This window comes from Priestia sp. SB1 (assembly GCF_038898415.1).
Map to the genome: position 1 here is coordinate 57,672 of NZ_JBBJSS010000008.1, position 56,999 is coordinate 114,670.

Here is a 56,999-nt window from a genome sequence, read left to right on the forward strand (position 1 = left end):
CAAAATGATATTCAAAAATAGAAATGGACGAGGAATAAGTTGCAAAATCAGTAATTAAATTGCGATCTAATTCTGGATTTCGAACAGCATAGTATTGCAGTGTACCTGCAATGTAGTTGGATATATTAGGGATTTTTATTTTCATTCCCACCTGCAAATAATTATAATGAACTGAAGAATTAACCCTTTTTAATTCTTCTAAGGATACATAAGCTTTTTTAGCAATGCTGCTCATTGTATCACCAGGTTGAACTGTGTATACATAAGAAGCTATAAGTAAGGCCTGACCTGGAACAATATTCGTTTCTTCTAACCCATTTACACTTCTGAGCTGTGCAATGGGATAATCATATCTGCTGCTTATTGAAGACAACGTATCACCAGGTTGAACTATATAAACAAACATGTTTTCTCCTCCTATGTACTCTTTATCGAATTATGTTTTATTTCGTGATAAGTTTAAAGAAGCCATTCAATAAATGTATATGAGGATTGTTTGTTTATATAACTGAGTTAAGTAAGGGGTAACTTCTTTACACACTCCCCCTCTATGGCGCCCCTAATACGGGTAGAAATGTTCCAGAAATGATCTCAAAATCTATGTATCATAAATGTATGTTTTTGGTGTACTTGAAACAGGCTGTTTTTTGTCAGATAGGATTATATTAAGAAATAAAAAGAGCAAGCTCTCTATCATGAGAGCTTGCTCCTTCCATTTAAAGATTAAATGGAATTGTTCATAATTTCCCACACCTTTTTCTCATGTTTCTAAGCTTCTTGTGATTACTGCAGAGAAAAATTTTTGTCCTACGGCTAAGAGTTAATAGAGGAGAAGCACATGCTGAAGGCACCAACTCAAGCATGTGAAATATCTTAACCGTATCCTAGAGCAGGATCATCAGGGGATGATATTTTTAGAAGCTATCTCCTATTTAATAAAGGAGTTTTTTGTAAAGAGGAAGTCAGTTCTTTCTTAACCTTTTACCTTGTGTTTCTTTTATTTATTTCTTTTTTTCCATTTTATAACCTCGATGTTAACGCCATAATCTTCTTGAGATGATATGGTGAATTCGTCCATTAATTTTTTTACCCCTGATAAACCAACGCCTAATCCCCCTGACGTTGTATAGCCACTTTCTAGCGCTTGTTGAATATTTTTAATGCCTGGTCCTTTATCTATAGCTATTATTTTGAGTCCTATTTCAAGTTGATTCTCTATTATTTCCATTATAATTTTTCCCGTCGTGGCATATTTATATATATTTCTGGACAATTCTGAAATAGTCGTAATAATTCGGGCTTGATCAAGTGTGCTGAAGCCTAAGCAGTTAGAGAACATCCGTCCTTTCTGACGCGCTTCTACTATATCCACTTCAGTGTGTATCTCAACAGTTAAAGGTTCCTTTCCTTCATCCGATTGAAATAGCATCATTATCACCACTTTCTTTATTTTAATAGGAGAGGAAAAACAATAGGCCAAAAAGAAAGGTTAGATAACCTTTCTTTTTGGCCTACATCTAGTTCAGTGCCTAGCTTATCAGTGCCGTTATGAAGTTGGGTTTAAAATCAGAAGAATTGTACTTTTATCTTTATGAAAATCCCATGCGACTAGTATATCTGTTACCTTTGAATCTAAAATTACTTCTAATGATTGGCTATGCTCATGGAGTAGCCTTTTTTCGAGATTTCTTTTAGCCAATGTAAGGTTTTCTTCAAACCCTAATTGAACTAATTCTTTCTCTACATTTACCATAATACCTTCCCTGATTATAAGGAGTGTTCTCTGATCTAATAAATAAGAAGAAACATCTTGAGGAAGTTTTTCTGCTTTTTGAGTCACTTCCTCAACTTCTTTATGCAGCAATTTCTGATTTTTATAGGAATGGTTGACTATGTTATTTTTATCAGAATGGATCATGATAAACATGCCAGACTGCAGCTCTAAATTCCAATCATAATAAAATTCTTCAATATCTAAATGTATATTTAATTGGATATATCCTTTTATCTCTTCAATTAAAGTCTCCATCAACAAATCACGTGTTTTTTGAACATAGATAACTTGTCCCTTGTCTAGCAAAGCCTTTTCTAAAGGTAATAAAAAGGCTTTAAAATAAACGGTTATAAAAGGAGGAGAAATGACGGTGAATACACCTCCAGGACCTCTTCCAAAGTTTTCACGAAGTAACCTTCCCATATAACTACTTAATTCTTTTTCCAGTTTCGTTTTATCCATAGATGGTGCACCTAGTTTCTAGTTTCATAAGGTATACTATTCGTGATGTTTTATGAAAACTCCTTCTTCATCATAAGATCATTTTAGGTAATAAGAATTCACTTTCTATAAAATGTAAACTAGTCATACTAGTACATTTTTAATAGATTGGTTTCTGTTTACCTTTGTATTTTCTATGTTTAAAGATTCTTCTTTTATTTAAAATTCCAATTTTACTTCCGTAGATAATGGTACTTAAAAGTATTATATCCTTGCTAATTTCTTCTTTGTAAAATTCATTGTCATACTTTTGGTAATCCTGCAACAATCGACGAAGCTCTTTTATAAACAATACAATCTCATGATTATCAGCCATACCGACCAAATCCTTTCTGTTGGCACATCCTATTTTCAGATGCTATTTTAGGGAATTATTCCGTTACAAAAGGACTTACTCTTTTGAAACAACAAAAATAAGCCGAAAAAGAAAAGGTATGAGCTTTTCTTCCTCGGCTTATGTTTGGCACAATGTGTCCAATTCATTACTGCCTTATTAATTTTTTGGTTTTAAGATAAGAGTAATAATGCTATTATCCTTTTCAAAATCCCAATCCACAAAAATATCAAGAATGTCTGCATTTAATATCTCATCATAGTCATCGTTTTGTCGTAAGATTCCTTTTTCCAAAGGGCGTTTAGAGATGCGTAAGGTGTCATCAAAACCCAACGAAATTAGCTGCTTTTCAATAGCCACCAGTATTCCTTCTCTTACGATGACCAATGTACGATCACTTAATTTATACGAAGAGATTTTCTCAGGCCCTTTTTGTGCAATTTCACTCATCTTTATAATCCGATCATGAATTGCTTGTTTTCCTGGGTAAGGGTCACCCTCAGTCAAATCGGCTTTCAAATCGTCCAGACAAACTCCCACAAAAATTCCGGAGTGATGATCTAAATTCCAATCATAATATAAGTGCTGGATGTCAAGGTCTGTAATCCCTTTAATTTGACCAGTGATTTGAGGTTCAAGAGTCTTTACCAAAAGCTCTCTTGTAGTCATAACCTGAAGTTCTTCATTCTGGTTTAACAGTACTTGTTCCATCGGCGATACAAAGCCACTGACATAAATAACAACATAAGGTTCATAAATCGTAACATGAACAGCCTCGGGGCCTTTTCCAAAGTTATCTCGTAACAATTTGCCCAAGTTATTCGCCAATTTTGTTTGCTGAGCCTTAATATCCATATTTCTTCATCCTTTATTAAGAAAGAAGCATCATATCTTCTTTCCATCATTTTATTGTACCATTACGAACGAATAATTTAAATATGCAGAATAAATAAAAAATAATTTGTTACTTCATGTTTAACCGAATTATAAACGTTCAAAACCTCTTCTTTCTATTGCTTGGTACGTATTTTGAATGTCACCGAAAAATACGAATCCGTTGGATTCGTACTGATGTTTTCAATGAAGTGAGTTATAGTATGTAGTCAAATTATTGTTGGGGAAATATAGCTTTATCTTTTAATTGATGCATCGCAGGGACCTACTAAAAAATAAAAAGAGGTGCAGCATGAAAGAAAAAAAAGAGCCACTTATTTTACGCAAGTGGCTCTTTGCTATGTGGATTGAATTCACTTGAACCTCTATTAAATAGTGGCAAAACGCAATCTATAATCGATTTAGATTATTCTTTGACTAATTTAACAAGCATATGAGCAAGATGATGTTGTTCTTCCTCGTTTCCAACTTTCCATAACTCATGTAACAAGTATTGCTCTTCATTTTGTGGCTCCTCATGGGTTGCGAGATAGTCAGCTATTTTTTTAGCTGCTAGAGCTAATTGATTATCATTTAACCCTAGTTTCTCACCTTTTGTGACTTTATCTCCTAAGTAACTTTTAAATTCGTTAAAACTAGAAAGGATGTTGTCTTTCTTCTCTTGACTCATTTCATTTAGTTTATCCTCTACTTTATTTTCAACGGTTTCAGTATTATTGTTCATTTTTCATTCTCCTTCCAATTAGGTATCAATGTTCTTATATGGTAAATCCCCCATTTACAGGTATATAAACATTTCGCAGCCTATTCATATGTTCAGTAGAATAATAGTAAACCTTGAATAAAACTCGAGTATTTGTAATAGAGTTTAGTGAAACACCTTTTTGATAACAGGATGTTAACAACCTAGGTTAGTTCCACAAAACTTAACGGGTTATTTAGATGAGGAACGGAGTGAATACAAATGAGTTTAGCTACTTATATAGGTTCGAACGTAGAATTACCTATTAATAAGGAATTAGATGATTTAGTTACTATTGGGAGTTGCTTTTCAGATGAAAGAAATCGATTGAACATAAAGAAACACCAATTTACTACCCTTTATGTTTATGAAGTTGCAAGTGATTGGGGAATTGAGATTACGGAATATATGAATAAGAGCAGGCGCAAAGAATCAAAAGAGAAACTAATTGCACTATGCAAATTGATGGACCGCTATCTTAAATCGGGAGACTTTTTTGAATTGTATAGTTGTTGGGTAGGAGAAGAAGCTAAAGAACCAGAGAGGAAATTAACGTTAAACATCCATTACTTTGACATTGACGATATTGATATGCCAGAAAAAACATTAGTTAGAGTTGAAAAATGAGTTTGTCCTATTATTATGGTAAATTACCCTTATATAGTGTACATAAAAACAGAAAAACTCCCCTAATACCTTAAGGGAGTTTTTCTGTTTAGTTAAATATTAAGGGTGTAATTGCTTGTTACTTACATATCATTTAATATTTTTGTAGATATTTATTATAACCTATCAAATGATTTCGGAAAAGCAAAAAATGAAAGCGAATACTTTTGATTTAAAATAATAAATGAAATATAACTGTCTTTTTATGAGATGTATTTTGGTTCTGGAAAAATACAGTGCTTAAGCTTATATGCTCTAAATTTCTCCTTATCTATTAATAGATAAGGGGAAATTTTTATTCTTTATCGTTTCCTGGCACAGCATTAGAAACTATAGAAGTGTCTCCAGTATAATACTTATGGGGATAAGGATCAGAAGGCTTTGTTGCAAACTCTTTCTCAAGATCAGCTAATTCCTCTGATACCTGTTCTAAATCATTTGATTGATTATCACTCATATAAAACTCCTCCTTTTAATTAAACAATGTTCATCGCGCATTAAGGATACGTTTTTTCATAATGTGGATATACATGCTGTTTTTATTCTATACTTTCCTGTGCCTTTTCTTCATTTAGTATATATTTCAAATTAATATTTATTACTTTTTTGAACTTGTGAATGATTTATTTGCACCTTTAAAATCTATTATGTTAACTAAGAAAGTATGCTATATTCACTTCAAAAAGCAGAGACCGATTGGCCCTGCTTGTTATTTGACTATCACTTTCCCTACCATCCCACTATTGAAATGATACCTACATATCAGTTCATACGTACCGGAATTTTGTGGTTTCACGGTAATGGTTTTTTCTTTTCCAGGCTGGACTTCAGCATCGATTCCGAGTTTTTCCACTGTGAAGGTATGCTCTTTCTGACCTTTATTTTTCAATATCAATGTTATCGTTTTTCCACTTGGGATAGTGATGGTTTCTGGATTAAAGTAATCATCGTTCAACTGAACCTCCATGGCTTTTTGTCTTACCATGTCCGATTCAGCCAAAACGCCGAGTGCCCCTGAATTTATCACACCGATAAGCATCGCAAACAAAATGACCCATCCCGTTATCCACTTTTTCATAGACATTTGCAATCACTCCTTTCCTAAGCCATATTCTTTTCCAATTCATAAAATAATATTAATATTTTTTGTAAATTAAGTATTTTTTTCCTTAGTCGCAATTTCTGGAAACTACAAATAGTTAGGAGAATCGTGAGTACTAAGAGAAGAAAATAGCAGGCGTACCCAGGAATAAATAAGTTTTATGAAAGAAGCTTCTCGATTAGGTCTCTCAATTAAATTGCAGCACTTTATAAAATAGTATTGATACTAATAGAACAGTTTCAATCATATTCTTATAAGAGAAAACATTGAAAAGGAGTGTCAAGTTAGTTGATAAAAGCTAAGGTTAGTTTACGGCCTATTATTAGTAAGATAAATTTACCTACCGTTTTGAAAACAGCTATACTTCCCGGTGACTCAATTGAAAGCTTATTTATTGCAACCCAAGTAGGAGAGATCTTTTACATAAGGAATGGAGCTATACGGACTTTTTTAGATATTGGCTCACAAATCATAAAATTGGGTACGTCTGAACCAGGTGTTTCTCGTGGGGGATATGATGAACGGGGATTGCTGGGGCTAGCGTTTCATCCAGAATTTCATTATAACGGTCTGTTTTATCTTCATTACTCAGTAGCTGGAACACAAGGACCAGGTGCACTTTCTGAACATTTTAAGCCTAACCCGTGTGATCCTAAAACTTCAAACCTAAAGTGGATAAATAGAGAAACTAAATATGACCATATTGATACAGTGGAAGAATGGATTTTCCAACCAAATGCTCAGCCTCAAAAAAGACGGACGTTACTTAACTTAAGAAGACCATTTTTTAATCATAATGGTGTTAACAGCTTAAACTTTTCACCTGAAACTGGAAAACTTATCTTAACAATTGGAGATGGCGGATCAGGATATGACCCCTTTAATTTAAGTCAGGATGATATGGAGATTTACGGAAAAATAATTGAAATTGATGTAAGTAAGAATACATTCATCCATAATCCACCCGCAGTCACACGTTTTAGTGAACTCCCCTCACCTATTCAGGAAACCCTTGCGCTCATTGCCAAAGGAGTTCGCAATATAACCGGCATTTCATTTCAAAAATTTTATAATCAGTACATCAAATATGTGGGAAATGTTGGACAAGACGTGGTAGAGTCGATTTTTTCATTTGTTCATTATAGGCCAATACCTGTTTCTCAACTTGTTCAAGCTTCTTTAATGAGAGCTAAACTCAGTCACGAAGGATTTATTAACCTTGGCTGGCGGGGGTGGGAAGGAGATTTTCCAACTTCATTTATAAAAAGGTGTTCTGAAAATCCGGCCTTGGATGAGAAAATAATTGCTTATTACAATGAAGCAGTAAAAACTTCAGCGAGACGTCTTCAGCCTTTAACTAGTTATTTTCACAAAGATCCCCGTCCAAACAAATTTGGAGGGACCTCCCTTACAGGAGTTCAGCCATATATGGGAAATAAAATCCCTAGCTTAACAGGAAGCGTTATGTTTACGGATATTGCCCAGGTTAAAGAATCTCAATCTCCAGTTAGAGGAGTTTTAGCTTATACCAAGGCAGGTACAGATTGTAAGATAAATGATTTTAGGGTTGTGGAAATTGATTATAATTTTGGTTCTCAATCAGCTTACTACGTTAGTTTGGGAACGAACCTGGAACAAACGAGGCTTTATTTAGGAGTTTATGGCTCTATGAAAGTGTCTGACTTTAATCAAGGTACTGTTTTTGAAATTGTTCCATGATTTACATTTATAAAATTTGACTAAGCATTGATTTCCCCCAAAAAAATTATAGCTTAATTTTTTCAGTAGCTATTTTATAGGAATGAGCAAATGAACTTTCTATAAAATAAAAAAGCCTTTAATCAATAAAGCCCATAAAAGATTCATTTTATGGGCTACAGTACATACCTTTAAAAAGATAAAGAAACTTATCTTAACGGATACGACCTATTTCTGTAAAAATAAATGCGACTTATTAGTGCTCCCTCTTAATTTCTTTATATATTACATGTAAGAGTTGATATATCGGGCAGTGGTCCAAATGGATCTTTACCCCCTTATAATGTAAAAACAGTTAACCGAGGTGAAATTCATGTACTTTTTAAAGTCTCTTTCAAATGAAGTAAAATCTGCGCAGCTTCTTTTTAATAGATTATCTAAAACTAAGCAGCTTGTATCAGGCGCTCTTTTCGCCAGCATAGCAGCCCTTTTTCAATCAGCAGGAGGTTTCTTACCAGGAATAGGAATGTTCATTAGTCCATTATCTACTGCACCCATTCTTTTTTGTTTTGTACTTTCGCTCCCTCTAGGGTTTATTATCTATATACTAACAAACCTGCTTCTTCTGATTATCCAGCCAAGTGAACTTATTATTTTTCCTTTTACAACAGGAATACTGGGAATAGGCATAGGAGCTGCTTTTTACTTTTTTAAAAAGAGATTGTACATTATTATAAGTGGTGCCACCTCATTAACTGTTGGGATTATTACCTTATTGTGCATCTTCAAATTCCCAGTGCTAGGTCCCGTGATCTCCAATAATTTTTCTCTTTCTACTACTGGTTTAATTTTTGTATTTACTTTCCTTTATAGTTGGATTTGGGTTGAGCTCAGCTTAGCTTATTTAAAAAAATTAAAAACATTTATTTCCTAGTGAATCTACAGATTAATCTCTTAACAGAGATAACTCGTTAAAATAATGGAGAAATCGCAATCAGCTTTTTAGATGAACGTCAATTAGGATAATCTCATCTGCATTTTTTAAGGCTCTTTTTATTATATTTTCAAATTCGACTAAACTATTTGCCCGTTCTCCTTTAATTCCAAAGCTAGCTGCCAATTGGACAAAATTTGGGTTTGTAAAAGTTACTCCATAGCTCTTACCAAACTTTTTGTTCATCATTTCCTGCTCTATTTTTAATGTAGAGTCGTTTAAGACAATAATCATGAATGAAAGCCCTAAGCGCTTTGCCGTCTCTATTTCTGCAAAATTCATTAAAGCTCCTCCATCTCCAGTAATACAAATAACTGAATCATTAGGGCAGGCTAGTTTAGCTCCAATTGAGCCTGGTAAAGCAATACCCATGGAAGCTAGACCATTTGATATAATGAACTTGTTAGCGTTTTTGGGTTGATAAGTTCGAGCTATAGATACTTTATGAGCTCCCACATCTGAAATCACAATTGTTTCCTCTGAAGAGAGCTTATCGATACTATGCAAGATATTCTCGATTGTTAAAGGCAGTAAATTGCTGTCTATCTTTTTCTCTTCAATATGATAGGATTGCTTAATTTGTTTCTGGAGATTACCAGAAGGAATCCACGGTTTAGAAGGAATATCGAGCTGATTGAATACCCGTAAAGTCTGCTTTATATCTCCAACCAATTCAGCTTCTACAGGATAATATTCATCTATTTCTGCTGGTAAGGTATCTATATGTAAAATTGGTGTTTTTTCCGTGTTCCATTCTTTGGGTAGCTTCTCGACAAAATCAAACCCAATTACAATAAGCAGATCAGCTTCCTTTAAGCCTGCGAGCACTTCATCTTTCTCATTAAATCCAAACGTAAAGAAATTTTGTGGATGATCTTTAGATAACACACCTTTAGCCATATAACTATGGGTAACCGGTGATTGAAGACGTTCAATAAATAGTTGAAGCTCATCCACGGCTTCCTGTCTAACAACGCCGTTACCGATAATAACAAAAGGTCTCCCATACTGCCAAATAAGAGTATTGGCAGCCTGAATTGACTCCATGATAGGTATACTTACGGGTATAGATGTAGGTGAAATAGGTTTGATGGGAACGATTTGAGTTGCTAAGTCTTCTGGCAATTCTACTACTATGGGTCCTGGCTTTTCCATTTGTGCAATTTTAAATGCTTTTCGAATAATCTCAGGAAGCGTTTGTGCATCTTTTATCTGAACACGCCACTTCGTTGCTGGTTCTACCATTTTAATAATGTCCATATATTGATGTGACTCTTTATGTTGTCTCCCCAAAACAGCCTGTCCCGTTAATGCTACAACAGGAGAGTGGTCTAGCTTTGCACTAGATATACCTGTCAATAAATTAGTAGCTCCTGGTCCTAATGTTGATAAACATACCCCTACTTTGTTTGTTAACCTTCCGTATACATCTGCCATGAAAGCAGCTCCTTGTTCATGCCGCACATTCACGAATTGAATCTGTTTAGAGTTGGATAAAGAATCAATAAAATCCAACGTCTCTTTACCAGGTATTCCGAAAATATATTCAACTCCCTCATTTTCTAAACATTGAACAAGTGTATCCGTCACTTTCATATTGTTCGACCTCTCTTTAGATAGTATTCTGACAAGCTTATGTGAAAGAAATAGCTCATTAATTCTTATCTCGTCTTTTCTCGTTTTAACTAACCGAAACCCTAAATATATGGAATGAAATCATACTCACTAACTATTGTTTATAGTGTTACCATTAGGTTCTTATGTTAAATACATTTTTTAGATAATGCATAAATAATTGGATGAGTCAACCTTTCATCCGCGTGAACTGATTGGGAGTGTGACAATACTCTATAAGGAATTATTATTAGAAAGTAACATTTTAAGGAATGCAAAAAATCCCATATACAAATAATAAGCCGAATACTCGTATAAAAGGTACATGTAGATATTCTGCATAAATCGTCATACCAAAAAAAGGTTTATTAAATTTAAACACTGGGTATTATCAAATCAAGACGATTTGTTAAGAGTACCGCCCGTGCATAGGGTGTGTCCTTCTCTATTCTATAAAAAATGGCGCCTCCAACGGCGTCATTTTTTATTTGTAAACATGTTTAAGGATGCTTCATGCGAAGGTTGGGTTTATATGAAAAGGTACATAGATTCTTATCTAATAGAATCTATTTTTACACCACTATTCAAAAAGATTTTGAGTGAACTTCCCTTTCTTTTGGGCAGACGGGTCCCCGTGTGCTCTCTCATCTAATTTAGTTCATATTTATGAATAAAATGCCCATACTGAGTATGTGGGCATTGGTTGATCTTTGACTTCTATCATTTCGATGTTTAGAAGATCACTTATAAATATTTTGATGTTTTTGCATATGAACCTCATTATGATGTAAATCGTCATACCCCAATCACCTTTTTAGTGAAGTGAGTATTGATAAAGAAAGTTAGAAAGATCACATTAATTTAAGTTTAAGATGTCTCTATTGGGATAATATAATAAATAAGCTAGATTTAATGATAATCTGGTTTATTTTCTACATTCTAGGAGGCAACAAAAAATGGAACACGGTAAAGTGAAATGGTTTAATGCTGACAAAGGTTTTGGATTTATTGAGCGTGAAGGTGGAGAAGATGTATTTGTTCACTTCTCAGCTATTCAAGGTGAAGGCTTTAAATCCTTGGATGAAGGTCAAGAAGTAACTTTTGATATCGAACAGGGGCAACGCGGACCACAAGCGACAAACGTAAATAAAGCATAAAAACCATACTAAAAAGCAGACTCTATTTTCAGAGTCTGTTTTTATTTAAAAAGATTTTTATATCAAAACTTATTTATCAATAATTATAGTTCGTGTTTTTTTAATTCTTCTTCAAAGAAAAAGGTACTTGGATATTTGTCGACTGTATAAGAGTATCTTTTCATGTTTTTTACATAATGATTTTTTAAGATTGTTACTGATTCATTCGATACTCTTATAGTTACTATTTCTCCATTACTAAATATTTTCTCACTCATAGCCTTTATCCTTTTTTGCACCTCTGTAGATTACATACACAATAATAAGCGTATTAAGAAACCTGCTGTTTTTGTGTATATAAAATTTTTCATAAAATTGATATCTTGGGCATAATACAGGATAGATACGTGGTAGAGGGGGGATTGTTTGAGACTGAAGGATGGAAACTTTTATACAGATAGTAGAACCAATAAGGTATATAGATTAAATGAAGATGACAAGGGAAGCTGGTACCTGAGTACACGTGATGATGAAGATCATCATCCAATGTCAAGAACTTCGGGGCGTAACATGATGAAATTGATAAAGAGTTTTTATACCAAAGTGAACGACAGTTGAAAATTTATCACTCTGCAAAACAACATAAAAAAATAAAGCTAGCTTAACCCAGCTAGCTTTATTTTTAGTTTATAGAGCTAGTTATCATAATTTTTTTTAGGAATTAAGCAACGATACGAACAAAAATTTTTAACCTGGCCGTTGGCAATCACCTATTATTTAATTTCGATTGCAGAAGCCTTGTTGTCCCAATCCGACGCCATAATACCATTTCTATATTGTTTTTTGAAAAATCATCTATAATTGATATTGTTTTAATCTCATATTGAGATATATAATAAAAATAAGAAAAAAAGAAAACGCTTTCTAAATTTAAATACATTGTTACTTTTCAAACTATAAGGAGGATTTAAAATGAGCCAAGTGGAAAGAAATTCTAAAGTACAAAAATTAGTTGAGTATAAAAAATTCAATGAAGAAGAAGTTTTAAAAATGACAGATCCGCAGGTTGAATATTATCACTGGCTCTATTTTGATGATTCCGCTTATGATTATATGTAACTCAACTATAAAATAAGAAAAAAGCACAAAAACGTTTGGTTCCAACGGGTTTGTGCTTTTTCCGTTTCTTTAATTATACGATTACTCGTTTTCAATACCTTTTCCTGTGACAACAAAGTGAGGGCTGTCTTCCTTTCGGTTGAAAAGTCTCCAGAACTCACTATACTCATCGTCTTCTGACGTATCCGGAAAACCTCCACTAAATAACCTTGAGATAAAAAGACCTTTAGCCCTCCTACTTCATCCGAGTCAACTCTTTCAACAATCGTGTGTTCGTTTATACCTTCTATAAAAGATTCAATTCGTTCATCGAATCGATTATTTCCTTGGACATCCCATTCAAAGTACTCATTTTCATCATCCAATCCTGTTCTTGGAGAATAGAAATCCCGTGAGGCTACTACAATTTTATTACCTTTGACAATACGCCATGAACATTGAATATGTAAAGCGTATTCAGCTACCTCTTCCGTTTTCCCCCTTCTGGTTACTAAAATTTTTTCTCCAAATCCTAGCCAAAACAAATTTGAGGCTCTCCCCGCGCATCTTACATTTAAGCCCACTAATTTGTCTAATTTTGATATAGTTGCTTTTCTCATGCTTTTCTCTTTTTATTTGCAGCTAAAGCTTTCTTTGTAAGTAACTAAACAATTAGAATGTATTAATCTATTTTGTTTATGGCAGTAAGGTTAATTACCTTTTTATTTTTGCAACTTCTGGTTAAAAGTCTCAGCGACAAATTCAAATTCTACATCGTCTTTATGAATAAAAAATGTAGTACACCCGTCAATCCCAATGCGTTTATTAGACTGAGCACATACTACATCTACCTCAACCAGATTAAAATGAACAGCCTGAGGACCCTGACTATCTAGACCCATTGTTAAACAATTAATACTATCGCCAAAAGACTTAAAAATAAGCTTTTTCCCTTCCACGTTCTCTTTGCTAACACCAAATTTTTCATTATTCAGTATCCCTTGAAACGATGACGCTTTGGGAAGGCATTGGATATGATGAATGCCTTCGTAACACCTTAAAGTAAACAAAAAAGGGTGTGCTTCATCTGCCATAATCTCAACGCCATATTTGAACGAAAAAGTTTTATAAACCATTTCATAAAATAAAGGGATGACAATATCATCCCATGATTCATAAGCATGAGCATGTATGCGTATTAGATGGGGATATAAGCTGGTAATGGCACGCTGAAAATTTAATAAAACTTCCGTATCCGTAAGCTCAGATAAAGAATCATCGGTTTCATGATTCTTTATCTTTCGTAGCCTATTATCAATCATCAACTTTCCCCTCCTACCTCTAGTTAGTTAATCTTCCGATAGTACATGTACGTCATGAAACTATTCGTTATTATACTTGTCTAGGTCTTTCCATTTTGCAAACTTGTTTCTAAAATTCCTAGATATTTCTTCGTCCTTGCTCAAAAGTAAAATTAAAGATGAGTCCCAAAAAACTAATTCTATAATTGCTTTAGGGTGCTGAATTGTCGGTGTTTCAATCCAAAAACCCGGATTACCATCAGCATAAGGCTCTTCTTTAAGCATATCTAAATTTATAGTTTCTTTCTTATCAAAGGCAGAAAAAACTCCCCATATAAAATAGATGTCCTCTTTATTAGCAAGCTTTGTGAGCTTTTCACCTGTAATCCAATATGTATTGCGGCTCGTTCCATTGTTGTAAATTCTGTAGTCAGTAAAGTAATCAAGGTACTTATCTGGAAAAGATCCATCTAAATCAGTCAACAGCCAATTGTACTTTTCATGAAGATTATTAAAAGAACTCAGTATTTCCTTTAAGTCATAAAAGCTCTCTAGGATCGTATTCATGAATTCCCCTCCATATTTTAGTTTTATTTTAACATTTCCCTTAGTAATTTTTCTGTATACAATATGTAAGAATAGTTAACATAACGCTCATTCAAACTCCTCAGGACACCAAACAGCTATGTCATCCCCCGGAGTTGCAACTAAAACCCAATCACTTCCTGCAAAAGGGTCTCCTAATTGCCAGCATTCATAGTTAGGATCATGACCGTTCACAAATAATACTCTCCCCGATTCTAGAGAAATGATAAGATGAGGCGATACGGCATCCAGCTGAACATTTACTACTTTTTGTCTCCTGATATCCCAAATATGCTTAAAATATTGCTCTTCTGTATGGAAAGGCACTGCATCCTCTGATGATGGGTATGTATCGCGGGCTTCAGGATATACAGTCCAAGTTGTTTCGATATTCAATACAAAATCACTATCATCTTTTTTATTATAGTTAGTAAAATACAATAGAGTTACAGAGCTATTAAGCCCACATTTCACGCCATCTATTTGACTGCTAATAAGTAAGTGCTTCAGTACTCGTTCCGTAAATTTTTTGTCCTCTATCTTCACTGCAGCTGCTCCTTTACACGTTTCTTGGATGTATACCATATAAAAAGTTAAGCAGTGTAATCCTCTTTAGATATTAAAAAGCTCACTTTTACTGCTCAAATTAGCACTTGGTATATTCATCCTAAACATAGGCTAAATAAAAAAGATCTTTACGAAAAACAGTCTGATTATTTCTGATTTTTCCTTTCTCTTACTTCGCTGATTGTCTTTGTAAATTCACGCTCAGTTACTCCTAGATAGGAGTCGGAACGACGAACATATACAATCCTAAGGTTTCTGTAAGGTTCAGGTATTGAAAAGAGCTGTACTAACCCTTCCCTCTCATATCTCTCCGCTAATGACCGGGCTATAAGTGTCACACCAAGACCAGAAACTACTGTCCCCATAATCGTTTCGAGTGTAGCAAATTCCATAATTTTCGGGGATACGATCTGTTCTTCTTTTAACCATTGCTGTAGTCTTTCTCTATATTGGCAGCCTTCATTAAATAAAATGAATGGTAGGTGCAGTAACTCTCTGGCAGACTGAATCTGCTTCTTCCCTTTTTCATTTGCACTGCATACAAGTACAATTTCTTCATCAAAAGCCGGAATTTGATCAAGCGTTGACACATTTACTGGTTCTGCTACAAATGCCCCGTCTAGCTGGAACTTAAGAACTTTCTCTATTAATTGTGTACTTACTCCTGATACTAGAGAAATATCCACATTTTTGTGCTTATTATGATAGGAAGAAATGATTTCAGGAAACCCTACTACCGTTTCAACTAATCCAATACATAATGATCCAACAAGGTTACGCTCATCTTGAAATGCTTTCTGTATTTCATCCATTAGCCTCATCATTTGTTCTCCGTACGTTAAAAGTTTTCGACCTTCTACATTTAATGTCATTCCGCGTCTGTGACGATGAAACAATGGGTGTCCAATTTTTCGTTCAAGAGATCGAATACGTGCTGTTACATTTGGTTGGACATAACCTAGCTTATCAGCAGCAAGACTTACACTGCCGTATTCTGCCACAGCCATAAATATACGTATATCTTCTACTTTCATAAACATCCTTCTTTCTACTTACGTTCATTCATTTAGGTATTAATGATAATGATATCTATAATCATTTATCATTATTTTACAAGATATCAAGCTCTAGATAAAATAATGACATCCGAGTGCTACTGCAATTATTTAGTAGCCATTACGTAAAGTTCTTAAAATGAGGTGACTAAAAGGAGGAAATCTGATTGTTTTATTTACTATTGTTTCTTGCCATCATCTTGGAGGTAATCGCAGTATTTTTTCTTAATCTTACAAATGGATTCACAAACTTTGTTCCGACTGTTTTTGCCATACTATTTTATTGTTCTTCGATTGCTGCTTATATGCTCCTTAACGCTAAAGGTGAAGTAGGAGTAGCAAGTGCTTTATATGCAGGAGGTGCAACCGTACTTGTTGTTGTCACAGGTATTATTTTTTTTGATGAAACTATTTCCTTATCTAAAATCTTAGGAGTTTCTCTTATCGTAATTGGTGCAGTTTCTCTTAACATTAAAGGAAGTTCTAAAGAAAGAAGGGCAGCGTAATGGGATACGTATTTTTAACGATTGGCTTAGTTTTAGGCATTGCAGGGCAAATGTGTGTAAAACTATCTAAAGGCTTTAAACAAACTTTTCCCACGATAGGTGCATTCTTATTGTTCATTGCCTGTATTTATTTCATTTCTCTAACAACACACTATTTTGAAATGGGTATTGTTTTTGCTATATGGGCAGGGCTAACGATTGCTAGTACAACGCTGTTAGGTATTTATATATTTAAAGAATCAAAAAACAAAAGAAAGATTATCTCCGTTACTCTTATTATTACAGGGGTTATTATACTGAAAGCTTTCTAATAAAAATAAGATAAATAAGGCCCTTAAGTAACCTCGGTTCCGGCTACTTCACAACATCTGGTGTAATAATACTCTTCAATTCTATTAAGAGCATAATGTTGTAGCTGTTCCTGCAATTCATCTAATTGTTCGTATATATTGCTCATTGCCGACACCCCCTACTGTTATATATTTTCTTCATTCTCTGGAGACCAAACTGCCACTTCTCCACCTGGACATGCAACGACTAACCAATCTTGTGAATCTGTACCGGCTTGCCAACTTTCATAGAGGTTATCTACTCCAAAGATTGTTAAGAGCACACCGCTTGTAAACTGTAACGTTAAATGAGGTTCTTGTTCCCCTAAGAATATGTCTGTGATTTCCTCTTGTTTGGCAATAAGTGAAAAAAAGGAACGTATAGGTGAAACAGCCCACTTGTTTTCCGCAGTAATAACAAGTGGTTGACCATCAGCAGCTTGTATTTTGAGTCTAAAATAATCAGAACGTATTCCATCTCCAACGTGCTTAATTTTTCCACCTTTAAACAACCGGCACAATACTTCTTCTGCTTCCACTTTTTCTTCTTTTTTCATCGTATCACCTCATTTGGTGTTTATTGTTGTTATCATCAACTATATAATAGTTTTACTTCTTCCAGATAGTTTATTTGTGCTTTACCCTACGAAAGGTTGGTTTTATGGACATTCGATTAGTTTATTACGAAAAATATAAAGGTACCGTCACTTCTGAATTTCACTATATTCCCTCTGAACAATCAAATCTACCATAAAGAGGATTTGCAGATGCCCAGATATATCGCATCCCTAAGAAACATTTAGCATATGATATAATTCCATTTGCATTAAAACTATTTCCTGCTCGAAGATATAACGAATGAGCTTTAACCTGAACCGTACCAATCGGAGTACTAGCATGCACTTTCGATTGAGACGAAATAATAATCAAAGACGCTGCAATTCCAATAGAAATTAACATCTTTATTCGTTTTTTCATCCTGAACACCATCCTTTTTATAACCAATTGAAACATTATGTGTTACCTGTTGAGTCTTACTTCATACTATAAGGGACATCTCCCATAACATCAGACTGGTTGCAAAAAAAGACTGTTCATCGGTAAAGATGAATCAGCTTTTCTTACCTTCACCCCAACTTCTGCACTCTCCTTATTTCTTTTTTCTCCAAATTGGAAGCATCCTAGAACATTTAAACTCCTTACCTCTGTAACTATCTTTCACATTTTTCCTTGATTCCCATATATATTCCATGTAACATAAACACTATCATCTATCTTGGAGGAGTATAATGAATAAATTAACAAAAACAAGCATCATGTGTGCCGTTTTAGTCTCTGGCCTTGCTGCTTGCGAAAGTGGAAAGAAAGAAAACGAAGTAACCGTAGAAGCACCTGCCCCAAAACATACCGCTAGCCTTGAGCACGCAACAAACGTTAGACCGGCAGAAGGCAGCCTATCTTATCATGAAAAATCTAAACACCATAAATACTATATTTCAACCAACAGCGCATCTTACGTGGATGATATCGATAGCATTAACGGAACTTCAACATTTATGAATGTATCTGTACGTTTAGAAAATACGTTTGAAGAAGGAAATTCTGTATCGCTAAAAGACCTTCACTTTACATTAGAAGACGTAACAGACAGTAAGACCTATGAACCAGCTACTAGAGAGGCTTATACAAAAGAGGGATATACGCTTTTTACAACAAATTATCCAAACATGAAACTAGAAGACAAACCACTTGATTTAAACATTGTTTTTAATATTCCAGATAAGCCTGACCATCTCTATCAATTAATGGTTGTTCAAGATGAGGCAGATGCTGATTATTTTTATTTAGATACAATTAAATCGGCATATAAATAATTAAAAAAGCCACTAACTCTATACTTGAGATAGCGGCTTTTTATATGAAACGCACATATATTTTATTTAATTTTAGGTAAACAACATGATAACATAACTACCTAAAATAACGGAAATAATTGCTCCGTATACGATAACACCCGTTGTATTTTCTTTATTATGTAGTTTTCTTAAAAACGTAGCAAACGCAATATACAACAAACCCAGGAACAACGGGAAGGTAAGACTTAGAAAGATCATAGAACACCTCACTCACGTCAAAACTTAACTGGATTTTACAATATATACAATATGAGGTAAACGATTTGTGATCATTTAGCTGATTATTTTATTTTAAATAGTTTATTTAGAACATAGATTAATTCAATTTAAATCTCTAAGATATGTTTAATGTCTTCTGCCGTTAACTCATGGGTTTCCAAATATTGATGCGCTAATTGACAAATGAACCCTCGTTCCTTTAACGAAAACTGGGTGATTTTCTTTCCGTTGAGCGAAATGGAGGAATGGTTTTATCTCCTTTAATAGACAAACCTTCTTGGTCGAAGGACACGAGAGCTCCGTTTTCCTTGTAGTATGTCAACACTTCTTTTGCTGCTTCTGGTGGTCCATGTTGACAGTATTGTTCAATTGTCATTTCTTCATCTAGAATAACTAACATTACTTCTTCTTGTGAAATCCCCAAATGGGCCATAAAACTTATCTAGTCGCCATTCGGTACATATGTGTTAAATACGTTTTTTTGTTGTTCAGTCCAATTCATACTTTCACCTCATGTTTTTTCTTTACTTACAAATAGTAAAGTGTAGGTATTATGTAAACATACACTTATACTTGTCGATACTCTTTTTAAGGAGCGGTTTATATGCGCACAGAACAAATAAATATTAGTATTGAAAAACCACTTGCACTTGAATTGGATAAAATCCTTAGTCAAGATAATTTAGACTACGACACACTTAATGAGACACTCGACTATTACATAGTTGAATACGATTCTTTGCTTGAAAGTCGCATTATACTGTTTTCAGACCTATGTGTTATGAGTATTTCGGTATACGTAGAGGACGACAAGGCGCATATTGGCTTACCAGTCCATCTGGGGAAGAGATAGAAGGCACAACTGTCACGACCATTATTCGTTCGTTCTCTATTTCATATCAAGGAAATCTCTATATAGTTGAAATAACCATTGAAGATTAAATGAATTGTAAAAAGCGTAGCGAACGATACGCTTTTAAAAAAAGAGGAAAAGTTCTGTATTTAATCAAAGATTCGCTGCGTTTTTTACATATATTTTACATTAAACCATATTTCGGCATATAAAGGTGACTTACAAACAAAAAATTGTGATGGATACTATTTACTTTAGTTGCACTGTTATAGTAAATCGTTAATCGCAGAAGTACATATATTAAACTGATTTGTGTTAGACTGTTGAAAGATTAGTACTTTGAAAAAGAAAGGCTGAAAAACATGACACAAACAAATACAGCATTTCGTGATGCACTTATCAAATCACTCAGAGGTGAAAGAGGTCATCTTCCAACAATTAATGCAATAACCGACATTAATATGGAACTTGCTTCACATAAACAAAAGGAATTACCTTACTCTATTTATCAATTAGTGAAGCATATGAGCTATTGGCAAGACTTTTTACTTGCTCTTGCTAAAGGAGAAAACCCTGAGAGACCGAAAAGTGTAAGTGAAAGCTGGCCTGAACATCCTGCTCCGGTTGATGAGGAAGAATGGGAAAAGACGATCCAGCATTTTTGTGATGGAATTGACGAAGCTTGTCACTTAGCTGAGACATTATCAATCGAAGAACCTCTGGATGCTTGGCCAAGTGAAACCCCAGGGGGATTACTGCGTAATATTGCTTCTCACAACAGCTATCATCTCGGTGAAATTGTCATTATGAGAAGATTAAACGGAGCATGGCCACCGCCAACGGGAGGCTTTCCTGCTTAGATTGAGACATAATGCAGAAATAAAGCTCTAAAAAGCGTCGATTAAACACTTTTAGAGCTTTATTTTAGTTGTGTACTCTTATCTTTATGAATAATGTATGGGATGAAACAATTCTTCCTCTGCATTTCTGACAATCGAAAAGTGTTCAACGTTGTAATGACCATGTAAAGTTTTACTATAATGCTTTATGATTTGTTCAGCACTTAAACCATTACTATCCGTTGTTGAATGTCCATCACCCACTAATGTCAAACCATCCCATTGATTGTAGCTGTTCTGACTGCACTATCTATACAGTGTTGTGTCTAAATTTATGCGAAATTTAATGAGCAACTTAGCGAATGTTCTTTGCCCCTTGGTCTTTTAACTAGTTCTCCTCCACAGTTAGGACAAATATAAATCGCGTTTTCACTACATTTATCACAGAATGTACATTCATGAGTACAGATATAAGCGACAGAGCTATTATGGAGTTTCTTATTGCACTTTTCGCATGTATTTCTCATTTCTAAAGCCATTAAATCCCTCCTTTTGATATAATTAAATTGTATTGTATAAATTTCTATTTTCACATATCTATTTTATTGTATTACTAATTAATAGCTTTAATATTGACGGAAAATTCATTATTTTAATTTATAATTTAAAGCGAGGTATGTTTTATGGATGAAATTGATAAAAATATATTACTATATCTACAAGAGAATGCTCGTTTGTCTTTTACACAGTTGGGAAAGCTGGTTGGCTTATCTACCCCTGCTGTTAATGAAAGAGTAAAAAAACTTGAAGAGAAAAACATAATAGATGGATATAGAGCAATAATTAACCCTGAAAATTTCAACAAACCTGTAACTGCTTTTATTTTATACAGCAATACAAAATGCAAGCAATTCGTAGAATATTGTAAAGAACACCCTGAGGTTATCGAATGTCATCGTTTGGCGGGTCAATACAACTATCTAGTAAAAGTTTTAACTAATTCCGTTCAATCTCTTGAAACATTTATTGATGAATCTATGGCTTTTGGAGAGCCGTCTACATTGATTAAACTTTCCTCACCGGTTGTTTATAAAGCAATAAAATAGATTGATAATCTACCTCTGCAGCTACCATATTGTCTGTTCTCGGCAGGTATTTTTCTATGCGGGCATATGTTACAATAGAGAAAGAACATAAAATTTAAATTATATGGTCTCTTTGTACCCTGAGTTTCCTTATAATGGAAAGAGGTACTTTTATGAATATACTTGAAATAAAAAAAACGCTTAATACTCTTGTTCAATATAAGGATAGCGCTATTACTCATACCATTCCTCAAGTGATGGAACTGTCCTATTGTAAAACATCTAAGATTTTTCAAATCACTACATTTACGGATCAAAAAACCTTAAATTATAACGATTATGATATAGATAACGCTTCTGAAGCTTTATACAAGATCTTAAACTGAAGAAGGCAATTCAATGATTCTTCTATCTTTTATTTAACAAACTTACGATTGCACAATATGTTATTTTAAACAAAAGAAACTCCTGGTATATGTTCAGGAGTTTCTTTTGTTTTTCTGATGTATACAAGATACAAATCTAATTTTAAAAAAACATCTAAAAATATTTAAAACAGCACGAAACCGTAAAGACGATGCCACTATTTCTTTAATTAGAAACTTCCTCTGAAAGGTTTAGCACCACCTAAAGATTCATATCATATGTATCTTTAAAAACGTAAAAGTTGCTTTAGGTATTTTCATTTTAACGGTTGTTTACTAAAAGTAATTCCTAAAAAATGAAGCGCATTTTTTACAGTGGCCATTGTCGGGGTAGAAGCTAAATTAATACCTAGCTGTACAGCAGAGCGAGATAATTCTGGTCTTAATCCTGTTAAGATACATTGCACTCCAAGTAGTGACATAACGCTATTAATTTTAAAAAGATGCTCCGTTACAATTGAATCCAGTGTATAAATACCTGAAAAATCTATAATTAAACAATGTATATTTTGTGTCTGCACTTTTACTGGAACCGCCATTAAAAGTTGGTGTGCTCTTTCCTCATCTATAGATCCTACCAAGGGAAGTACAGCGATTCCCTCTAAAAGAGGAACAAGGGTTGTAGACAGTTCATTTATTTGCTTTATTATTTCTTTTTGTCTTATTTCACTCTCTTTTTTTACCGTAATATCTCTCACATAGGTTTGGATTACTTTTTTATCTCCTAGCAGCAAGGGATGACAATATAATTCAACATTAACAGTTGTTCCATCCATTCTAAATATGGTTTCCTCAATGAGCTCTGCTGGGCGCTCATAGGCAGATTGGATTCTTTTCTTTATTGCTGCTTTAGATGTTTCTTGAAATATATCTAAAGGGCTTGCACCTATGATATCTTCCCTTTTTCCTCTAAAAAAATGTTCAGCCGCGTGGTTAACATATATAATCTGATGATTTGAATGAATAATAAGTGGATCTAGCGCATATTCAATGACTTCCTGATAATCGATACCCGAAATGTTTTCATTCATAATTTTCACTCCTTAACATAAAGGTTAGACTACTATTTCATATTTATCAAGGGTTCAATTGCTTGTTTAAGATCTAAAAAAACATACTAAAAATAAAAATGGCCCCTGGAAATGAATTCAAGGGCCTTCTCTGCATTTATTTAAATCATACTTTCTCACAAGTTAAATCATAATGTAAGGCTGTATCAGGAACTGTAGGATTAGGATAATTTATTTTCACTTTATACTGCAATTCTTTTTGATGACGAAATAGATGAATTCTTCTTTTAGATTATTTACAGAGCTTTGTCTTTTCCTCTTTTCCCTTTTACTCTATTCTCATTTGAATGAATCGTTTGATCTCTATTTCTTTTTTTTCTACTAAGAAAATAGATAATAAAACCTAATAAAACTAATAAAGTAATTAGAAGGATACTTGTAGGAAAATATAGCGTCCCTATGTGGATACCAAGAAATTGAATCATTCCCCTTTCACCTCCATATGAGAGTAGTAAACGACTCTAGTAAAATACTTTCAGTTCAGTATCTTTCCGATTCATAAAACATTTGTACAGAAGAACAATATTATATATAAAGCAGCATGCTAGTAAGATTTACTAATACTTCTCGATCACTGAGTTTCTTCGAAGGTTATTGCAAGGAAAAACCATTACATACCTTTTTTTGCAATAATGATTATACGTTCTTGTTTCATTTCACCGACACATTGTTTAGCTTCCTCTTGGGTTAAACCTAACGAGGCCATTTTAGAATGAAGTTCATCTTCACGAGAAAATAACTTGTTAACTGCAGATTCAAAAACTCCTTGTTCAGAAGCTCGATATTCTTTTGTATTTGTTGTATTTGTTAAATATTCCGAGCGCTCTTTATTATAGGTTAATAAATAAATTTCACTTTTACTAAACCCGTTGGCAAAGAACTCTTCAATAAACTTATTTGCCTGACCACTATTTTCTGCTACTTTAATTTCCTTCACTATTTTCTCCTCCTCTATCCCCATAGAATATGTCGTTCTACTAATAGGTGTATCCTACATCATCCAATTAAAACCAATTTATTCGGATATGGGATAAAAGACTATATAATATTATCTAAATATTGTATAAAATGAGTTGAATTATCTATTTATAAGAGAATAAAATATAGACTTCTTTTCCTTTGTAGAAATATCGAAAGAGTACTTTTTATGTAACCTTGAAAAAATTCCCCCTCTATTGTCAGAGGGGGAATTTTAGTTAACCTTTCGCTAAACCTAAAGCTTTATCTGCCTTTTCTAAATCGTGATTTACTTGTTCTTCTATATCATAGGCATGATACATTTTATTATCAATCATATATTGAGCAATCTTTTCATGAAGCTCGATGGTTTCATCTAATTGCTTTTTTAATACCTTTCGAACTTCGGGTGTCGCTGTTTCCGTAAGCGCTACAGCATATGTTCGTACACCACTCTTAGCTGATAATAATAAATCAGTCGCAATAGCAAGATCATCTAACGTTTTAGTAAGAGTACTTTTAGTGGCCATTTTTCTACCCCTCCTATTTATTGAGCTTTCTTTAAGATTTTTTTCAATTCTTTAATCGCTTCAGTAGATGTTTGAACATCTTCTTCAAGAATCTTTTTTAATTCCTCATCCTCTACCAATTCCAACATCGCTGTTCCTTTTGTTACACATGATGTTTTAAGCGTTAAGATTTCGTGAACTTCTAACGTTTCGTGCATAGCTAGTCCCTTTGCCATGTTTGCATCCTCCTTTTCATTTTTTTGACTTGTGAATTATATTCCCAAATCATTTCCATTTAAACAAGTATTCGTTATTTTTTAAAACTTCAGAAATGAAAATAGAGATATTATAATTAGCACAAACGAATTTACTCCTCTAAACCATTCTCTCTACTAGAAAAAAGAAGACCAAATCGTTAATGATTTGGTCTTCTTTAAGGAACAAAAATAACAAACAAGATAACTAGGTTCGTCTACACAATAGCTTCAATTAAAAAGTACGTTACACCTGCTTGAATTAACGTACTTGATAGTTAGGCATGAATCAACAAACCTCACTCTTTCTATAGAATCTAAACATGCTTTTAAATATTAAAAATGAGGCTCCGCTTGGATGAAAAAAGTAAGGATGGTTGATAATTTAGGATGCGTATTGTTTATAGAATAATAAAAAATGATAATCTCTAATAGAAGTCTAATTTAGGGTTACGTATGGCAATTTATTATTTTTTAAACCGATGGCTTTTCTGATGACTTATTGCCCGGTGCAAACCAACCCAATAGCGCGATACCAACTAATACTCCATAGAAAATCAGGGTCCAAGTGGTGCTATGAGGGAAATGAGAATCTAAGACCCCGATATCTTTATGCGCAAAAGTAATAACCGCAAGTTTCACACCGACCCAGGCAACAATTGCATATGCTGTAGTTTCTAAGGCAGGTCGCTTTTCAAGGAGTTTTACAAACCAGGTTGCTGCAAACTTGATTAAGATAAGACCTGCAATCCCTCCAAGAACTACAACTGCAAACTGTCCTCCATCCATCCCGCCGATTTCTCCAAATTGTGAATCCGGAAGTCCAAGAGCTATGGCTACCGCCGCTAAAATAGAATCAATGGCAAAAGCAAGGTCAGCTAACGCAATTTTCCCTACTGTCGGCCAGAACCCCTTTCCAGCAGACTCCTTTTCATCATCATTATGAATATTCTCATTATGCTTCCCAAACCTTGCCTGAATAATATGCTTCAAACCCAAATAAAGAAGATAAACTGCTCCTACCGCTTGTATCCACCAGACGTTGGCAATAAATGAAATAGCAAAAAGAGCTGCAAATCGAAAAATGAATGCCATCAGAATTCCGTAATTGATCGCTCTTTTTTTCTGATCCTCGGGTAAATGTTTGGCTATAACTGCCAGTACAAGAGCGTTGTCAGCTGATAATAATCCTTCTAATCCAATTAGAATCAATAGTGCCCATACGTATTCGAACCAAATAGATTCCATCCGCTTCTCCCCTTTCCAAAATGTAAGCTGCTATGCTAAAGGTTTTGTTTACAATAGAATAACCATATATGCTAAAGGCAACCCTAAAAGATAGGATTTTCATTATTTTAACACTAACCTTCCATCAAATACTGCTTTAAATACAAATAAAAACCAAATTATTAAATTTTTACGTTTTTTATCATATAACTTCGCTTTTTTACATGATTAATGAAAACTTCGGGCCAACATCTCTATAAGTTGGATGGTTAATAGGTAATGGCTATTATTTCAGGATTTTTTTTACAAAGTGCTTGCGACCAATGAAAAGAACGGCTAAAAAATATTGATGAATATTTTTTAGCCGTTCTTTATTTCTTCTTTGCACCATGCAATAAAACAGTTCAATTAGGACTAATCCCTACCCAAAAAAGATCTACTAGAGCCTGAGCCGTTTTTTCAGGGCCTCCTAATTCAGTTATTAATTCTTTTTTATTCCGAATCATTGTGACCATAGAAAATGTATGCGCAAGCAAGCGAGGGCTTGTTACGACAATTTCACCGCTGTTTGCAGCTTGTTTGAATACGTTCTCCAATGCCTGATGTATGGCTTTCTCTGCTTCACGAATTTCATGAATATGATCTTCTGTAAGCGAAGAAGTAGCTTCCTGCAATAATGTTTCAAAATCAATATGTGGTCTCTTTAAGTGATCCAATGTTACCTCGTATAATCTATGTTTCAGCCCTTTGGAATTTTGTAATAATTTCTCTGTCTGTTTTGTAATACGTTGGAACATGCTTGATACCGAAACGGTAAATAAAGTGGCCTTATTTTTAAAGTAGTAGTAAACACTAGCCTTAGTCACATCGCTAGCCTCAGCTACTTGCTCCATTGATACTCTTTCATATCCATATGCCATAAATAAATGGGCAGCAGTCTTTAAAATTTGCTCTCTTGTTATATTATTTTCAGTTGTTATTCTAGGTCTGCCAGGCTTTTTTTTTGGTGTCTTATCAGTATTCATAAGAGGGCCTCCTTCTAGTTCAAGAAATTGCCACATTTAAACTAGTTGATTAATTAACCTTCTGGTATATATAATTATTGAAGGTTCTATATATATTGTAATAGAAACAAACAGATTTGGAAATGAGGGAGAATTAATGAAAGAATCACCTTTAGCAACATTCAGCCGATTTATGACTGGGAAAGTGAGTCGATGGGTTGTTATTACCGTATGGATTTTGGCCACTGCAGTTCTAACAATTGCTTGGCCTGCCGTTAATAAAACGGAAGTGAACAATGCATCCAACTTAAGTGAGAATTCACCTTCCGTAGAAGCTGAAAATCTCATAAAGAAAGAATTCCCTAACTCATCAGGGGTTCCTGCCTTACTTACATGGCACAAAGAATCAGGTTTGAACAACGATGATCTAAAGTCTATTCAGCAAATGGCGGCGGATTTAGAAAAGAAACCATTAGAAGAACAAACGTCTACACCGCCTTTGCATAAATTACCGTTAGCAGCTTTACAAAAAATGATATCAAAAGATGGTACCACGCTTGTACAGCCTATTTTCTTTAAAGAAAACGCTGAGACGGATGTACTAGAAAAAAATCTAGATACGATTAAAAAACAAGTAAAAGAAAACGTTTCATACGATTCTTTTGCGACGGATATAGATGAAAAAGATAAATTAAGCACACGCGTTACCGGTCCTGTAGGAATTCAAGTAGATGCAACGAGCTTATTTGAAGGAGCAGACGTTTCGTTACTAATTGCAACAGTTTTATTAGTCTTAATTTTACTTCTTGTCATTTATCGTTCCCCAATTTTAGCGATTATTCCTTTAATTGGTGTAGGTTTTGCCTATGGGGTTCTGAGTCCCATTCTCGGTATTTTAGCAGATAAAGGATGGATTACGGTCGATTCACAGTCCATATCCATTATGACGGTCTTGTTATTTGGAGCCGGAACAGACTATTGTTTATTTTTAATTTCTCATTATCGCGATGAGCTTCGCAAAGTAAAAGATAAGAGACAAGCACTTATCAACGCCTTTAAAGGTGCTTCAGGTGCTATAGCGATGAGTGGCTTTACGGTTGTCATCTCTCTTTTAGCTTTAATCGTAGCAAAATACGGTGCTTACCACCGTTTTGCAATCCCGTTTAGTTTATCTATTCTTATTATGGGATTAGCGAGCTTAACTCTTATTCCTGCCCTGCTTGCAGTTATGGGAAGAGGTTCTTTTTATCCTTTTGTTCCTCGCACTCCTGAAATGGAAGAAGAATTGGCGAAAAAGAAAGGAAAACCGGTGCGTGACCGAAAAGAGAAAAACCGTTTCGGGAATTGGATTGGTAATGTGGTTACGACTAAACCATGGACAATCATTGTAGCTTGTCTAGTCTTTTTTGGAGCTTTATCCATATACTCTAGTCAAATCAAGTACACGTATGATTTATTGTCTTCTTTCCCTGAAGATATGCCTTCTCGTGAAGGATTTACCATTATCTCTGACGCTTACTCTCCTGGTGAACTAGCACCAGCACAAGTAGTAATTGATACAGAAGGAAAATCGGTAGATCTAGAAAAAGAGTTAAAGAAAAACGATCTGATTAGTACCGTTTCTGCACCTCAAAGCGGTAAAAGTAATAAGGATTTAAAGGTATATGACGTCACGTTTAATGTAAATCCATATAGTATAACAGCTATGGAGGCTATTCCAGACTTGAAAGATGCAGCCGAAAAGGCACTGTCACAGTCCGGAGTTTCCTCAGTAAAATCCAAAGTATGGATTGGCGGTCAAACAGCGACGCAATATGACACGATGACTGTTAGTGATAAAGACAACAGTATTATTGTCCCCTTAATTATTATTTTTATATCGCTGCTGCTAGTGGCTTACTTGCGTTCTATTGTAGCTATGCTTTATTTAGTGGGAACTGTTATCCTCTCTTACAGTGCAGCTTTAGGCTTAGGCTGGCTCATCATCCACAATATCATGGGAGCAGATGCTATCCAAGGAGCGATTCCTTTATACGCATTTGTATTCTTAGTGGCGCTTGGTGAGGATTATAATATTTTTATGATCTCAAGCATCTGGCAGAAAAAGAAATACATGCCGTTAAAACAAGCGATTAAAGAAGGCGTAAGTGAAACAAGCGGTGTTATCACATCAGCTGGAATTATTTTAGCTGCTACATTCGCGGTTCTAGCAACACTGCCTATTCAAGTTCTGGTTCAGTTTGGAATTATCACGGCTTTAGGTGTTCTGTTAGATACATTTATTGTGCGACCATTCCTTGTACCTTCAATTACGACGGTTTTAGGAAAGTTTGCTTTTTGGCCAAGTAAAGTTAAAATGGCACTAGAAAAAGAGAAATAAGTAGTTAAACAAAGAAGCTATATAGGGAAGTTCCTATATAGCTTCTTTGAATGCAGAAATAAGAAGCTAGCAACTATCATAAAAAAGCAGCCAAATAATTCAACCAGCCCATGGCTAATATTAGGGTCGGTTGAATTTGTGAATTTTCCATACATAAAGTTCTTTATTTATTGTTTTTTATCACCATGCTGAGTTGTTATAATTCTTACAAGCTAACATTTATGATTCCCAGTAGATATAAAATACCAAATGCCGTTCCACATATCGCATTGGCAATAACTCCCCATTTTACAGACTTCATAATAACCGAATGTGTTACTTCCAAGCTCGTCCCCTCCTCATAACTCTTACTTTTTATAATCTTTATAGATGCATACATTTATTGTATAAACAAGCTACAAACATTTTACTAAACTATTCATATCGAACACTTCCTACATATTTAACGGGATGAGTTTTGTGGTGAGTCCCGCTTTTGTTATATTCAAAATCGTAAAGTAAAATCATACTGTTAGCACTAGTAGGTAAGTTTTCTCCAAATTTTTCAACAAAGTTAGGAATAACTACATCGTTGTACGAACAACTTTCTAGTAATTGTGAAAATTTATGAACCTCATCATTCTCATAGTGAGCTTCACTGAAATCTTCGTCAAAGTACTCAACGTTAAAGTCCTTTTCAAATTGTGAAGGTATAGCATCTCCGTCTTCCGTGTAACCAATCAAAAGATAATTTTCTAGCTCTTCAATAGACAAAAATTTACCAACCCATAAAGATACGTAACTTATCTTCTCCATACTATCAACCTTTCTAGCAAACATTTTTTCAATCATTTATCTCTACACTAACTTTATACGAATTGCCCATCAATTAGGTAACTTAGTCTGTTCCATCTCCCACTACGATAACTCCTCAAATAAAATCCTCTGGTTTTTATTGGTTATCATTACTATAATAAGAAGAATAACAAATATTGTATATTGTGAGGGTGAAGGAGAATTTATGATTAAAGCTTTTAGCGCATTTTTACTGACTACTATCATTTCTTTTGTTGTAATGGTTGGCGCTCTACTCATTTGGGTGACCATACAAGGAAATCATATAACCAATCCTTCAGATGGCGATGGATTAGGATTTGCAGTGGCATATGGTGGAATAGCAGCTATCCCCATTTCGCTTGCGATAGGAGTCTTTGGTGGAATTATTGGTTATTTAAGAGATTAAAAACCTAGAGTGAAATTTCAAATGCAATTTTTGAAACTAACTAGGTAAATACAACTATATTTGTCTAACTTTCGGAAAAAAGCAACCAAATAGTTGGTTGCTTTTTTATTCATCATACATATAGGATGTCTTTTCATTTATTATCTGCTATGTGTCCCTTTCGCTCCCAAATAAATTTAAAATGAGGTTAGGAGGGGCAAAGGGAACAAGAACATATTTATGATAATAAAAAAGAGAGAAATCCATTTTATTTTAAGCACCTTATTTCTTCTATAAATGTAACCTCAATAAAAAAGCTTTCACAAGGCTCCGTATAATTTTGAAAGGGTTAAGAACCCTTTCCATTTAGCGAACTCGCTTAGTCATATTACTACCTAACTCTATGCATTAGTTAGCTTATATAAAAAATCATCTAGTGCTTCTTCGCTTTGAAATTTAAAAGAGTAGCCAAAATTAGTTGGTGTTTTCCCCTTGTTTATCGCTTTCGGAAAGCTTCTTAATGCCGTATTGTGACTCGGTTTGTCAGGAATTTCAAACTTTTCCTTAGCTGTATCTGGGTGTAGAACAATCGTTGTTAGCTTATTAGGTAGTAAATATACAATCTCTTTAGTAATTCTGTGTTCAAATTCTATAGCCTTTTTTGTTGGGTGATTCAATTTAAATTTATGTTTATCAAAGATTTTATCAACTTTTTCGCTTATCGTAATGATTTTAACTTCAGTGTGGTGGGTTTCTGACATATTCATACGTACTACACTTTCAATACTATTAATTTGTTCCCAAAACTTTTCCATACCTTGGGTACCAATACCATTTAATTTCATATGCAGCTCATCGATCGGCTCGTTAATTTTATTTAGAGAAGTAATTCCTACACGTGAAAACTCACTCAATAGATACTTACATCCATTTACAGGAAGCGTAGTGATAGGCATATCCGCTAGTTCGCTAGGTATAAAAATCTTTTCATTTTTAAATTGAAGATGAGCATTCATGGGAGATAGCATTGCCTCGTTAGTGGCGGAAAACTTTAGTTTCGCTACATTTTTTACTTCTTCCTTTTCTAACCTCATATCATCAAATTGTTTTTGAATCTCTAACCTCATATCATCAATCTTTTGATCTAGATATAGTTTAAGTGTTTTATCTTGATCGTTATTTGTTTCTGAGGCAATAGGAAGTTTATACGCCGGAGCTTTAAACTCGTACGTCACATACAGCTGCATATACCAAACGCTTATTTCAAATAAAAACTTATGAGTCTGCAGCACATCGGCAGTCTCTACTTCCTTCACGTCATGTACAGCTTTATTTCCCTTCTTTCGAATCCACTCTAATTTTAGATAAATATCTTCTTCAATCGCATTTTGACGATATAATTTATGTATTCTCTCAGCATGCTTAGGGGCATATAGCTCCTCAAGTTCTTCTTCCTTACTGATTAACTTCACAAGGTGCTCACTATATAAACGGGCCTGTATCAATGAGGCATGGGGATCGTTAAACAAATTATCTTCTATACGCTCAGCCAGGTTTGCTAATTCGTTCGAGAATTGTCTAACGAAATCAAATAAAAAATTCATCTTTCTCTCTCCTGTTTCTTAGTATCTATTAAGCTAAAAGTTTTATTAAAAATTACTCGTTTTCAATACTATTTAGTTGAAATTTATTTAAGGAATGCTTTTATTACTCTTTCACTTGATATGATATTAACCTTTGCAAATTAGGAAACTGATTATCTGAAGTAGATAAACAAACTTTATATCATGTTTTTGATACCAATTATTATGTATTAATTCGTTAGCACTCAACAGTTACTTTTACATGTAAAGTTATGCGGATTTTACATTATTTTAGCATAAAATCCCATAAAAAAATCACTCCTTTAAAAAACTATATAATTTTAGTGACTATCAAAACCTAATTAATTCACTGGTTTGAAAATGAAGTACACGGTGCAAATTTCAGTAATCTAAAATAGCTTTCCGCACAACTTTCATAAAAACAGCTATTTAGGATAAATTATTACTGAAGAAACATATGCTACTGGAGGTCGTAACTTGTTAATAGGTGAGATTGTTCAAAAGCTAAACAATGGTGCTTCTTATGAAGATATTGCTTCTTCCATTAAAATTAGTGAAGATATCTTGAAAGATGATTTAAAGAAATTCGGATTTCACTACGATGATAAAGAAAGAAATCTCGTATTTACAGGATACGAATCTGAATATGAAAATACACTTTGTATTTGTTACTCTGATATCAGGAAACTTTCTACTTAACATTTTTGCGTTAAAATGATTTCGCTTCTATTAAATTATAAAAGCGCGGGCTGCATTCAGCCCGCGCTTTTAACCCTCTTCATTTTAGTTCTCTTTTTAACACTTTACCGAGCTGGTTTTTAGGGAGTTGATCAATAAAATAAACTTCCGGAACTTTGTAACTTGCCAATCGTTCTCTACAATAATTTAGAATATCTTCTTTTGTTAAGGAAGAATGAGGATCCTTTACTACATAAGCTCTAGGTTTTTCTCCATAAACAGGATCTTCTACGCCTACTACAGCAGCTTCTATAACCGTACCTATTTGCTCAATGATTTCTTCGACCTGATCAGGATAGATATTATCGCCGCCATATACAATAACGTCTTTATAGCGTCCCATAATATATAAAAAACCGTCTTGATCTATCTTTCCAGCGTCCCCCATATAGAACCAACCGTTTCGAAGCACTTTTTCAGTTGCCTCTTGATTATGCCAATAGCCTTTGAAGCAGTAGGGGCTTTTTATAATAATTTCTCCAACTTCTCCTGTTTTTACTTCTTTTCCTGATTCGGGATCAATAATTTTTACTTCTACACCGGAAAGAGGCTTACCCGCCGATTCAATTTTTTCATTTCCCATATCCGGTGTCCATACACTCACTGTCCATGCTTCTGTACTTCCATACCCTTGGATCATTCTAATGCCTAACTTTTCATACTCCTTAATAAGATAAGCAGGAACTTTTGCCCCTCCGGCAATAGCAACCTTTAGTGAAGATTTCTTTGACCCTGCATTTTTCACTACTTCGAGCATTTGCATATACATAGAAGGAAACGCTAGCATCATAGTGATCTTATGAGTTTCAATCGTTTCCCAAATGATTTCCGGTGTAGGATCTGACAACAGAAATAACCCCATTCCGTTGGAAACAGATTTTAAAATATTGTTAATAGAACTCATATGATAAAAAGGATGCGAGGCAAGAAATCGACCATCCTCTTCATAGTCTATTCGTTGACTCGATGGTTGTATATAAGAATACACGTGACCATGCTCAATCATACAGCCCTTTGCATTGCCAGTTGTTCCAGAAGTAAAAAGAAGCATCGCAATGTCATCTTGAGAGACCTGTACATTTGGGTTTAGTATAGAATACGCAGAAAAAATGTCATTATATTCTTCAACTGTCTCCACACTATTTTCTCTTCCTACTTGTAAAGTAATAACGTCATTTAATAGTTCAGAATCAAAAGGAATAACCTCATGAAATTTTTGGTCGTAGAAAATAACTTTAGGTTGTGCACTGTCTAAAATATCGATAATTTCGTACTTCGTCAGCTGCCAGCTAATAGGAACCGCTACGGCTCCAATTCTTAATGCAGCTAGCAGAATGGTAGGAAACGGATGATTATTTTGACATAGAATTGCAATTCGATCTCCTTTTTTAACATTATGGCTTAACAGGTAATGAGCCAGCTGATTGACACGTTCATTATATTCTTTAAATGTATGGAAAGATGTACTCCAAATTAAAGCCTCTTTTTCAGCAGATTGTTTAGCTCTTTGCTCTAATAGTTCTCCAAGTGTATACATGATAGCTCTCTCCTTTAATGATAATGACCAGTTTGAATCATATTTAAATGGTGCTTCATTCTAATTATTTTTAACTCTATAAACTACATTACCCACGATTAACGTTAACGCAAACGTCAATTATAGACGTTTGAAAAATTCATATCTTTTGAACATGTAAAAGATACATATTAGTTATTCAGAAAAGACTATTCAGTATACTTTGAAGCTTATGCTGAGGAGTTCATAACGCTTTATCTTGTACGATTCTTTTCTTTTTTTAACTTTAGCCCCCTTTTGTATCAGCTATTAAGTATGTTCCCTTTGTATGCGTGAAGTTAATTGCTAGTTGCACTCTCCATGTGAATAACAAAAGTCTTAAGAGTTATATTAATAAAAACGCTAAGATAATATAGAGCTTCTCTTCTTGCTATAGGATCTATTAATGACCATGGAGGAAAATATGAATAAAGTCTTTTTTATTTTTATGATTATTGGTGTACCTCTTTCAATTATTGGCAGCATTTTTAATTGGAATTATATTTTCATGTTTTTTATTTATTGCGTGACATTAATTAGTTTGGCTAATTACATTAGACGTTCCACTGAAAGCCTTAGCGTTGTAGTAGGTCCAACAGCAGGCGGATTACTGAACGCTACGTTTGGCAACGCTGCGGAAATTATTATTTCATTTTTTGCATTAAGTAAAGGATTAAATACAATCGTCATTTCCTCCATTACGGGAGCAGTTCTTGTTAATCTTCTTTTTGCCAGTGGAATATCCATGATTGTTGGAGGTATTCGATTTAAAAAGCAAAAATTTAGTGTGTTTAAAACACGACATAATACCTCCCTCTTAATGTTTGCTATTATCGTAACTTTTGTATTGCCATTTATCTTTGCAAAACGCTTGGATGATAAAGATATGCAGGTTCTATCCACTTCTTTTGCTATTGTGATGCTGACCATTTACCTGCTTGCTCTTCTTTTTAAACTTGTCACACATAAAGGGATTTTTACTGGAAACGCAGAAGAAAATGGAGAGGAACCAGAATGGGGAAAAAAGAAAGCAATCGTTGTGCTTGGACTGGCCACAACTGTATTAGCTTATATTAGTGAAAAACTTGTTGGCACCATTGAGCCAGTAGGTGATGCCTTAGGCTGGAGTCACGTTTTTATTGGAATTATTGTTGTGGCCATAGTGGGAAGTGCTGCAGAGTACGTGTCAGCAATTGCCATGGCCTATAATAACAGAATGGACGTAATGGTGGAGATCTCCATCGGTTCAACCGTCCAAACGGCCATGTTTGTTGCTCCTATACTTGTTCTGTTCTCATACTTGTATGATTTCTTGCCTCTTGTATTTAATACAGCAGAAATGATTGCGATGATCCTTGCCGCTCTCATGACGGTGACCGTTGTGAACGACGGTGATTCCAACTGGTTCGAAGGTGTTTTACTTGTTGGTACCTACATTGCGATAGGCTTTAGTTTTTACCTTTTATAGAATTTTTTCAAGAAAAAGATGAAAATTTCAGCTTACATAAAGACAAAGCTTAATCATCTTTTTAAATCTTGACGAATAATATATGCACAAAAATTTGCTTTTCTTTTGCATGGTTTTCAACTTTAAACACAATTAAAGTATTGCTGTATTGATAATATATAATCGTATATGAACAAGAAAAACGAGCTCTTATCTGCTAAGAGCTTGTTTTTTATATTTATTTTATCTACCTTACATATAACCGTTTCAAATAAACAAAAGACACCAGTAAACCTAAAATGCATGTACATATTTTGAAGCGAATGACATATTAATAGCTCAAGAGACAGTGTTTACTAATAAAAGTTAGAGGAGATGAGAGTGAGAATGGATAATTTCAATTCACAATCATCCACTGATCATCCAAACCCGCAAGTATGGAATTTTGTTTCAGCTCCTAATTTACATCCCATGAAGGTTACCATTAATACTAATAAGCCTGGAACAGCTCCCGGCCTATTATTTGTTGCACCTTATACGGTATATGGAGCAGCGATGATTGGACAGACCGGCGCACTAATTATGGATCAGACGGGTAATCCAGTGTGGTTTAGACCGCTTGCTAGTAGGTATATCCAAAATACAGACTTTCGAGTACAAATATACTGCGGGAACCCTGTTCTTACGATGTGGCAAGGGACAATTTCTGGCACTCAAACTTCAAACCCTAACCTTCCAGTAGGTGAACCTGAGCCTGGTGCTTATTTTCAAATTATCAATCAGCATTATGAGGTCATTAAAAAGTTATTTGCTAAAAAAGGGTTTACCTCTGATTTGCACGAGTTTACAATCACCAAACGGAATACGGCTTTGTTTACAGCCGTAAAACAAATACCCGCAGATTTATCTAAGTATGGAGGACCCTCAAACGGGTATTTTAGTAATTACTCTATTCAAGAAGTAGACATTGAGACGGGAGAGCTTCTTTTCTTTTGGGATGTACTTAAACATATTAATCCAGCTGATTCGATGGTACCTGCTTCATCCGCAACAAGCTCTAATAATATATGGGATTGTTACCACGTAAATTCAGTCGAAGAAGGTCCAAACAATACACTTTTAGTGAGCATGCGTAGTATGTGGGCTATTTATAATATTGACAAAGAAACGGGAAAGGTAATTTGGCAACTTGGTGGAAAGCAAAGTGATTTTAGGCTTGGACCGAACGCTAAATTTTCTTGGCAGCATGATGCGCGCTACAGGTCCGAAAACAGGATAAGCTTGTTTGACAATGCCTGCTGTGCTTCTCCTGATTCTCCACCTCAAGGGCAAGCGCGTGGTTTAATTCTTCACTTAGATTATAACCACAAGGTTGCAAATGTAAATCGAACATATTATCATGACCCCGCTTTATATGTTCCAAGTCAAGGAAATGCGCAAAAGCTTTCCAATGGAAATCAACTCATTGGGTGGGGACAAGAACCGTACCTTTCGGAATTTAGGAACGCTGGCAATACGCGGAGAAACCCTTCATTTAACTTGTTATATGATATGCAGTATCCAAATCAGAATCTTTCGTATCGAGCCTTTAAAAATAAGTGGGTAGGTCTCCCACTTTATCCGCCTAGCATAACTGTAGACTTATTGCCCGACGGTGAAGCTACAGTTTACGCATCATGGAATGGTTCAACAGAAACAGTCGCTTGGCAGGTACTGGCGGGACCAACACCTTTTAAATTGTCAGTAGTGGTATTTAGTACCCCTCGTACTGGATTTGAAACAGATATTCATGCTGAGGCAGGTGGTCCTTATTTTCAAGTCAAAGCATTAGATTCATGCGGGAACGTCATTGGTACATCACCAACTACTTACGTGAAAATAAGACGAAATAGACGAAAGTGAGCATTAATAATCCTCTATTAGATTTTTAAAAATGTTCGTATAGTGCCCCTACTCTGAAGACCTGGGGGAATACTTGATATAGATGAGTATGGGGTGCTTTTTCTCTCGAATTACTTACCTTTTAAAGCAACATCTTCTGATTTGTCATTCCATTTAACAGTTAAAATCAAATGTTTAGATTTCATTATACCTTCACTAGCGTCAACCTTTACTTTCTCTTTAAAATTCCCTTCTTCATTTAACCTTGCGTCTCTCACTGCAATTCCATTTTGATTATTTGAAGTGTCTAAATTAATTCCAAAATCCCCTACGTTTTCTACCTTACCACCTAGATAATTTAAGTTAATTTGAGCTGTTTCTTTACTATTTTCAACGGGATATAACGTAATAGTAGCTGACCAGCTTTGAGTTTCACCTGAAAACTCTAAAGGATCCCCAGCTTTACTTTGACATCCAACTAATAAAACAAAAAAGAAAAGACTAAATAAAGCAATACAAAACTTTCTCATCCTCGTCCTCCATGTAAACAGCATAATGTCATTTTTACTAACTTATATTGTATTAAACTATATATTTTTATTTAACGTAGCGTAGAATATTATCTAGTAAAGAACATATGTAAGATCTTTTTTAAAAACTGTTCGTAGATTTTGAAAGATGCGCTAAATGCGGAACGTTTCTTTTCACTTTCTATTATAATTTTATCCCCTTTTATCCTCAGGCATATTCTATACAAAACAAATTGTTGTTAGTTTAAACAATGAAAGGTCTCCCAGAAATAATTCTGAGAGACTAGTAAAAAAATTAACCTGTAAAAAAGCTTACAACACCTATCAGCACAAAAAATATGAGAATTGCAGATAGAATGAATACAACTGTAAAGATAGGTTTATACTTTGCTCTATTTTCTTGATTACTTATCTTATTATGTAAATCATCTAATTTTCTTTCAATTTCATCCAGACGTTTTTCAGTGTTAATATCCATCACCTCCTACCTTTTATACGAATTACTCCTCTAAAAGTTTCCTGATTACTGTATTTTAAAGAATATATATGTAAAAAACACTTTAAATTGTATGTATAGTTAGTTACCAAAATCTTCTTTTCCCATAGTAAACGTTCATTAAAAAACAAAAATCTTAATCTAAATCAAAAGTGAAAGGGACTTACTTGTTTGATAATAAACGAAATAATAAACGAAACAGCAATTGTTGCCGCTAGCTGCTTTGGAGTTTTGTAAAAGACTACGCATAAAACAGCATACATAATGAATTCTTCAATATAGTTTACATGTATACAAAATATTCCAACCGCTAAAGAAAGACTTAACAATAACCCCATAGGCAAAGCTGGTAATATCCAAGCTAGACGTAAATTATTTTTAGCCATCCATACAATAGCTGCTAGAAACGGAGACGCTAGTGCGATACTTCCCCACAGTAAAAAATAACTAGTTGGAAAAAACCCAAATAAAAAGGCGGAATATATATAATAGCCTGTTAGCATTCCTATAAAGAACATGAATGTATTAAGAGCCGCACTAATTTGGGTTTTACTATACGCAGCTATAAGGGTAGCAATCAGTACCCAAATCCCTGTCCTCGAACACAAACCTCCAAAATATGGCAGGATGTTCATCCGCCAACTTCCATCAACACCTGCAACAGTATCTAAATATTTGGTTGCTATCCCCAAAGCTGTACCGAAGACTAAATAGATAATAGAAAATGCAAGTTTGTTTGTAGACTTAACTATTCCAATAGTAAACTCCCCCTAACCAAAGAAAATCTATTAAAATGTTTTAACTCTTTCGTCCAAAAGCTTTTGTATCAATATTTTTGTCATCTAGGAAACTCTCTATCTTTTTCTGCTCTCTTCCATTTACACTTTTATTTTTATTCATAAGTGACTCAATTTCTGTTTCAGAAAAATCTCCTTCACTCATATGCTCAACCAGGTCATCGATTGCTTGATCCAGTTCATCCAAAATTTGATTGGAATCCATAATATAGCGGCTAATTCTCTCTGAATCTTTTTTATATCCTTCTGGTAAAGTATTGTGCGAAATATAGGTGGAAAAGTTATGATCATTTGCTTTCAATAGGTCTTTTAACTGTTCAAATTTTTTCGCTTGAGCTTTATTTAATTTTTGATCGGACTCCATAATTTCTTCAAATTGATCACCGGTATTGGATAGATCCTCGTTAGTGTCTAAGTATGTCTTTATACTTTTTTTCATTTCTTTTTCATCAATTAAGGCATTATTTTTCGATGAACTAAATATGGAAGTTGGTAATACAATTTTTCCACTAGCTTCTTTTGTACTTTCCTGGTAAGAACAAGCGCCTAATAAAAAAATAATTATTAAGCTAAAACAAAGTTTTTTCAATTCAAACGCTCCCTTTAACAATGTATTTTTTCCATTAATTTACATAGAAAATTTTAACATAAAAATCCTCTTAGGACTATACATCTAGAGGCGTATATTGGAAAAGTCCCCTCACCTAATTAAATATAGCAAAAAATGTTAAGAACAAAGATTTGTTTGCTGTTATAGTGAACGTAAGGTAGGTGAATGTAAATGAATTATGTAACTTGTATACAGAGAACGCTGGATTACATTGAGGAGAATTTGGAGACACAAATCACTTTAGAAAAGTTAGCAGAAATTGCCTGTTTTTCTCCTTTTCATTATCACCGTGTCTTCCAAGCCATAGTTGGAGAATCAGTGATGGATTATGTGAGGAAACGAAGACTTACGCGCGCAGCAGAACGCTTATTTTTCACAGATGAAAAAGTCATTGATATCGCACTTGATGTTGGTTTCCACTATCAAGAGTCTTTTAACAGAGCGTTCAAAAAATTTTATGATGTTTCACCGAAACAATACCGTAACGCAAGAAGAATATCTGGACCGCTGCGAGGAAAAGCCTACCTAAATACTGCAATTTTGTCAGGAGGAAATAAGATGGAACCAAAACTAGTCACTAAACCTGCTTTTTATGTCATTGGATATGAGCTAAAAACAAAGAACGAGGGTGGCCAGAATAATAAAGACATTCCTGAATTTTGGCAACAGTACATGCAAAATGGATTAGGCTCTAGAATACCCCATCCTATAAACAAAAACGTGGAGCTTGGTATTTGCACTGACTTTAATCCTGAAACGGGTGAGTTTGTTTATGTAATTGGTATGGAAGTTGAGAAAGACACTCCAGCACCTGAAGGAACAGTTTACAAAAGCTTCCCTGAACTAGAATATGCCGTATTTACTACACCAAAATCATATGAAGAATCTTTTACTTCTTCCATTCAGTCCACGTGGAATTATGTTTTTACAGAATGGTTCCCTGAATCGGGTTATGAGCACTACGGATCAATGGAGTTTGAACTGTATGATAAGAGATGCTATGGTTCAGAAAACAAAGAGATCGACATCTACATTCCTGTGAAAAAACAGATCGTTAAGGCATAAAAAAGAAAAGCATTGCAAGTAGAAATTCACTTATAATGCTGAACATATTCCTATACAAAAGCCCAATCTCTAAGCACTTATATTTAAGAGAGGGCTTTTTATTCTTTTGCATTGGGAATTTTGGAATCAACCAATTTGAATATTCACTTCATTTTTAGTTATCATAATGTACGATATCGACAATAAAAACATCAGATATACAGAGAAATACGATGTGCTTTTCTCTCCAATTACTTAATTCTTAAAACAATATCTTCTGATTTGTCACTGGATATAAAGTAATACTAGCATTTTATTTTATGTATTTTCCTCACGTGCATATTTTTTACATTTTATAGGAATGATAACGTTACTCGTTGTATAACAAATATTCACTCATATAAAAGGTGGTAAAACGTGCGACAAAGATATCTTCTGAAAAGCCCTAATAAAAAAAAGACAACAGCTTGTTCAGCAACTTCCTTATATGATGATGTAAATAAAAATATAGAGAGGCTATTGAACGAATTAGGAAATAGTTCTGATGTGTCGTTTCGAATGGTTGAGTCTCCGCATCAAAACACGTTAAAAGCAGCCGTTATTCACCTTGACGGATTAGCAGATGAAAACATTATAAATGAGAATATCATGACTCCTCTTATTCAGTGGTTTAAAGAAAGTAATCAAGTAGTAACCGTTGAAGAGATAGAAGAACAAATACCTCAGATGTTGACTGTATCTCAATTGACTATAAAAGAGAATTGGCATGAATTTGTGTCAGCAGTTTTAACTGGTGATACGGTCATACTAATGAATGGAAGTTCTAAAATTTTCATTGGCAATACAAAAAAACTTCAGTCCCGAGCAGTAACAGAACCAACCAGTCAAACGGTTGTTAGAGGACCTAAAGATAGTTTCACAGAGAATTTAAGGACGAATACTTCTTTAATACGAGCTAGAATTCAGGATTCTAATTTACGTTTAGACAGCATGAAAATTGGAAGCGTAACTCACACAGATATAGGAATCATGTATATTCAAGGAAATGCAGATGAACGTATTGTAGAAGAAATCAAAGAACGTTTAAAAGGGATTGAGGTAGATGGGATCCTTGAGTCGAACTATATTGAAGAATTTATCCGGGATGATAGGACCACTATTTTTCCACTTCTATTAAATACAGAACGACCTGATGCCGTTGTAGGAAATTTATTAGAGGGACGAATTGCTATTATTGTACAAGGAACACCTTTTGTTTTAATTGCACCCGCTATTTTTTCTCAATTTTTTCAGTCTCCCGAAGATTATTATCAAAATTATTATATTGCTTCCTTTTTAAGGATCTTGAGATTTGGTTCTTTTTTTCTTTCTATGTATGCGTCTGCTATCTATTTAGCATTGATTACGCATCATCAGGGACTTATTCCAAACACATTAATGGTCAGCTTAATGGCTCAAAGAGAACGAGTTCCTTTTCCAGCAATTGTAGAAATAGTAGTGATGGAACTAGCTTTTGAGATGTTGCGAGAGGCAGGAATCCGAATGCCTAGAGCAATCGGACCAGCAGTCTCCATTGTAGGAGCACTGATTTTAGGACAAGCAGCTGTAGAAGCAGGTTTTGTATCAGCGGCTGTTGTGATCATTGTTGCTATTTCTGCCATCAGCAATTTTACACTGCCATCTACTAGCATTGTCAATGCGGCCCGGGGTTTTCGATTTATCTTGATTCTAATTTCAGCATTTATTGGCTTATATGGAATTTTGCTTATGACCTTATGTATATGGCTTCATATAAGTAGTCTAAGATCTTTCGGTGTCCCCTACTTTTCACCTTTTGCCCCCTTTGATTTTAAAGAGCAAAAGGATACTTTAGCTCGATTCTCTTTACCATCTCTTTTAAGAAAACAACAAAATAAATAGAAGCCACATAAAGATGAATGAGGATGAAAAATGAAAAGTTACCTTTCACTTTTATGGATTACTGCCCTTTGTTTATTTGTTTCAGGGTGTTCGAATTATCGAGAATTGAACCAAATAGGAGTCATTATAGGACTGGGAATTGATGAGAATAAAAATTCGGAAGAACCCTATAAAGTAACCTATCAGATTATTAACCCAAGTGGTTTGTCACAAGGCAGTTCGTCGGGAGGACAGGGTCTTCCTGTCATTAACTACACAGTAACTGCCAAATCGTTAGTGGAAGCATTAAAAAAAGCCTCTGTCGTCATTCCAAGAGAACATATTACTTCTCATCTTTCGCTTATCGTCGTAGGTGAAAAGTTAGCAAGAAATGGTCTTAGCTTATTATTTGATGCCTTGGATCGAGGCAAACAAGCTCGTACAAGTATTCCAGTTTTTATTGCGCGTGATGGAACTGCTGAGAAATTGCTTGGTGTGATTGAACCTTTTGAGGTTACTCCAGTCAAAAGTATCCTAAGTACAACCCAGAACAATCAAAAAATGTATGGAATAGTTAGTAATGTACAAGCATATGAAGTTATTTCTATGCTTTTGAGTGAGGGAAAAGATCTATCTCTTCCTGGAATCAATATTAACAAACCCTCTCAGCAGTCAGAAGAAGCAGGCAATTTAGAGAATACCAGCCCAAGTGCTATGCAGGTAAAAGGATTAGCTATGTTTAGAAAAGGAAAATTAGTTCGATGGCTGGATGGGGATGAAGCTCGATCTGTTCAACTTGTTACGTCTGAAGTGAAGAGCACAGCTCTTGTTTTCCCTTGTAATATAAATGAGAATATCACAGTTACAGCGACTGGAATAAAAAGTGAAATAAAAACAAAAATCCGCCGTGGACAACCTTTTATTCATACAGATCTGAATGTGATGGGAGAAATTACGGAAACATCATGCCAAAAAGATTTAAGCAACCCTAAGGTATTAAAAGAGTTGGAAAAAGAAGTCCAAAATGAACTACAAAAGGAAATTACAAAAACTATTAGCATCGCACAAAAAGAAAAGGCAGATATATTTGGCTTTGGTGATAGCTTATCTCGAACCAACCCTAGTTATTGGCGTCAGCATAAACAGAATTGGGAGAGTCTATTTTCAAGTGCGAAGGTATCGATGAATGTGAACGTCACTATCGTAAATACCGGAATGCGTACAAATCCTTATGAGGTAAATTAGATGAGGAGCTGAAAAAGCATTGACTAAAATAAAAATCGATGGGTTTCAATTATTTTGTATGATGTTTATCTTTATATTAGGCAGTACGTTGCTTTTAGATATAGGAAAGGCTGCTAAGCAAGATGCATGGATCGTTCCCTTTTTGGCTACTATTTTTGGATGTGCACTGTATTTAGTCTATATCTCCTTATATAAGAGATACCCTAATATGCCTTTAACCGGCTATCTTATTAAAATCTGGGGTAAATACGTAGGCAGTGCTATCAGCTTTTGTTATATTATATATTTTGTTTATATTGCTTCTAGAGTACTACGTGATTTTGAAGAATTACTAATTAGCTCTTCTTACTATGTTACATCGATTATTACGCTCGGCATATGCATGACCTTTGTGTTAATTTATAGTATTCACTTGGGAATAGAAGCATTCGCACGAGTTACATGCTTATGTTTTGTTGTTATTTTACTGACTCTTTTTATATTAAATGTTTTGTATGTAGTAGGAGGTTATATCAAAGTGGAAAACCTTCAACCCGTATTAGCAAATGGATGGGGAAACATAGGGAAAGAGTTAGTCCCTCTTGGCATTACTGTCCCTTTCGGAGAATTGATTACCTTTACTATGCTTCTTCCTTATTTGAATAAAAAAAGTCAGGCTGCAACAATTGGACTATCCGCCATTATAATAGGAGGGATTGTCTTAACCATTAATTCAATTATTCTTTTATGTGTACTCGGACCAGAGACTGTTTTAAGATCTTCTTTCCCAGCTCTTACAGCTGTGAGTTACATTAACATAGCCAGTTTTATTCAAAGGCTGGATACCTTTATTCTTATTCTCATGGTCATTTTAGGTTTTGTTAAAATATCCATCTATTTCTTTTGTGCCGTGATTGGGGCAACTGATTTGTTTCGTATGAAACCTTCTGTTACAAACATTTATCTAATTGGTGGTGTTATTTTTTTCTCCTCACTGATGATTGCTCCTAGCTACCAAGCTCATATAAATGAAGGGCTCAAAGTTGTTCCTTATTTATTACACCTCCCTTTTCATATAGCAATTCCTATACTATTGCTGATTACAGCATATATTAAGCAAAAAATAAAGCCTACCCTTTCATGACAAGGGAGGCTATTGTTTTTTTAAAACAGGAAAAATGCTAACAGTAACGAACAACAAAGCAAATAAAACAATCAAAAAATAATCTTCTCCACGTGCAATTACAAAATATTGTTTTAGGTTATAAAACGATTGAAACATATAGTTTCCCTGAAAAACGTCGATGAATACAATAAGAGCATAAGCCCCCAGCAAAATACATAAGGATGAAATTATTTTAGCCATTATATCAGCCTCACCTTTTTCTTTTAAATTGCGGTAAATAATATAAAAATATACAAGGCGTCCATGAGATTTAATACTATTTATTGAATAATGAAAAATAATTGATCTTCTGCAAAGCAATCTGTTATAAAAAATTTAACGTAACAAGAATTTTAAAAATTCACCTACAAGGAGCTTTATTTATTTTAATGCACGGCTCTATTTTTATAGATTCTCACGAAGTAGTACAAGCCAAGCAGAAGTAATCCTACATTTGTATAAACATAAAAAATAGACCCATACCAAAAGTTCTTTTGAGCCAATGAATCAAAAAAATAATGCAAAAAGTGGTATAGCGCTACATAGATTAAACAAAGACTCCATAAAATATTTTCTTCTCTAGAATAAATCTCTCTTAGTAATAAAAGAATGATCCACCAAAACACAAGTATTGATGATGTACTGAGTAAGTTAATTGGGTAAGTCTTATAGTAAAAAGAATACGCGCTGCTATAAAATAAAAGCATCGATAGTAACAACATGAATAGTGGCTTTCTAGAGTGCTTATTGGTGATAAAAAAGTACAAGCCAATTAAAATGGCCATAAAAAAATAAATGTAATTCAACAAATTCCCCATCTCAAACCTCAACATTTTTATAATTTAATACTATGATATTTACGTTTCTCATAAAATCTTTTATGTAGTAGGTCAAAAACACAGCATCTTATGCTTCCTTGCCTCCTTTATGTGTACAATACCCAAAGATAGCATTTCCAAAAGAAACTCCAAAAGCGGTTGAAAATGCTGTTAAAAGATCAAAATTAGAGGTAAACAGCATATTAATTATTACGTTTCCTCCAAAGAAAATTAAAAAATATATCAAGAATTTCAAAATAACTTTTTTCAAGAACTACCCTACTTCTATAGATGTCGTTTAGATTGACTGCTGATTCAACACAGAATTTAAAAATCACGAAATTATAAATATAGCCAATATATGATTATATTACCATATATTTTTACTGACTATAAAAAAGAACCTCTTTAAAATAGAGGTTCTTTTTATAACAGAGAAGATATTTAGTTAGGGTAATGACAAGAATTAAAATGTCATTTGTGAGCTTTAATAAATATAGTTCTCTTACTACTTATAGCTTCTCTACCAATTCATCAACACGGACACAAGTGAATCCTTTCGTTTTCACTGTTTTTAACACATCTCTTAACGCATTAATTGTATTTCTTGGAGCTTCAGATTCCGCCCCTAGCGTATCACCGCAGTCGTGCAGCAAAATTACGTCCCCACCTTTTATATTTGCTAGGCGCTGTTTAATCTTTTCGCTTCCGCCAGAGGTTCGCCAATCTTCCGCCATGATTGACCATAGAATAATCTTATATTTACCTCTTTTGATAAAATCGAAAAGATTAAGCATTCCCCAAGGCGGGCGATAATATATAGGCTCGACTCCCGTGATAGCTTCAATCACCTTGGCTGTATCCTTCAGTCCTTTTTGAACTTTCCAAGGCGACATAAACCAGTTGGAGTGATGTACGTAGTTATGAATTCCGATTAAGTGGCCTTCATTATGCATTCGCTGAATCAGTTCAGGGTACTTTTCTGCTTTGGTACCGACCACAAAAAAGGTTGCCTTCACCTCATTTTTCTTCAATAAATCAAGAAGTATCGGCGTATAAATAGGGTTCGGACCATCATCAAACGTAAAAGCAATTTTCGATAAATCCCTTCCCCTTTTAACTACGTTTACTCCTAGACCACGTGATAGGAAATACGGAATAACGGTGTATAATAAAATTAAAAAAATAATAGCAGAAATCATGAACTCCATATTATATACTCACCTCTATCTCCTTTTGCTTTTGTATTGTTCTATCATTTACGTTGAGTAATGGACTATGTCTTGCTGCTTCGACAATGACATGGAGAGCGTCTATGGATGACGTTTTAGTTTGGTATTTTTTTATTCTTTGTTTCATCCATTTTAAAGGTGCTGAATCATGAACCAGATTTTCGACCCTCGCAACCAACTCTTCTTCTGTTTTTACAGAAAGTGCGAATCCTGAACGACATAAATACTCTGCATTGTCTTCTTCTTGTCCCGGTAACGAATGGTAAATTAATATGGGTAAATCCATCGCCATTGCCTCAGACGTTGTCACTCCCCCTGGCTTGCTGATCATTAAATCTGAAATAGCCATTAATTCTTCAACCTTTTCACAATATCCCAAAATTCTCACGTCATGCTTCGAGTCTTTTAATTCCGACTCTAATTGTGTTTTTAACTTCTTGTTTTTACCGCATACTATAAAAAGTTGCATCGGTGTAGAAATGAATTCTAAGGCCTTAAAGGTTGAAAGTCCTTTCCCAAAAAATCCGTCGCCCCCTCCCATGATGAGCAGGGTGAATATATTGGGATTAATCATATATTTTTCTAAGAGAAGATCCTTTGGAAGAACATCCATAAATCTTTTCCGTACAGGTATTCCAGTGTTTTTAATTTTATCTGCCTCTACCCCTAACGCAATTAATTGATCACGCAATCGAGCAGACCCTACCACATATTGATCTGTAGAGGAATGAATCCAATAAGAATGATCCGTATAATCTGTGATGATGGTTACCGCTGGAATATCAATTAACCCTTGCTCTTTTAATTTTGATATAATTCCCGCGGCAAATGGGTAGGTACTAACCACTACTTTCGGCTTTATTTCCTGTATGATTTTAAGCACGGTTTCCATACCCGATAAAAAGATCGAATTTAGCTTAACGGAAAAAGAATTTTTCACACGAGTTTTTTCATACAAAAAGCTATACACTTGTGGAAACTTCTTAATTCCTTTTTTATAAATATAATGGCTGATTGGATAAAGGTTGGGATGAACCCACTCCATGATATCAATGGTAATAGGCTCAGCATCAGCAACGACATTACTTACTGCTTCACTTATCGCATTTGCCACTTGTTTATGTCCTTCTCCAAACGTAGCGGAAAGAATTAAGTATTTATCCCGTTCACGGTTATTCATGACTTTTCCCTCCTTGTAATTTGTATGCTTGTGCTGTGGGGTAAAACTTAGACTTTTCAGCACATCTTTTTGTTCTTTTGTTTAGGCGATTAAAGAATTGCTCTGCTGATAAAAAAGTAATAATGGGTAGTTCCCCTTTTTAATCGATTTGTAGGGTATATCTTTTCTTCTTTTTCGTTACATAGATTGGTTAGGAACTCCTTACACTATTTATTAGAAAAACAAACAGTCTTAAGTTGAGCTTTCAAATAGCACATTTTCAGTCTACGTTTTGTAATTAAAAATAGGCTAAAAATAACATTAAAAATTAATGAAAAATCCAGTTTTTTTAATAAATAGTGCTACATTAAAAGAAATACAAAGATGAAATTAATCTTTTCACCTTTGTATTTCAATCGCATGTAAGCATATTCGCCTTACCGACTGTGCTTTAGATGTATACATACTATGAAAGAAGGACAAACCATGGATTTTATCACATCTTATATAAATCAATACGGATATATCGTGCTGTTTCTAGCATTGATGCTGGAACTTCTTGCACTTCCTCTTCCAGGGGAGCTGCTCATGGGCTACGCTGGGGTTCTTGCTTTTCAAGGACATTTGAGCTGGGTGGGAAGTATCTTGGTGGCTGGTATGGGAAGTATGGTTGGAATGACCATAGCCTACGGGGTAGGTTATAGGTTAGGGACTCCCTTTTTTGATAAATACGGAAAAACCCTTCATATGGGGCCAGAGCGAATTGAAAGAATGTCAAAATGGTTTGGTGTACATGGAAACAAGCTGTTGATTATTGCTTATTTCCTCCCAGTTATTAGACATATTACAGGATATTTTTCAGGAATTACTCGGCTTCCCTTTCGTACGTATGCACTGTATGCCTATAGTGGATCATTTCTTTGGGTTACCACATTTATTACTTTAGGAAAGTTATTAGGACCTCAGTGGGAACAGTTTCATCATTCTATTAAGAAGTATTTTGTCATTGGGCTGATTGTAGCTGTAAGTTTGTTCGCAGCTATTTACATTTATAAAAAGTTCAAAGTAACGATTAAAAAGATAGCAATTAATTGCCTCAAGTGGATAGTAAACGCATTTCATACGCGGAAACGGGCGGGTCTTGTTTTTATATTTACAGCATTAGTTACATTAGGGTTTATTCTGCTTATGATTGGAATGACGCAAGACTTTATCGCAAACGAGTTTGGAGATTTTAACAAAATAACGAGTTTATTAATAACAGCTCTTTTTAATAAAGATTGGAATGTACCAATGCGGGTGTTTTTCATGCTAGGATCTAGGGAAGCTCTGGCAACATTGATTTTCTTTACACTTGTATGGATTTTATGGAAAGGCAGAGATAAAAAAATTGAATTATTATCTCTGGTAGTTGTTGCAGGCGGCGGCGAGCTATACGAAGAAAGCCTGAGACGAATGTTCCATCATTTCTCCCCTATTAGAAAATCGTTGATAGAACAGCTTTCATACACCTTTCCAAGCGAGCAGTCTTTACTGGCTTTTGTTATTTATGGGTTTGCTGTATTTATGCTGGTTCGACACTCTAAAAGATTGTGGGTTCCTACAGTAGCACCAATAGTGGCCATTCTTATTTTATTGCTTATTGCCATTAGTCGTTTGTATCTGAGCATACAATACCCCAGTGACATTGCAGCAGGATATGTATTTGGAGGAGTATGGCTAGGGTTAAACGTTTTGCTTCTTGAAACCTTCCGTCTTATGAAAGGTATTAATCTATAAGTGATACTGTCAAAAAACTTATTTCTGATGTTTCCTATGAGAAAAAACACCTCCAAGTGATTGCTCGGTACCTCATACCCAGTTATCAGCTTGAAGGTGTTTTTTATTTATATAAAATCAGAGCCTGTCCAAATTATTAGCAATTACGTTTTCTTAATCTGCGAACGCTGATACTTTCTAAACTAGTCGTATTTCTATTACCTGAATTATCTTCCCATACTAAAAATCCGCCTTCTGCTCGAATAAACGTACCATTTCCATCAAGCTGTCTTCCAGCAGAAAAAACTTGAATTTTATCTCCTCTTCGAAAATTATCTACTATAGAACGAGATTGAGATTGAGATGTACGACGATCCCCACTACGACGTCCTGGCATAACTCCACCTCCTTATACACTTATAGTACATACTATGAAGAAAGCAAAAATTGGTATAAGCAAAACGCGTAAAAGTATAAAAAAATTTTATAAAATAAAAATTTGGCTATACCTGTCTTTAGTATTTCTGCAAGGTTTCTTACATTTATCCACAGTCCCATGAGACCTCTGAATCTCTTTCATCTTGTAACGTGACCTAAATTCAGTGAGTATAAAATACATAAGGGATGTTTAAGGTGTTTGATGTATATAGTCTGAGAAGTCTTCTTTTAGACATAAAAAAGAATCCTCCATGAAAAAGAGGATTCAACAGGGTAAGTAAGAAAAAGAAATATACATGCATGTTCCTGGGGGGCTACGCTTGTATAATCAACTTATACCCGCTATTCACTGATTGAAACAGCTAAAAACATTTTATAAAAAAATTGATAGTTAACCTATTAAATTAGCCCTATAGATTCTTGAACTACTCCCCCACGGATGATAACCATCGCCTATATATGAAAAGTCATACTTTTCATAGTATCCAACGTAGTCGGTGCATAAATAAAGATTATCAAATCCGGCATTTTTCGTATCTTCTTTCAGCTTTAAAAGAAGTTGCTCACCTAAGGATTTACCTCGATAACTTTCTTCAATGTAAAGAGAACACACCCAGGGCCATAAATCCATTCGACTTATAAAATCGTTGGTGATAAGCCCTGCGCAGCCGATAATTCCTCCTTCGTCTTCTAACAGGTACCAGACTGGAAGACAACTATTTGTGTTTAAGCTATGTATAATACAGTCTTCGTAAAGCTTTAAATTCTCTTTACTCGCCCACTTACGCTGAGTATATTCAATAGCTTTGTCTTTGTACTCTACCTGTTCTCTAATATTAATAATTCGCATGACAAGGGCTCCTCTATTAAAATTAAATCCATTCTTTTGTATGTTCATAAATGAATTTGATATCGTTTTGATAATGCTCAAGATGCCCTTCGTCTATCATTTTTTGAAACGCAATATCACCTTCACTAGCTTTTCTTGTAATTGTTTTACATAACCCCTCTAATCGCAGCAATACCATTTCCAAATAACCTTCTTGTAATTCTTCGCCATAAGATTCAAAAAATAATTTCACTCTTCGCTTTCTATCTTGAGCATGCTGTGATGAATTATAATGAATTTTCTCACCTGTTTCAGAAAGATAAAATCTACTCAAAGGGACGCACGTATAAAGAGTATAAGCAATGTCCCAAAGTCTTGGCCCAGGTGCAGCAACATCAAAATCAATAATTCCTATTGGTCTCTCATCATTAAAAATAATGTTGTATATAGCAAAATCATTATGACATAGTATTTCAAATGGTTTAGGCGTGTTATCTATTGATTTCCAGCTGTCATCAAATGAAAAATCACTCACTGAATCATGATAAAGACGGAGCATTTTTCCTATTTCTATCAAAACATCATCGGACCACATATATTTCTTCAAGGGATAATTACCAGCTTCACCTTCAATAAATGACAAGACCTCTCTCCCTTTTTCGTCAATGCCTAAAAATTTTGGTGCATAAGTAAACCCCTTGTTTTCTAAATGCTTTAATAGCTTATGAAATTTATGACTATCTGATTTTAATTCTCGTCGTACGGTATTTCCCGAGCGGTAAACGTTAGAAACATTCCCTCCTGTTAGTACTTCTTCGTCCTTAAAGCCTGACATATAAATATTCCCCCTGAATATACCCGATTTGTCGTTAATAAGTGAAAGTGATAAAACATTTACCATAATGATATACCTTATTTCACCATCTATTTAGAACAGCCCGTACTTTTCCCTTCATAGCCCATTAATGTTACTTTACATTATAAAAAAAAGAATCTTCATTCGAAGATCTTTTTGACTGCTTATTTCATACAAAAATCCGCTAAAAAAGCGGGAGACCGCTACTATGTTAAATCACCAAAAGCCACCGTCTGAGTGGATAATTTGTCCGGTAATCCATTCTGCTTCTTCGCTTGCTAAAAAAACAACTAATTTTGCGGCATCCCGGGGCTCACCAAGTCGACCCATTGGGAACTTCGGCAGTAAATCTTCCTTCAACTTACTGCTCATCCACCCAGTATTAGTTGGTCCAGGATCTACAGCATTAACAGTAATTTTAAGAGGTGCTAATTCAATAGCAACTGATTTAGTAAATGTAGAAACGGCACCTTTGGTGGCAACATAAGCCAAATTGCCAGGCTCAGGTGACTTATCTTGACCTGATACCATATTAATAATTCGACCGCCATGCTTGCCTTCGATTAGACGTGCAAACTCAACAGTTAAAAGACATGTTCCTCTAACATTCACGTTATAATGAGCGTCGAGAACATCAGCATCTATCGAACGAAAATCTACGTCTACAGAATGTGTTGCATTATTTACAAGGATTGATGGAGAACCCAGTTTGGTTTGAACTGTATCAAGCAGTTTTCTTGATGCATCGGGCTGTGATAAATCCAATTCCATCGATTCACATCGTACTCCTAGACTGCGTATCTCCTCAATCAGATGCTTCGACCAATTAAAATCATCCTCATTACAATAATCCATTAAACGATCATAATTTGACCAATGAGTGAAAAAAACATCTGCCCCTTCTTTAGCTAACTCCCTGCATATTTCAGTACCAATACCTTTTGCCCGACTAGCACCAGTAACAATCGCAATTTTATTTATTAATCGCTTCATAAAGCATCTCCTCATGGGAACGCTGAATTTATATGCTCACCAATAGCACACGATTTCAGCAATCCTGTATATGTATATTAATCTATCAAGTTGTAATGAATGGAAAAGGTAATCAAAGTTTGAATGGTATTACAATGTCTATATTCTGCACTCATAGACAGAGAATGACATGCCTTCTCCGTAGCCATCTTTTACTTCATGAACAGTAAGATTGTTAAATCCATTAGAGCTAAGGATACGTTCAAATTCTTCTGAGCCATAAAGTCGAAGAGGGAAATCCATTATCTCCACCTTTTTTGTCTTATTTCCTTGAAGGAGTTCATATCGTATCTTCGTGTTCAAAGAGCTCGTTCTTTTATCGTAGAAGCTCTTTTTATAAACAATAACGGTTTCTTTATTGAAAGATACTCTATTCGTTTCAGTCCAATCTAAAAGTTCTTCAATTTTATTCTTTTTCTTTATAATAGTTAAAAGTACTTTACCATCGTCTTTTAAAACTGCTTTCATATTTTGAAGACTCTTAACAGCTACATCATCTGCTAACAGAGAAAAGGAACCAAAAGGTATTATAATAAGATCATACTTTTTGTTGCTTTTAAAATCCTCGATGTTTTGATACCATACATTTGGTTTAAGATTTATTCTTTCAGATTTTTCTACACATGCTTTAAGCATATCTTTAGAAATATCGAACCCTTCAATATCAATTCCTTTTTGCATAAATGGAAGAAGCATTCTGCCGTTCCCGCACATCGGTTCTAATACTTTCATATTTTGACCTTTGACAAAGGAAAGGTAAAACTCAAGCTCTTTTTTATTTGCAGCGGATTTATCAACCTCGTACAACATTGTGCAGAGCTCTCCATAGTAATCATTCATTCTCGTTTTCACCTCACATAATTAATTAGTCTTCCATACGTGCATTCAACTTTCCTGCTCTATTCTAGTCAATATAGAACTTATTACAGCTAGTAAACTCTCGGTCTCTAACAGTTTATGCTCGTCCTCTCCCCTTAGTTTTGGTTATATTTCACTCTTTGGTAAAGAGATAGGCGAAATAATCGATTCCCTAAATAAAATTCAAAAAGGAAATAACCTCATTTTAGAGAACTGAATAAAGAGCTGCTTTTCATTTCTCTAACACTTAAGAGGAGGTACACAAATGAATGAACAAATACTAAAAATAGATAAAGTAGAGATTTGCACAGAAAGTTTTGGGAACCCTAAAAATCCGGCTATTCTTTTAATAATGGGAGCAATGTCCTCGTTAGATTGGTGGGATGAAGACTTCTGTCTTCGCCTCGCTGAAAGGGAGAGATTTGTTATTCGTTACGACCATCGTGATTTAGGCCAATCTACCACTTATCCGCCGGGTACTTCTAACTATACAATAACGGATATGACTGATGATGCAATTGGCGTTTTAGATGCTTATTCTATAGAAAAAGCTCATATTGTTGGAATGTCGTTGGGCGGGATGATAGGTCAGATTCTTGCTCTTAGATATCCAAAACGCATAGATTCTCTTACTTTAATTGCATCAAGCATTTTTGGAACTGAGGCGGAAAAATTGCCTCCAATGGACCAGCGTATACTTGATTATCATACAAAAAGCACTTCCATAGACTGGTCAAATCAAGAGGAAACCGTTCACTACCTTGCAGGTGGATGGAAAACGTTAAGTGGGACAAAACCTTATGAAAAGGAAAGAATGTATAAGCTAGCAAAAAGAGAAGCTGCCCGGTCCAAACAGCTGCCTAGTAGATTTAATCATGCTTTACTTCAAGGAGGAGGCCAATATTACGACAGGTCGAGTGAAATTAGCACACCTACGCTGATTATTCATGGAACAAAAGATCCGGCACTGCCTTATGAACATGGACTTGCGCTTGCAAAAGCTATTTCTCATGCTAAATTAATAGCTCTTGAGGGTACAGGACATGAAGTTCATAGTGAGGACTGGGACCAAATTATCGAAGCAATTGTAGGGATTAGCTCTTAAAAGTAAAAAAAGAGAAATGAAGACTTCAAAGCGCTTTTTCAAGAAAGCTTTGGGGTCTTTTCATATTTCAAAATTCCTTTCTTCTACTAGCAGTTGACAAAAACGTTTTCTATAGCAAAGGATATTTTGTACAAAAGGACCTACACCTTTTCAAGACAGCCTATTTACGATACACTAATAATTCATGAAATATCCACATAAGGGTATTAAAGTAAGAAAATGGAGGCTTTTTATGAAATATTTTAAGGTATTTTTTTGTTTAATCTTATTACTCCTAGTAGGCATAACCGGCTGTTCTCAAAAAGAAGAAGTTACAAGCATTAATACTGTTGATGTAAAAAAGCTTAAAGAGCGTAGCGGAACTTATGTTGGAAATAATTCTAACGTGGTAGCTATCGTAAGGGACTTGCCTGGAGGAGAAACATTTAAAGAAATTGATTTACATAATAAAACGCTAAAAATAACGTATGGTACTAAAGCGGGCTCTCTTTCAGAAGATGAAACGTTAAAATATTGGTTTGACGGTAAGAATACATTGGAGAAAAACTTTCTTTACAATGCTATTTATTTAGCAATATTAGTGCCTAATGCTCAAGGTTACAGTTTTAAAGTAGACAATCAAAAATTCTCAGTATCTAGAGAAGAAATGGAAGAGTTTATTTCTGGCAACATTAAAACTTTACCGGATAGTAATAAATTATTTGATAAAGAAAAAGCACAGCAATTTATAGATGATAATAAAGAAAAGATAAATAAAACAGTTAAATCGGCAGCTATTCGAGAACATTTTTTTAAGAATGTTCCGATAGTAAAGGAATAACAACAAATAAAGAGCCGTAAATAGGGCTCTTTATTCGTACTCTATTTACCTTTGTGCTTAGCTTTCGCCTTTAGTTTCTTCATCAAATATTTTTGTTCCTTTAGTTCTTCACGGTATTGCTTAGATTTCTTTTTTCTACTTTTTTTCTTTTCTTCGTACTCTTGTTTCATAGCCTCTTGAGCTTTAGTAGAAATACCAATTTTATTTACTTCTTTTGCTACTTGGCGCTGTAAACGTTTTGGGTTGACCTTTTTATTAGATTTTATTTT

At 34.6% G+C, this 56,999-nt stretch carries 68 protein-coding genes and 1 pseudogene (2 of these 69 cut by a window edge); 25 read left to right on the plus strand and 44 right to left on the minus strand.

Features of this window, described 5'->3' with window-relative positions; all coding sequences use genetic code 11:
- The 6 genes from WKH56_RS26415 to WKH56_RS26440 form a co-directional block, all read right to left on the minus strand.
- Nucleotides 1-406 carry the 5' portion of a glycoside hydrolase family 18 protein gene (locus WKH56_RS26415; RefSeq protein WP_028413826.1) on the minus strand. 857 nt of this gene lie to the left of the window's left edge, so the window shows 406 of its 1,263 coding nt (coding positions 1-406); the start codon lies at nt 404-406; the stop codon falls past the left edge of the window.
- A gap of 591 nt (nt 407-997) precedes the next feature.
- The gene (locus tag WKH56_RS26420) at nt 998-1,429 is read right to left on the minus strand and encodes an ATP-binding protein (RefSeq protein WP_168761367.1); all 432 of its coding nucleotides are present in this window, start codon (nt 1,427-1,429) and stop codon (nt 998-1,000) included.
- A 117-nt stretch (nt 1,430-1,546) separates the two neighbouring features.
- On the minus strand, nt 1,547-2,236 hold the full coding sequence (locus tag WKH56_RS26425) for a Na-translocating system protein MpsC family protein (RefSeq protein WP_033578617.1): 690 nt from the start codon (nt 2,234-2,236) through the stop codon (nt 1,547-1,549).
- Between the two features lie 139 nt (nt 2,237-2,375).
- Nucleotides 2,376-2,591, minus strand: coding sequence for a hypothetical protein (locus WKH56_RS26430; RefSeq protein WP_342836988.1), 216 nt, complete (start codon nt 2,589-2,591; stop codon nt 2,376-2,378).
- Between the two features lie 177 nt (nt 2,592-2,768).
- Complete coding sequence (locus WKH56_RS26435; RefSeq protein WP_014460656.1) at nt 2,769-3,464, minus strand: Na-translocating system protein MpsC family protein; 696 nt, start codon at nt 3,462-3,464, stop codon at nt 2,769-2,771.
- A 445-nt stretch (nt 3,465-3,909) separates the two neighbouring features.
- A complete protein-coding gene (locus WKH56_RS26440) occupies nt 3,910-4,227 on the minus strand; it encodes a DUF3243 domain-containing protein (protein WP_014460657.1) in 318 nt (105 codons plus the stop codon).
- Between the two features lie 240 nt (nt 4,228-4,467).
- Between WKH56_RS26440 and WKH56_RS26445 the strand changes: the two genes are divergently transcribed.
- Entirely contained in the window at nt 4,468-4,872 is a 405-nt protein-coding gene (locus WKH56_RS26445) for a hypothetical protein (RefSeq protein ID WP_221833604.1), read from the plus strand.
- Nucleotides 4,873-5,206: 334 nt separating this feature from the next.
- On the opposite strand, the gene WKH56_RS26450 is transcribed toward WKH56_RS26445, so the two are convergent.
- Both WKH56_RS26450 and WKH56_RS26455 read right to left on the minus strand, forming a co-directional pair.
- Nucleotides 5,207-5,368, minus strand: a complete 162-nt coding sequence (locus tag WKH56_RS26450; RefSeq protein ID WP_165635770.1) for a hypothetical protein — start codon at nt 5,366-5,368, stop codon at nt 5,207-5,209.
- 252 nt (nt 5,369-5,620) lie between these two features.
- Nucleotides 5,621-5,995: a cupredoxin domain-containing protein gene (locus WKH56_RS26455; protein ID WP_221833606.1), complete on the minus strand. Its 375-nt coding sequence runs from the start codon at nt 5,993-5,995 to the stop codon at nt 5,621-5,623.
- 306 nt (nt 5,996-6,301) lie between these two features.
- On the opposite strand from WKH56_RS26455, the gene WKH56_RS26460 reads away from it, so the two are divergent.
- Both WKH56_RS26460 and WKH56_RS26465 read left to right on the plus strand, forming a co-directional pair.
- Nucleotides 6,302-7,732 carry a PQQ-dependent sugar dehydrogenase gene (locus tag WKH56_RS26460; protein ID WP_221833608.1) on the plus strand — a complete coding sequence of 477 codons (1,431 nt, stop codon included), beginning with the start codon at nt 6,302-6,304 and terminating at the stop codon, nt 7,730-7,732.
- Between the two features lie 352 nt (nt 7,733-8,084).
- Entirely contained in the window at nt 8,085-8,645 is a 561-nt protein-coding gene (locus tag WKH56_RS26465; RefSeq protein WP_048018661.1) for a YybS family protein, read from the plus strand.
- A gap of 60 nt (nt 8,646-8,705) precedes the next feature.
- Here WKH56_RS26465 and WKH56_RS26470 read toward each other — a convergent pair whose 3' ends face one another.
- Entirely contained in the window at nt 8,706-10,301 is a 1,596-nt protein-coding gene (locus WKH56_RS26470; RefSeq protein WP_048018660.1) for an acetolactate synthase large subunit, read from the minus strand.
- A 974-nt stretch (nt 10,302-11,275) separates the two neighbouring features.
- On the opposite strand from WKH56_RS26470, the gene WKH56_RS26475 reads away from it, so the two are divergent.
- From WKH56_RS26475 to WKH56_RS26485, 3 genes are all read left to right on the plus strand, one after another.
- The gene (locus WKH56_RS26475) at nt 11,276-11,476 is read left to right on the plus strand and encodes a cold-shock protein (protein ID WP_013056409.1); all 201 of its coding nucleotides are present in this window, start codon (nt 11,276-11,278) and stop codon (nt 11,474-11,476) included.
- Nucleotides 11,477-11,881: 405 nt separating this feature from the next.
- Nucleotides 11,882-12,073, plus strand: a complete 192-nt coding sequence (locus tag WKH56_RS26480; RefSeq protein WP_033578611.1) for a hypothetical protein — start codon at nt 11,882-11,884, stop codon at nt 12,071-12,073.
- A gap of 354 nt (nt 12,074-12,427) precedes the next feature.
- A complete protein-coding gene (locus tag WKH56_RS26485) occupies nt 12,428-12,574 on the plus strand; it encodes a BH0509 family protein (protein WP_014460666.1) in 147 nt (48 codons plus the stop codon).
- Nucleotides 12,575-12,579: 5 nt separating this feature from the next.
- On the opposite strand, the gene WKH56_RS26490 is transcribed toward WKH56_RS26485, so the two are convergent.
- From WKH56_RS26490 to WKH56_RS26510, 5 genes are all read right to left on the minus strand, one after another.
- Nucleotides 12,580-13,173, minus strand: coding sequence for a hypothetical protein (locus WKH56_RS26490; protein WP_260505858.1), 594 nt, complete (start codon nt 13,171-13,173; stop codon nt 12,580-12,582).
- Nucleotides 13,174-13,275: 102 nt separating this feature from the next.
- Entirely contained in the window at nt 13,276-13,875 is a 600-nt protein-coding gene (locus WKH56_RS26495; protein ID WP_221833700.1) for a hypothetical protein, read from the minus strand.
- A 60-nt stretch (nt 13,876-13,935) separates the two neighbouring features.
- Nucleotides 13,936-14,421, minus strand: a complete 486-nt coding sequence (locus WKH56_RS26500) for a hypothetical protein (protein ID WP_221833610.1) — start codon at nt 14,419-14,421, stop codon at nt 13,936-13,938.
- An 87-nt stretch (nt 14,422-14,508) separates the two neighbouring features.
- Nucleotides 14,509-14,985: a hypothetical protein gene (locus WKH56_RS26505; RefSeq protein ID WP_221833612.1), complete on the minus strand. Its 477-nt coding sequence runs from the start codon at nt 14,983-14,985 to the stop codon at nt 14,509-14,511.
- Between the two features lie 167 nt (nt 14,986-15,152).
- Nucleotides 15,153-16,040, minus strand: coding sequence for a LysR family transcriptional regulator (locus tag WKH56_RS26510; protein WP_310884330.1), 888 nt, complete (start codon nt 16,038-16,040; stop codon nt 15,153-15,155).
- A 188-nt stretch (nt 16,041-16,228) separates the two neighbouring features.
- On the opposite strand from WKH56_RS26510, the gene WKH56_RS26515 reads away from it, so the two are divergent.
- Together WKH56_RS26515 and WKH56_RS26520 are read left to right on the plus strand one after the other, a co-directional pair.
- Nucleotides 16,229-16,567 carry a DMT family transporter gene (locus WKH56_RS26515; protein ID WP_033578604.1) on the plus strand — a complete coding sequence of 113 codons (339 nt, stop codon included), beginning with the start codon at nt 16,229-16,231 and terminating at the stop codon, nt 16,565-16,567.
- Complete coding sequence (locus tag WKH56_RS26520; protein ID WP_048018655.1) at nt 16,567-16,878, plus strand: DMT family transporter; 312 nt, start codon at nt 16,567-16,569, stop codon at nt 16,876-16,878. The genes WKH56_RS26515 and WKH56_RS26520 overlap by 1 nt, the downstream gene beginning before the upstream one ends.
- Before the next feature lie 23 nt (nt 16,879-16,901).
- On the opposite strand, the gene WKH56_RS26525 is transcribed toward WKH56_RS26520, so the two are convergent.
- The 3 genes from WKH56_RS26525 to WKH56_RS26535 form a co-directional block, all read right to left on the minus strand.
- Nucleotides 16,902-17,024: a hypothetical protein gene (locus WKH56_RS26525; RefSeq protein WP_255293452.1), complete on the minus strand. Its 123-nt coding sequence runs from the start codon at nt 17,022-17,024 to the stop codon at nt 16,902-16,904.
- Between the two features lie 18 nt (nt 17,025-17,042).
- A complete protein-coding gene (locus WKH56_RS26530) occupies nt 17,043-17,453 on the minus strand; it encodes a DUF6188 family protein (protein ID WP_168760604.1) in 411 nt (136 codons plus the stop codon).
- Between the two features lie 163 nt (nt 17,454-17,616).
- On the minus strand, nt 17,617-17,874 hold the full coding sequence (locus WKH56_RS26535) for an NlpC/P60 family protein (protein WP_310884329.1): 258 nt from the start codon (nt 17,872-17,874) through the stop codon (nt 17,617-17,619).
- A gap of 311 nt (nt 17,875-18,185) precedes the next feature.
- Between WKH56_RS26535 and WKH56_RS26540 the strand changes: the two genes are divergently transcribed.
- Nucleotides 18,186-18,770 (plus strand): hypothetical protein, encoded by a 585-nt coding sequence (locus WKH56_RS26540; RefSeq protein WP_048018654.1) that lies wholly within the window; start codon nt 18,186-18,188, stop codon nt 18,768-18,770.
- Between the two features lie 72 nt (nt 18,771-18,842).
- Here WKH56_RS26540 and WKH56_RS26545 read toward each other — a convergent pair whose 3' ends face one another.
- Both WKH56_RS26545 and WKH56_RS26550 read right to left on the minus strand, forming a co-directional pair.
- Nucleotides 18,843-18,968, minus strand: a complete 126-nt coding sequence (locus tag WKH56_RS26545; RefSeq protein ID WP_342836993.1) for a hypothetical protein — start codon at nt 18,966-18,968, stop codon at nt 18,843-18,845.
- A gap of 262 nt (nt 18,969-19,230) precedes the next feature.
- Nucleotides 19,231-19,455, minus strand: a complete 225-nt coding sequence (locus tag WKH56_RS26550) for a hypothetical protein (protein WP_342836995.1) — start codon at nt 19,453-19,455, stop codon at nt 19,231-19,233.
- Between the two features lie 350 nt (nt 19,456-19,805).
- On the opposite strand from WKH56_RS26550, the gene WKH56_RS26555 reads away from it, so the two are divergent.
- Nucleotides 19,806-19,973 (plus strand): hypothetical protein, encoded by a 168-nt coding sequence (locus WKH56_RS26555; RefSeq protein WP_342836996.1) that lies wholly within the window; start codon nt 19,806-19,808, stop codon nt 19,971-19,973.
- A gap of 273 nt (nt 19,974-20,246) precedes the next feature.
- A complete protein-coding gene (locus WKH56_RS26560) occupies nt 20,247-20,744 on the plus strand; it encodes a DinB family protein (RefSeq protein WP_047751249.1) in 498 nt (165 codons plus the stop codon).
- Nucleotides 20,745-20,828: 84 nt separating this feature from the next.
- Here WKH56_RS26560 and WKH56_RS26565 read toward each other — a convergent pair.
- Together WKH56_RS26565 and WKH56_RS26570 are read right to left on the minus strand one after the other, a co-directional pair.
- Nucleotides 20,829-21,049, minus strand: a pseudogene (locus WKH56_RS26565) (cysteine hydrolase); the annotation flags it as partial.
- A 6-nt stretch (nt 21,050-21,055) separates the two neighbouring features.
- Nucleotides 21,056-21,262 carry a DUF1272 domain-containing protein gene (locus tag WKH56_RS26570; protein ID WP_081213956.1) on the minus strand — a complete coding sequence of 69 codons (207 nt, stop codon included), beginning with the start codon at nt 21,260-21,262 and terminating at the stop codon, nt 21,056-21,058.
- 144 nt (nt 21,263-21,406) lie between these two features.
- Here WKH56_RS26570 and WKH56_RS26575 point away from each other — a divergent pair, with 144 nt between their 5' ends.
- The gene (locus WKH56_RS26575) at nt 21,407-21,829 is read left to right on the plus strand and encodes an Lrp/AsnC family transcriptional regulator (RefSeq protein WP_063246987.1); all 423 of its coding nucleotides are present in this window, start codon (nt 21,407-21,409) and stop codon (nt 21,827-21,829) included.
- 152 nt (nt 21,830-21,981) lie between these two features.
- Nucleotides 21,982-22,194 (plus strand): hypothetical protein, encoded by a 213-nt coding sequence (locus tag WKH56_RS26580; protein ID WP_221833618.1) that lies wholly within the window; start codon nt 21,982-21,984, stop codon nt 22,192-22,194.
- A gap of 296 nt (nt 22,195-22,490) precedes the next feature.
- Here WKH56_RS26580 and WKH56_RS26585 read toward each other — a convergent pair whose 3' ends face one another.
- The 6 genes from WKH56_RS26585 to WKH56_RS26610 all read right to left on the minus strand — a co-directional run bounded on the left by WKH56_RS26585 (nt 22,491) and on the right by WKH56_RS26610 (nt 27,275).
- On the minus strand, nt 22,491-23,264 hold the full coding sequence (locus WKH56_RS26585; RefSeq protein WP_221833620.1) for a PAS domain S-box protein: 774 nt from the start codon (nt 23,262-23,264) through the stop codon (nt 22,491-22,493).
- 649 nt (nt 23,265-23,913) lie between these two features.
- Entirely contained in the window at nt 23,914-24,240 is a 327-nt protein-coding gene (locus WKH56_RS26590) for a YflT domain-containing protein (protein ID WP_063246985.1), read from the minus strand.
- Nucleotides 24,241-24,499: 259 nt separating this feature from the next.
- Entirely contained in the window at nt 24,500-24,790 is a 291-nt protein-coding gene (locus WKH56_RS26595; protein WP_048018646.1) for a spore coat protein, read from the minus strand.
- 17 nt (nt 24,791-24,807) lie between these two features.
- Nucleotides 24,808-25,005, minus strand: a complete 198-nt coding sequence (locus WKH56_RS26600; protein WP_016766364.1) for a hypothetical protein — start codon at nt 25,003-25,005, stop codon at nt 24,808-24,810.
- A 492-nt stretch (nt 25,006-25,497) separates the two neighbouring features.
- Nucleotides 25,498-26,271, minus strand: coding sequence for a TerC family protein (locus WKH56_RS26605; protein WP_048018645.1), 774 nt, complete (start codon nt 26,269-26,271; stop codon nt 25,498-25,500).
- Between the two features lie 383 nt (nt 26,272-26,654).
- Complete coding sequence (locus WKH56_RS26610; RefSeq protein WP_048018644.1) at nt 26,655-27,275, minus strand: TetR/AcrR family transcriptional regulator; 621 nt, start codon at nt 27,273-27,275, stop codon at nt 26,655-26,657.
- Nucleotides 27,276-27,411: 136 nt separating this feature from the next.
- On the opposite strand from WKH56_RS26610, the gene WKH56_RS26615 reads away from it, so the two are divergent.
- Nucleotides 27,412-29,634, plus strand: coding sequence for an MMPL family transporter (locus WKH56_RS26615; RefSeq protein WP_221833622.1), 2,223 nt, complete (start codon nt 27,412-27,414; stop codon nt 29,632-29,634).
- A 414-nt stretch (nt 29,635-30,048) separates the two neighbouring features.
- On the opposite strand, the gene WKH56_RS26620 is transcribed toward WKH56_RS26615, so the two are convergent.
- On the minus strand, nt 30,049-30,429 hold the full coding sequence (locus WKH56_RS26620) for an immunity 22 family protein (protein WP_221833623.1): 381 nt from the start codon (nt 30,427-30,429) through the stop codon (nt 30,049-30,051).
- Between the two features lie 205 nt (nt 30,430-30,634).
- Between WKH56_RS26620 and WKH56_RS26625 the strand changes: the two genes are divergently transcribed.
- The gene (locus WKH56_RS26625) at nt 30,635-30,856 is read left to right on the plus strand and encodes a hypothetical protein (RefSeq protein ID WP_088567709.1); all 222 of its coding nucleotides are present in this window, start codon (nt 30,635-30,637) and stop codon (nt 30,854-30,856) included.
- A 380-nt stretch (nt 30,857-31,236) separates the two neighbouring features.
- Here WKH56_RS26625 and WKH56_RS26630 read toward each other — a convergent pair whose 3' ends face one another.
- The gene (locus WKH56_RS26630; RefSeq protein ID WP_221833625.1) at nt 31,237-32,439 is read right to left on the minus strand and encodes a DUF4145 domain-containing protein; all 1,203 of its coding nucleotides are present in this window, start codon (nt 32,437-32,439) and stop codon (nt 31,237-31,239) included.
- 477 nt (nt 32,440-32,916) lie between these two features.
- Between WKH56_RS26630 and WKH56_RS26635 the strand changes: the two genes are divergently transcribed.
- The gene (locus WKH56_RS26635) at nt 32,917-33,138 is read left to right on the plus strand and encodes a hypothetical protein (RefSeq protein WP_028413859.1); all 222 of its coding nucleotides are present in this window, start codon (nt 32,917-32,919) and stop codon (nt 33,136-33,138) included.
- A 79-nt stretch (nt 33,139-33,217) separates the two neighbouring features.
- Here WKH56_RS26635 and WKH56_RS26640 read toward each other — a convergent pair whose 3' ends face one another.
- Nucleotides 33,218-34,714, minus strand: coding sequence for a class I adenylate-forming enzyme family protein (locus tag WKH56_RS26640; RefSeq protein ID WP_221833627.1), 1,497 nt, complete (start codon nt 34,712-34,714; stop codon nt 33,218-33,220).
- Nucleotides 34,715-35,156: 442 nt separating this feature from the next.
- Between WKH56_RS26640 and cax the strand changes: the two genes are divergently transcribed.
- Together cax and WKH56_RS26650 are read left to right on the plus strand one after the other, a co-directional pair.
- Nucleotides 35,157-36,200 (plus strand): calcium/proton exchanger, encoded by a 1,044-nt coding sequence (gene cax, locus WKH56_RS26645; protein ID WP_221833644.1) that lies wholly within the window; start codon nt 35,157-35,159, stop codon nt 36,198-36,200.
- 366 nt (nt 36,201-36,566) lie between these two features.
- A complete protein-coding gene (locus WKH56_RS26650; RefSeq protein ID WP_221833645.1) occupies nt 36,567-38,081 on the plus strand; it encodes an arylsulfotransferase family protein in 1,515 nt (504 codons plus the stop codon).
- A gap of 110 nt (nt 38,082-38,191) precedes the next feature.
- Here WKH56_RS26650 and WKH56_RS26655 read toward each other — a convergent pair whose 3' ends face one another.
- The 4 genes from WKH56_RS26655 to WKH56_RS26670 form a co-directional block, all read right to left on the minus strand.
- The gene (locus WKH56_RS26655) at nt 38,192-38,590 is read right to left on the minus strand and encodes a hypothetical protein (protein ID WP_221833647.1); all 399 of its coding nucleotides are present in this window, start codon (nt 38,588-38,590) and stop codon (nt 38,192-38,194) included.
- A 295-nt stretch (nt 38,591-38,885) separates the two neighbouring features.
- Nucleotides 38,886-39,068, minus strand: a complete 183-nt coding sequence (locus WKH56_RS26660) for a hypothetical protein (protein ID WP_048018637.1) — start codon at nt 39,066-39,068, stop codon at nt 38,886-38,888.
- A gap of 164 nt (nt 39,069-39,232) precedes the next feature.
- A complete protein-coding gene (locus WKH56_RS26665; RefSeq protein ID WP_342837005.1) occupies nt 39,233-39,778 on the minus strand; it encodes a hypothetical protein in 546 nt (181 codons plus the stop codon).
- A gap of 106 nt (nt 39,779-39,884) precedes the next feature.
- Entirely contained in the window at nt 39,885-40,472 is a 588-nt protein-coding gene (locus WKH56_RS26670; RefSeq protein ID WP_221833651.1) for an NDxxF motif lipoprotein, read from the minus strand.
- Nucleotides 40,473-40,664: 192 nt separating this feature from the next.
- On the opposite strand from WKH56_RS26670, the gene WKH56_RS26675 reads away from it, so the two are divergent.
- From WKH56_RS26675 to WKH56_RS26690, 4 genes are all read left to right on the plus strand, one after another.
- A complete protein-coding gene (locus tag WKH56_RS26675) occupies nt 40,665-41,558 on the plus strand; it encodes an AraC family transcriptional regulator (protein WP_221833653.1) in 894 nt (297 codons plus the stop codon).
- Between the two features lie 396 nt (nt 41,559-41,954).
- The gene (locus WKH56_RS26680; protein WP_221833654.1) at nt 41,955-43,457 is read left to right on the plus strand and encodes a spore germination protein; all 1,503 of its coding nucleotides are present in this window, start codon (nt 41,955-41,957) and stop codon (nt 43,455-43,457) included.
- A gap of 30 nt (nt 43,458-43,487) precedes the next feature.
- Nucleotides 43,488-44,681: a Ger(x)C family spore germination protein gene (locus WKH56_RS26685; RefSeq protein WP_221833656.1), complete on the plus strand. Its 1,194-nt coding sequence runs from the start codon at nt 43,488-43,490 to the stop codon at nt 44,679-44,681.
- 19 nt (nt 44,682-44,700) lie between these two features.
- Complete coding sequence (locus WKH56_RS26690; RefSeq protein WP_033578576.1) at nt 44,701-45,804, plus strand: GerAB/ArcD/ProY family transporter; 1,104 nt, start codon at nt 44,701-44,703, stop codon at nt 45,802-45,804.
- Nucleotides 45,805-45,813: 9 nt separating this feature from the next.
- On the opposite strand, the gene WKH56_RS26695 is transcribed toward WKH56_RS26690, so the two are convergent.
- The 4 genes from WKH56_RS26695 to WKH56_RS26710 all read right to left on the minus strand — a co-directional run bounded on the left by WKH56_RS26695 (nt 45,814) and on the right by WKH56_RS26710 (nt 49,055).
- Entirely contained in the window at nt 45,814-46,026 is a 213-nt protein-coding gene (locus WKH56_RS26695) for a YczF family membrane protein (RefSeq protein ID WP_226313283.1), read from the minus strand.
- 705 nt (nt 46,027-46,731) lie between these two features.
- Nucleotides 46,732-46,914, minus strand: a complete 183-nt coding sequence (locus WKH56_RS26700) for a hypothetical protein (protein WP_221833658.1) — start codon at nt 46,912-46,914, stop codon at nt 46,732-46,734.
- A 241-nt stretch (nt 46,915-47,155) separates the two neighbouring features.
- Nucleotides 47,156-47,854, minus strand: coding sequence for a polysaccharide deacetylase family protein (locus WKH56_RS26705; protein ID WP_168760580.1), 699 nt, complete (start codon nt 47,852-47,854; stop codon nt 47,156-47,158).
- 1 nt (nt 47,855) lies between these two features.
- A complete protein-coding gene (locus WKH56_RS26710) occupies nt 47,856-49,055 on the minus strand; it encodes an MGDG synthase family glycosyltransferase (RefSeq protein WP_310884327.1) in 1,200 nt (399 codons plus the stop codon).
- Nucleotides 49,056-49,520: 465 nt separating this feature from the next.
- On the opposite strand from WKH56_RS26710, the gene WKH56_RS26715 reads away from it, so the two are divergent.
- Nucleotides 49,521-50,813 carry a VTT domain-containing protein gene (locus WKH56_RS26715; protein WP_048018630.1) on the plus strand — a complete coding sequence of 431 codons (1,293 nt, stop codon included), beginning with the start codon at nt 49,521-49,523 and terminating at the stop codon, nt 50,811-50,813.
- 136 nt (nt 50,814-50,949) lie between these two features.
- On the opposite strand, the gene WKH56_RS26720 is transcribed toward WKH56_RS26715, so the two are convergent.
- The 5 genes from WKH56_RS26720 to WKH56_RS26740 all read right to left on the minus strand — a co-directional run bounded on the left by WKH56_RS26720 (nt 50,950) and on the right by WKH56_RS26740 (nt 54,787).
- Nucleotides 50,950-51,189: a hypothetical protein gene (locus WKH56_RS26720; RefSeq protein WP_048018629.1), complete on the minus strand. Its 240-nt coding sequence runs from the start codon at nt 51,187-51,189 to the stop codon at nt 50,950-50,952.
- A gap of 432 nt (nt 51,190-51,621) precedes the next feature.
- Entirely contained in the window at nt 51,622-52,128 is a 507-nt protein-coding gene (locus WKH56_RS26725) for a GNAT family N-acetyltransferase (protein ID WP_342837008.1), read from the minus strand.
- Nucleotides 52,103-52,894, minus strand: coding sequence for a phosphotransferase (locus WKH56_RS26730; RefSeq protein WP_168760578.1), 792 nt, complete (start codon nt 52,892-52,894; stop codon nt 52,103-52,105). Before WKH56_RS26730 ends, WKH56_RS26725 begins: the two co-directional genes overlap by 26 nt.
- A gap of 237 nt (nt 52,895-53,131) precedes the next feature.
- Complete coding sequence (locus WKH56_RS26735) at nt 53,132-53,908, minus strand: SDR family oxidoreductase (RefSeq protein WP_034265067.1); 777 nt, start codon at nt 53,906-53,908, stop codon at nt 53,132-53,134.
- A gap of 138 nt (nt 53,909-54,046) precedes the next feature.
- Nucleotides 54,047-54,787 carry a class I SAM-dependent methyltransferase gene (locus WKH56_RS26740; RefSeq protein ID WP_275211341.1) on the minus strand — a complete coding sequence of 247 codons (741 nt, stop codon included), beginning with the start codon at nt 54,785-54,787 and terminating at the stop codon, nt 54,047-54,049.
- Nucleotides 54,788-55,070: 283 nt separating this feature from the next.
- On the opposite strand from WKH56_RS26740, the gene mle reads away from it, so the two are divergent.
- Nucleotides 55,071-55,910 carry an alpha/beta fold macrolide esterase gene (mle, locus tag WKH56_RS26745; RefSeq protein ID WP_168760574.1) on the plus strand — a complete coding sequence of 280 codons (840 nt, stop codon included), beginning with the start codon at nt 55,071-55,073 and terminating at the stop codon, nt 55,908-55,910.
- Between the two features lie 232 nt (nt 55,911-56,142).
- The gene (locus WKH56_RS26750) at nt 56,143-56,730 is read left to right on the plus strand and encodes a DUF4825 domain-containing protein (RefSeq protein WP_048018625.1); all 588 of its coding nucleotides are present in this window, start codon (nt 56,143-56,145) and stop codon (nt 56,728-56,730) included.
- Between the two features lie 41 nt (nt 56,731-56,771).
- On the opposite strand, the gene WKH56_RS26755 is transcribed toward WKH56_RS26750, so the two are convergent.
- Nucleotides 56,772-56,999 carry the 3' portion of a YjdF family protein gene (locus WKH56_RS26755; protein ID WP_033578565.1) on the minus strand. The gene runs 186 nt beyond the window's last position, so 228 of the gene's 414 nt are visible here — the last part of the coding sequence; the start codon falls outside the window, past its right edge; its stop codon occupies nt 56,772-56,774.

Coding starts and splice junctions, on each gene's coding strand:
- WKH56_RS26580 (WP_221833618.1), top strand. CDS start 21,982: ATGAATATACTTGAAATAAAAAAAACGCTTAATACTCTTGTTCAATAT.
- WKH56_RS26620 (WP_221833623.1), bottom strand. CDS start 30,429: ATGGAGAAGATAAGTTACGTATCTTTATGGGTTGGTAAATTTTTGTCT.
- WKH56_RS26655 (WP_221833647.1), bottom strand. CDS start 38,590: ATGAGAAAGTTTTGTATTGCTTTATTTAGTCTTTTCTTTTTTGTTTTA.
- WKH56_RS26430 (WP_342836988.1), bottom strand. CDS start 2,591: ATGGCTGATAATCATGAGATTGTATTGTTTATAAAAGAGCTTCGTCGA.
- WKH56_RS26625 (WP_088567709.1), top strand. CDS start 30,635: ATGATTAAAGCTTTTAGCGCATTTTTACTGACTACTATCATTTCTTTT.
- WKH56_RS26420 (WP_168761367.1), bottom strand. CDS start 1,429: ATGCTATTTCAATCGGATGAAGGAAAGGAACCTTTAACTGTTGAGATA.
- WKH56_RS26435 (WP_014460656.1), bottom strand. CDS start 3,464: ATGGATATTAAGGCTCAGCAAACAAAATTGGCGAATAACTTGGGCAAA.
- WKH56_RS26540 (WP_048018654.1), top strand. CDS start 18,186: ATGAATAAATTAACAAAAACAAGCATCATGTGTGCCGTTTTAGTCTCT.
- WKH56_RS26660 (WP_048018637.1), bottom strand. CDS start 39,068: ATGGATATTAACACTGAAAAACGTCTGGATGAAATTGAAAGAAAATTA.
- WKH56_RS26530 (WP_168760604.1), bottom strand. CDS start 17,453: ATGAAAAAAGAAGAAAAAGTGGAAGCAGAAGAAGTATTGTGCCGGTTG.
- WKH56_RS26695 (WP_226313283.1), bottom strand. CDS start 46,026: ATGGCTAAAATAATTTCATCCTTATGTATTTTGCTGGGGGCTTATGCT.
- WKH56_RS26475 (WP_013056409.1), top strand. CDS start 11,276: ATGGAACACGGTAAAGTGAAATGGTTTAATGCTGACAAAGGTTTTGGA.
- WKH56_RS26520 (WP_048018655.1), top strand. CDS start 16,567: ATGGGATACGTATTTTTAACGATTGGCTTAGTTTTAGGCATTGCAGGG.
- WKH56_RS26610 (WP_048018644.1), bottom strand. CDS start 27,275: ATGAATACTGATAAGACACCAAAAAAAAAGCCTGGCAGACCTAGAATA.
- WKH56_RS26425 (WP_033578617.1), bottom strand. CDS start 2,236: ATGGATAAAACGAAACTGGAAAAAGAATTAAGTAGTTATATGGGAAGG.
- WKH56_RS26445 (WP_221833604.1), top strand. CDS start 4,468: ATGAGTTTAGCTACTTATATAGGTTCGAACGTAGAATTACCTATTAAT.
- WKH56_RS26730 (WP_168760578.1), bottom strand. CDS start 52,894: ATGTCAGGCTTTAAGGACGAAGAAGTACTAACAGGAGGGAATGTTTCT.
- cax (WP_221833644.1), top strand. CDS start 35,157: ATGAATAAAGTCTTTTTTATTTTTATGATTATTGGTGTACCTCTTTCA.
- WKH56_RS26555 (WP_342836996.1), top strand. CDS start 19,806: ATGTGTTATGAGTATTTCGGTATACGTAGAGGACGACAAGGCGCATAT.
- WKH56_RS26585 (WP_221833620.1), bottom strand. CDS start 23,264: ATGAATGAAAACATTTCGGGTATCGATTATCAGGAAGTCATTGAATAT.
- WKH56_RS26485 (WP_014460666.1), top strand. CDS start 12,428: ATGAGCCAAGTGGAAAGAAATTCTAAAGTACAAAAATTAGTTGAGTAT.
- WKH56_RS26500 (WP_221833610.1), bottom strand. CDS start 14,421: ATGAATACGATCCTAGAGAGCTTTTATGACTTAAAGGAAATACTGAGT.
- mle (WP_168760574.1), top strand. CDS start 55,071: ATGAATGAACAAATACTAAAAATAGATAAAGTAGAGATTTGCACAGAA.
- WKH56_RS26455 (WP_221833606.1), bottom strand. CDS start 5,995: ATGTCTATGAAAAAGTGGATAACGGGATGGGTCATTTTGTTTGCGATG.
- WKH56_RS26525 (WP_255293452.1), bottom strand. CDS start 17,024: ATGAGCAATATATACGAACAATTAGATGAATTGCAGGAACAGCTACAA.
- WKH56_RS26710 (WP_310884327.1), bottom strand. CDS start 49,055: ATGAATAACCGTGAACGGGATAAATACTTAATTCTTTCCGCTACGTTT.
- WKH56_RS26470 (WP_048018660.1), bottom strand. CDS start 10,301: ATGAAAGTGACGGATACACTTGTTCAATGTTTAGAAAATGAGGGAGTT.
- WKH56_RS26535 (WP_310884329.1), bottom strand. CDS start 17,874: ATGAAAAAACGAATAAAGATGTTAATTTCTATTGGAATTGCAGCGTCT.
- WKH56_RS26720 (WP_048018629.1), bottom strand. CDS start 51,189: ATGCCAGGACGTCGTAGTGGGGATCGTCGTACATCTCAATCTCAATCT.
- WKH56_RS26560 (WP_047751249.1), top strand. CDS start 20,247: ATGACACAAACAAATACAGCATTTCGTGATGCACTTATCAAATCACTC.
- WKH56_RS26705 (WP_168760580.1), bottom strand. CDS start 47,854: ATGGAGTTCATGATTTCTGCTATTATTTTTTTAATTTTATTATACACC.
- WKH56_RS26640 (WP_221833627.1), bottom strand. CDS start 34,714: ATGTATACACTTGGAGAACTATTAGAGCAAAGAGCTAAACAATCTGCT.
- WKH56_RS26595 (WP_048018646.1), bottom strand. CDS start 24,790: ATGGCCACTAAAAGTACTCTTACTAAAACGTTAGATGATCTTGCTATT.
- WKH56_RS26750 (WP_048018625.1), top strand. CDS start 56,143: ATGAAATATTTTAAGGTATTTTTTTGTTTAATCTTATTACTCCTAGTA.
- WKH56_RS26685 (WP_221833656.1), top strand. CDS start 43,488: ATGAAAAGTTACCTTTCACTTTTATGGATTACTGCCCTTTGTTTATTT.
- WKH56_RS26490 (WP_260505858.1), bottom strand. CDS start 13,173: ATGAGAAAAGCAACTATATCAAAATTAGACAAATTAGTGGGCTTAAAT.
- WKH56_RS26570 (WP_081213956.1), bottom strand. CDS start 21,262: ATGGCTTTAGAAATGAGAAATACATGCGAAAAGTGCAATAAGAAACTC.
- WKH56_RS26600 (WP_016766364.1), bottom strand. CDS start 25,005: ATGGCAAAGGGACTAGCTATGCACGAAACGTTAGAAGTTCACGAAATC.
- WKH56_RS26605 (WP_048018645.1), bottom strand. CDS start 26,271: ATGGAATCTATTTGGTTCGAATACGTATGGGCACTATTGATTCTAATT.
- WKH56_RS26465 (WP_048018661.1), top strand. CDS start 8,085: ATGTACTTTTTAAAGTCTCTTTCAAATGAAGTAAAATCTGCGCAGCTT.
- WKH56_RS26650 (WP_221833645.1), top strand. CDS start 36,567: ATGGATAATTTCAATTCACAATCATCCACTGATCATCCAAACCCGCAA.
- WKH56_RS26495 (WP_221833700.1), bottom strand. CDS start 13,875: ATGATTGATAATAGGCTACGAAAGATAAAGAATCATGAAACCGATGAT.
- WKH56_RS26510 (WP_310884330.1), bottom strand. CDS start 16,040: ATGAAAGTAGAAGATATACGTATATTTATGGCTGTGGCAGAATACGGC.
- WKH56_RS26715 (WP_048018630.1), top strand. CDS start 49,521: ATGGATTTTATCACATCTTATATAAATCAATACGGATATATCGTGCTG.
- WKH56_RS26630 (WP_221833625.1), bottom strand. CDS start 32,439: ATGAATTTTTTATTTGATTTCGTTAGACAATTCTCGAACGAATTAGCA.
- WKH56_RS26740 (WP_275211341.1), bottom strand. CDS start 54,787: ATGAATGATTACTATGGAGAGCTCTGCACAATGTTGTACGAGGTTGAT.
- WKH56_RS26440 (WP_014460657.1), bottom strand. CDS start 4,227: ATGAACAATAATACTGAAACCGTTGAAAATAAAGTAGAGGATAAACTA.
- WKH56_RS26615 (WP_221833622.1), top strand. CDS start 27,412: ATGAAAGAATCACCTTTAGCAACATTCAGCCGATTTATGACTGGGAAA.
- WKH56_RS26725 (WP_342837008.1), bottom strand. CDS start 52,128: ATGAACATACAAAAGAATGGATTTAATTTTAATAGAGGAGCCCTTGTC.
- WKH56_RS26450 (WP_165635770.1), bottom strand. CDS start 5,368: ATGAGTGATAATCAATCAAATGATTTAGAACAGGTATCAGAGGAATTA.
- WKH56_RS26575 (WP_063246987.1), top strand. CDS start 21,407: ATGGATGAAATTGATAAAAATATATTACTATATCTACAAGAGAATGCT.
- WKH56_RS26735 (WP_034265067.1), bottom strand. CDS start 53,908: ATGAAGCGATTAATAAATAAAATTGCGATTGTTACTGGTGCTAGTCGG.
- WKH56_RS26675 (WP_221833653.1), top strand. CDS start 40,665: ATGAATTATGTAACTTGTATACAGAGAACGCTGGATTACATTGAGGAG.